Raw genomic sequence first — 51,888 nt, forward strand, 5'->3', positions numbered from 1 at the left:
CGTCCGCTAGGGCGGGCAGTCCGCTTGCAGAACTGGCATGACGAGCCTTAATGATGGCGTTTTCGACAAAAGACAGTCCTGTCTCATCAGCGTCCGTAATGCCAAGCTCGCCTTGGGGGATAATACTAATGCCTAGATTTGCACCATCAAAAAGAGTTTGAAATTCGGCAAGTTTGCCTTGGTTGTTGCTTGCTAGGATAAGTTTTTTCATAAAAAATTAAGCCTAAGTTTAGATGTCTTATTTTATCATAAAATCAGTAAAATTAATCAAATCTTAACTTTTGTATTTTTGGTTTGATTTTGGTATAATTTGTGTACAAAAAAACAAAAGCCATTCTCACATTAAGCATAAGGACATTGTATGTCAATCCCCAAAGACGACCAAAATACCTTCAATACCTACGACACCCTACCCCCTACCAATTATGACACACCCACACCCCCTGCCCTGCCCGATGAGCCGTATCAATACGACTTTTATTTTTATGGAACAGGGACGGAGTATTTTAAGATTTGGATTGTCAATTTACTGCTCACGATTATCACGCTTGGGATTTATTCGCCGTGGGCAAAGGTTCGCCGTCTGCGGTATTTTTATGGCAACACCGAGCTAAAGGATGAGCCATTTGACTTTACCGCTAATCCCAAGCGGATTTTACTTGGGCGACTCATCGCTCTTGGGGTGTATGTTGTCATTAGTGTCTTGGGGCAATTCTCGCCCATGGTGGCAGCGGCGGGCGGTCTTTTGCTGATGGCTTTGTTTCCGTGGCTTGTGCGTTCTACGTTACGCTTTCGGGCAAGAAATAGCCAATACAAAAATGTCCGCTTTGCTTTTGTAGGCAGTCTGCTTGCCGCTTATGTGTTGTTTGGCTTGGTTATTTTTGCCAATCTGATTATCACTGGGGCGGTGTATTTGAGCATAAATTTCGACGTGGCTGATGTGATTGGTATGATGATAATCATGATTGGCTTTGCTCTGCTTGCTCCATTTGCGTGGCGATTGTTTAAGAGTTATCAGTTTGACAACACCCAATTTGGCGAAATGGCATTTGAGTGGCACGCCAGTATGCTTGATGTGTACAAGGCGGTGTTGATACCGATTGGGATTGCTATCCTTGCCTCTATTGGTGGTGTGGTCATGATAGGTCTTGGGGCAGTGATTGGGTCGGATTTTGGTGTGGGAGTTGCAGTGCTTGCCTTGATTGGTATGTACCTTATGATGCTACTTATCGTACCGCTCACCCAAGCCTGTCTGCACAAGGTCGTGTGGGGCAATTTGACCATTGGCGAGAGTGAGTTTGTGCTAAATGAGTTTAGCATTTTTAGATTTGCTTTTATTCAATTTACCAACTTTTTGCTGATTGGCTTGACGCTTGGGCTATTTACCCCGTGGGCGGCAGTGCGACTTCATCGCTATAAGACCGAGACGCTGTCTTTGGTAAGTTATGAGAATTTTGACGAGATTATCACGCCCCAAATGGTAGAAGAATCCGCTTTGGGTGAAGAGATTGCCGATGTATTTGACATTGACGTGTCATGGTAGGTTGTCATGAGTACACGCCTAATCATCGTACGCTATTTTGATGGCAAAACAAGCAAAGCCCATACCGCCCATATCCGCCCAAGCACAAGCCCTGATAGCTTTGTGCTAGAAGGCGACGGTTTTGGCGGAGTGTATCGGACTGCCGACTGTGAATTTGTGCCGAGCGTTGGGCGGTCGGCAGGGGTGCTTGCCTTTGGTAGCGGTGAGCGGATTGAGCTGATTGGCGGTGTACCTGATTGGCTTGAACTGCACAACAAACGCCTATTTCAAAAAATCTCCATCATGGAGAGTAGTTTTGGGTGGATTTTGGTAAGCTTGGTCGCTGTTGTTATTTTTATGACAGGCGTACTCAAATTTGGCGTGCCATTGGCATCGCACCACATCGCCCACTCCCTGCCCCCTGATGTCTTGATGGAAGTCGGACAAAAGGCAGAAGAGCACGTCATGGAGCTGACCGAGCCAAGCAAGCTGCCACAGGCTCGCCAAGATGAAATCGTCGCTCTGTATAACAAGCTAGATGGCAACCCCAAAGCCAAAGTGCTGGTACGTGGGGGCGGGGTCATCGGGGCAAATGCTCTTGCCATACCGAGTAATACCATCGTCATCACAGACGAGCTCATCGAGCTTAGTGGGGATAACAACGAAATCCTAGCCGTGCTTGCTCATGAGCAGGGGCATTTGGTGCATCGTCATAGCTTAGAGCAGGCGATTAGCAGTATTGGTGTGGGGGCACTGGTCATCGTCATCACAGGCGATGCGTCTGATTTGATACTCGCCCTACCCACCATGCTCGCCGCTGCCCAATACTCCCAAGATGCGGAGATGGAAGCAGATAAATTTGCCATCGATGAGCTAAAACGCCTTGGCATATCGCCCATGCACCTTGCCAACTTCTTTGAAAAAATGAAAAAAGAACATGGCAATGGTCAAGGACATTGGTCGCTACTGTCCACGCACCCCAAGACGGATAAGCGGATTGAGCAGGTTAAGAAGCATAGTGAATAGGACATGACTGTCATAATGTCGCAAAAACCGCCTTTGGGCGGTTTTTGTTTAGGCATGATACCCTCTGGGATTTTGACTTTGCCAACGCCATGTGTCCACGCACATACGCTCGATGTCGTATTCTGCCGTCCAGCCAAGCAAATTTTTGGCTTTATCGCTACTGGCATAGCAAGTGGCAATGTCCCCTGCTCGTCTTGAGGCGATGACGTATGGCACGGACTGCCCTGTGGTGTGGATAAAGGCATTAACCAGTTGTAGTACGCTTGTGCCGTTGCCTGTGCCTAGGTTAATCGGCTCAAAGCCAAAAGCCGTCTCACATTTGGCGATATAATCCAGTGCCGACACATGACCTTTTGCCAAATCCACCACATGAATATAATCACGCACGCCTGTGCCGTCCACCGTGTCATAATCATCGCCAAAGACGGATAATTTTTCTAATTTACCCACCGCCACTTGGCTGATATAAGGCATGAGGTTATTGGGAATGTCGCTTGGGTCTTCGCCGATTGTCCCTGATACGTCCGCCCCAATGGGGTTAAAGTAACGTAGGGAGATGATATTCCACACTTGGCTACCCTTGGCAGACTTTGCCAAATCTTCTAGGATATACTCCACCGTGAGCTTGGACTGCCCATAAGGGTTGGTGCATGAGCGTTTGGCGGTCTCGGTAATTGGTAAAGTTTCTGGGTCGCCATAGACCGTTGCCGATGATGAAAAGATAAAGTTGGTTACGCCTTTGTCTTTCATGACTTCTAGTAGGTTTAGCGTGCCTGTTACGTTGTTTTGGTAGTATTTAAGCGGTTTTGTCACGCTCTCGCCCACCGCTTTTAGCCCTGCAAAATGAATCACACCAAAAAAATCATGTTCATCAAATACCCGCTCCAAATGAGCCTTATCTAGCACATCGCCTTTGATAAATGCTATCTCTGTACCGACAATCTTTTGCACACGCTCAATCGCCACAGGGCTAGAATTGGACAAATTGTCATACACCACAGGCGTATAACCTGCTTTAATCAGTTCAATCAAGGTATGCGAGCCGATATAGCCCGCTCCGCCTGTTACTAGGATTTTTTTCATGTCGTACTCTCTTAAAAATGGGCTTAGTGATTTTTACGACCAATGCCAATATAATCACCGGTTAATAATTTAATCTCATCATCACTTAAAATATTTTTGGCATCAAATATCGGTACATTGTATTTATTTAATTCATAAACATCAGGCGGTGTTAATCCTGACCAATTAATGATAAATAAACTATCCACACCATTTAATTCATAAGGGTTATTTGTTATTGCAAATAAGGCTTGATTTTCATACATCGTTTGTAATTCAATCGTGGTATTATTGGTATAAACCACCGTTTTTATGTCATAAGACCACAACAATTTTAATAAAGGGTGAATGGCACTATTGGTACTAAGCCCCGCCCCAATGCGATAACCTGCCCCCCATATCATCACGGTTTTATTTTCTATAAAGCCATTAAAATATCGCCAAAATTTTCTAAAAATCAGCTCTTTTTGGTCAGCATTAACATCAATCACAGCATTTAATACATCCGATTTGACGTTTTGATTGTCAAATTGACTTTTTAATAAAGCCAATTCATTAGGCAAGGTCTTTCCACCAAACCCCCAACCTGCCGCCAAATATGCCGAACCAATACGACTGTCCGAGCCCATAATCCGCTCAATGTGCTTGATATTGACGTTTTCTTTATCGGCAAGGCGTGTCATTTCATTCATAAACGACAAGCGAGTGGCAAGCATTGCCATAATCGCACTGCGAGCAAATTCTATGGTTTTAATGGTGTCAATTTGGCATTGTTTGGCTTGGGATTTGATAAACGAGATAATCTCACAATTTGCCACGCTATTTCCTGTTTTTTCGCCAATCAATACCAAATCCGATTGATAAAAACTGCTAAAATTCGCTCCGTCTTTCATAAAAATAAACGGCAAATAATACACCCATTTACTAATCATCTCATCGGCGATTTGCTCCATTTTGCCAATCGTATCAATACCACTTAGGATAATTTGACTGTGTGGATTGTCTTGGGTTTTGGTAAACACTGCCAATTCATCATCACTCATGTCATCAACAAATAACCAAATTAAACTACCCTGTGATTTTTTAATAAAATCAATTACATCATCACGGCTATTTTTATGATGATGAATGATTTTATTTTCATTAACATACAGCGACCACAAGGCATTGATTTGACGGTCAAAATGATAATGAAACAATGTCTCATCAATGGCATTTTTAATACTTAATAAATGCACTTTTTTATTTAAACTGGCAAGCAAAATCCCTGCGTTAATCGCTTCATGATTTGCTCCGATGATATAGACCGTGTCGTGTGTTTTCATTATTGTTTACCGTGATTTTTATTAAAAATGCTTTTTAAAATTTACCCTTAATTTTATTCAATAGCGTATTGGTTGATGAATCAAACGCCCCCACGCTTTGTTTGTCGCACAACACATCATAGACTTGATTTGCCATGACTTTACCCACTTCCACGCCCCATTGGTCAAACGGATTGATGCCCCAAATCACGCTCATCACATAGACTTTATGCTCATATAGGGCGATGAGCGAGCCGAGCGTTTTTGGCGTTAGGCTGTCAAGTAAAAGTGTCGTGGACGGCTGATTGCCACGATATTGTTTGAATTTGGCAAAATCATCGTCATTTTTTTGCAACTCATCAGGCAAGGCGTGATTGCCAAATGCCAACACCTGCGACTGGGCAAGGCAATTTGACAAGGAAAGCTTGTGCTGTTCGGACAAATGAGCATTGGCAGTTTGGTGCTGATGATAGCGATGAATGGGCGTGATAAAGTCGCAAGAGACCCGTTGCGTGCCCTGATGAAGGAGCTGATAAAAAGCGTGCTGAGCATTTGAACCAATGTCGCCCCACAAAATCGGGCAAGTGTCATAGCCGACCTGCTGACCATCTCTGGCGACCGATTTGCCGTTGGACTCCATTTCAAGCTGGGTCAGATAGTTGGGAAAATGCGACAATCTGCCGTCATAAGGTAGCACGGTGTGGGCGTTAATCCCCAAAAAAGTGCTGTTCCATACACCCAACAGCCCAAGTAGGACGGGCATATTTTGGGCAAAATCGGCTGTGGCAAAATGCCTGTCCATGTCGTTCGCCCCTGATAGTAACTCATAAAAGCCGTCCATGCCGATTTTTATGGCAATGGCAAGTCCGATGACCGACCACATACTAAACCGACCGCCGACCCAGTCCCACAGTAGCAACTGATTGTTTTCATGAATCCCCCACTCGCTCATCTTGTCAGGGCGTGTGGAAATGCCGATAAAATGACGGCGTAAAATTGTGGGTCTGTTGTCGTGGGCGAACAACAGCCAGCTCAAGGCGGTTTTGGCGTTGGAGAGCGTGTCTATCGTGCCAAATGACTTTGATGAAATGATAAATAGCGTGGTTTGGGGATTTAACACTTTTAACAGACTGTCAAGCTGAGTACCGTCCATGTTGGAAACAAAATGCACCCGAATGGACGTGTCCGCCCACTCTGACAAGGCGGTGGTCGCCATTAGAGGCCCTAAATCCGAACCGCCTACACCAATATTTACCACGTCTGTCATGGCGTGTCCTGCATAGCCACGCCACACGCCTGTGCGGATACGGCTGACAATGGTCTCGGCTTTGGCAAGGCTGTCGTGGACTTGGGTATTTACGTCCGTGCCGTCCACGATGAGAGTTTCGCCCTTTGGTAGGCGTAAAGCGGTGTGTAAGGCAGGGCGGTTTTCGGTGTCGTTTACTTTTTTTCCTGTTAATAAGTCATTGATTTTATTGGATAAGTCAAAGTCACTGGCTAATTTTAACAAGTCTTTTAAGATCACTTCATCAATCGCTTGCTTACTAAAATCCATGTACATATCACAAGCGTTGGCGGTAAATTTTTCGCCACGAGCAGGGTCGGATTTAAATAAAGTGTTTAAATCGGGGAGCGTGGCGGCGTGGGATTGTAGGGTTTGCCAAGGGGTCATAAAAATCCTTGATTATCAATGCTTTATATAATTTTTGGGGATTTTAAGCATTTAACTGCTTTTGGGCAAAATACATAAATGCACGCATATAGCTGGTCATATCGCCTGCATCAAAACTATCGCCCACCATTGTCGTTACATCCACGCCTTTTGTATCAATCAAGGCATCAATGGCATCGGTAAGCTGAATCTCACCGCCCACGGACGGTTCAACTTTTGCCAAAAAGTCAAAAATCTCTGGGCTAAACACATACCGCCCCACCACCGCAAGGTTGGACGGAGCGTCTTTTAGCGGGGGCTTTTCTACAAAACCCTTAACATCAAAAGATTGATTGGTATCCGACTTGGCAATGGTTTGCTTATCGGCAAGGCGAGCAATGCCATATTTGTGCACATCATCGTCCGCCACAGGGTCTACCAAGATTTGTGAGCGACCTGTTTTGGCAAACTTATCCAGCATGTACGCCAAATTATCCGCCTTAAAATCGGTCTTAAAGGGGTCTAGCACCACATCGGGCAGCAGCACGGCAAAGGGGTTGTCGCCCACGACCGAACGCCCTTGCAAGACAGCGTGTCCCAGTCCAAGCGGTTTGCCTTGACGAACACTGACAATCCGCACATCATCAGGCAAAAAGTTTAGACTGTCCGCCAATTTATCCTTACCCTTTGAGCGTAATTGTGTGTCTAGCTCGCTGTTAATATCAAAATAGTTTTCAATGGCACTTTTTTGGGCGTGATTGACAAGCACGATATTTTTGATGCCAGCACGCACCGCCTCCATGACGACATAGTGAATGGCGGGCTTGTCGCCAAGTGGCAGAAGCTCTTTTGGCACGGCTTTGGAGAGTGGCAACATACGAGTGCCAAAGCCTGCAGTGGGGATGATGGCGTGGGTGATGTGTCTGGTCATTAAATAGCCTTATCAGTTTTATGATACTTTAAATTATAGCGAATATCATCTATATCCACAACCAAAGAATGGGGGATTTCAAATATTTTTTGGATTGTTTGCTCTTGAATGTCAGGCATTTTTAAAGGTTGTTTTTTTGTCAAACAATCAATGTGCCATAATTGCCAATTTTCCCAATAGTCCAGCCGTGTTAATGCCGATTGTCGGTTATGCACGCCAAATTTATTCGAATTCATCAAAGAATCCTTATGATGACTGGCAAAAGTTAAAGGCTGTTTAATAGGTAATATTTTATCATCGCCATAACACAACTTTAATCTCGCCCAAAATTCACTATCTGCACCTGTTCTGGCAATATGCCAAAGCCCAATTTCATTTTGGACTTTTTGACGGCGAAATAAGGGCGATGCAGGATTTTGTCTCAAAAAAGGATAATATTGCCTTGCATAAAAATTACCATTATTATCTATTCTAAGCCAATAAGAAGTTGTAGCAACTAAATGTTCATTTTTTAATAATGGTTCAACTTGAATGGCGATTTTTTGGGGATGAGCAAAATCATCAGCATCTTGACAAGTTAAAAATTCGCCAGTAGCATACATTACTCCAATACTTTTGGCAACAAAAGTCCCAGTATTTCTTGACAAATCAATCCATCTGATGCGACCATCTTGTCTTGCCAAAGCTTGAATGATGCTTAATGTATCATCATCACTATGATCATTGATGATGATGATTTCTAAATTGGCGTAAGTTTGATTTAATAGGCTTTGAATACAAGTTTTAATGGTGTTTTGGGCATTATAAGCCGTAACAATCACGCTAACCTTTGATGAATGCTCTTGTGCTTTATCAATATTGGATGACAAGTAATTAACACAAAAACAATCATTGTTTAAAGATAATGATAATAAGTGATATTCTGATAAAATATGATTAAGTTGAGTGATTTTCTTATCATTGGTATTTAAATAAATATTGGCATGTAAGCATTGCTTATCAATCGTATCAAAATGTTTAAAAAATTCACCACATTCTGATTCAAAGTCTTCTAAAATATTATTATCATTAGCATACGATAATGCCAATCCCAAATAATATTGATCACTAAGCCATTCTCTATGATTTAAAAAATATTCTACAAAAATTTTAGGATATAAATAAAAAGCTTCCTTGATAAATTCTTTGTGATATTTTTTTAAATCATCATTGGATAGTATTTGCCAAATCTCTATTTGCAAATATTCATCAGAAATAACAAAACGTTTTAATTGAGCAATTTTTTTGGTAATGAATGATTTTTTTGTTTGAATAATGGGTGTATTATTTAAAACTGTTTGATAAAGCCCCAATCGCATTGCTTGCCAGTAGCTTTTTGGGGTTTTATAACGCAACACAGCAGGATAATTTGCCACTTGACATGCCATATTATCCTGCTTTTTATGTTGTGTTTTAAAAAACACTAATCATCTACCCCTGAAATATCACGAGTATAGATTTTTTCTAACACATCAGATAGCTCATCGGTCAAGCGATTGGCGATAATGATATCGGCTTTTTGTTTAAATTCTGACAAATCTGAAATCACCTGCATTCCATCTAATTCATCGCCCGCATATTTTGGCTCATAGATAATTACCGCGATGCCTTTGGCGCGCAGGCGTTTAATGATACCAAACATCGCAGACGAACGAAAATTATCTGATCCTGCTTTCATAATCAAACGATACACACCCACGACATTGGGATTAGTTTTTAAAATGTCTTTGGCAATAAAATCCTTACGAGTGGCATTAGCATCGACGATCGCCTGAATGAGGTTTTGAGGGACATTTTTATAATTGGCAAGAAGCTGTTTGGTATCTTTTGGCAAACAATAACCGCCATAACCAAAAGAGGGGTTGTTATAATAATTACCAATGCGAGGATCTAGCCCTATACCCTTGATGATTTGGGCAGTATTTAGACCGTGTATTCCAGCGTAGGTGTCCAGCTCATTAAAATACGCCACGCGCAAAGCAAGATAAGTATTAGCAAAGAGCTTAATCGCCTCCGCTTCGGTAGGATCAGTTAATAGGATTTCAACATCTTTTTTAATCGCACAATCAAGAAGCATATCGGCAAATGCTTTGGCACGCTCTGACTGCTCACCAACAATAATCCTAGACGGATAAAGATTGTCGTACAATGCCTTACCCTCTCGCAAAAATTCTGGCGAAAAGATGATGTTGTCCACGCCTAATTTTTGACGAATGTTTTGGGTAAAACCAACAGGAATGGTGGATTTGATGACGATGAGTGCCTTTGGGTTAATGGCAAGCACATCATCAATCACCGCCTCCACACTACTGGTATCAAAATAACCTGTCTGACTGTCATAATTGGTTGGCGTGGCAATAATGACAATATCAGCATTTTGATAAGCGATATTTTTATCGGTCGTTGCTTTTAGATTTAATGATTTGGTGGATAAAAAATCGCTGATTTCTTTATCATCAATCGGAGATTGGCGATTATTAATTTTATCTACTTTATTTTTATCAATGTCTAAGGCAATGACAGGGTATTTTTGGGATAATAATACCGCATTGGATAGGCCGACATAGCCTGTGCCTGTGATGGTGATGTTCATTTTATTTTACTCTTAAATATTGATAATACAATCTCAAAACATTTGCCAACATCGCCTCTTGTCGGTATGGCTTGTCAGAATGTAACGGCAACATTGATAGAAATAGCAAAATAGTTGGAGCGACAATATCTCTATTGTTGATTTCTGGCACAATACTTCCAGAAATAAAATTTTCCTGAATTTCTTTCAATCTGTCATCGTTGATTGAAGTTGCTTAGATAATATTCCACTTGCTTATATTTGAAATTTTCATAAGAAATTTCAGAATTGATAATTATTTTGACGTTATGCTGATTTTCAAATTCATATAGTTTATTAGAGATATCAATACTGATAAATTTTGGATTTAAATGCAGAATGATAACAACTATACCAAAATTATATTCAATAATATTATCCAATTTCCTCAATAACCCATCCAGCCGATCAGGATAAACTAGGCTAAAAGCCAGTTTTACCTACACTAAATCAGATGATATATTACTGCCACTATTTTTGATAAAGGAATATTTTCTACTACCGTCATCGTTGTCAGCAGCACTATATTGATAGTTAGTAATTCCTTGACGATTTAAAGCATTATTAACAACTAAAAAATGATTTTTCTTTTGAATGCCCAAGTTTTTAATAGATGTATTATTTCCGTGCAATACCCGATTATAACTTATCTTATTGATATGCTTAAATGACCCAACCTCACTTAATTTAAGATACATATCCAAATCAACAGCATTTTCAATTTTCTCATCAAAACCAGTGGTTAGGTGCCATGCTCTTGCCGTAAACATCCTGAAATGATGAACTATCATTGCCGTAGTTAGCTTTTCCCTTGAAAATTCAGGCCAATTATACCCATTAGCTATCAAACTACCATCAGAATTTACATTGCGATTAGTTGTATACACACAAACAAGTGATCTATCCTTTAAGAATTCTTTCAAGCATAACTCTACTGCATCAGGTTCCAGATAATCATCAGAATCCAATTGACCAATATAATATCCGTTAGCATTGTGAACTGCTATATTGGAAGCTGATGCAATCCCACCATTCTCTTTAGAAATAATCTTAACTCTTGGATTGTTGCCATATAAATATTTTACAACTTCTAGAGTATTATCGGTAGATCCATCATTGCAAATACAAACCTCTAAATCAGTAACAGTTTGGTTTAAGGCACTATCAACACATCTTTGAATAGAATTTGCACAATTATAGGCAGGAATGTAGATGGTTACCAAAGGCACTTTGTAAATTTGTGCCTCATTAATGGATTGGATTTTTCGATAAAAGTAAGGAACTTTTTGCTTTACAGCATTAATTGTAATTTTTTTACCTTCGGCTCTATCCGTCTCATTTTCTTTTCCAGGCGGTTCTTGATGATATGCCATACCACCCCAAACAGCACGAAAAAAACAACCGTATTTAAATAGGCGATAACCAAATTCATTATCTTCTCCACCCCAATGAGTAAATTCCTCATCAAAATAACCAGCTTTCTCTAACCATTTCCGTGCAAAAGCAACATTGCCACCACTAAAAAACCGAAATGGTGTATCACACAAACGCAAATCTTCAGTCTTTTTAAAATGTTCAAGTCGCCAGTCTACTGAAATTTCACCGTCATTTTTCCCCGATACAGAATTATTGGTTTGAACTTCGGGCAATTGTTCGATCAAAGCGGGGTTATTTATAATTTCACTTGGCTGAATATTATGTGTATCTACATATTTTCTTGGACCAATCAATGCAACATTATCATTCTTCTCCAAAAGTTTCATGTATGATTCTACCCACAGAGGATTTGGTGCCATATCACAATCTAATATCGAGACAAAATCATACTTAGCCGTTCTTAGACCTAAATTTCTGACAGCACATAGTTGATAGCCGTAGTCTTTTTGACGCACATACTTAATATCTAAATCTTTTTCATATTTCCTGACGATAGCACAAATGTCTTCTCTACTGCCATCGTCAGCAACAATCACCTCAAAAGAGTATTGTGTTTTTTGGTTAATCAGGCAAGATAGTGTGATTTCTAAGATGTGGCCTCTGTTAAAGGTAGGTATAATCACCGACAGTCCAAAATTAGATGTCTTTTTATTACTATTTTTTCTTGTATTGCTCCAAAAAAAATCATTCACCCCTTCTGGCAAACTAGGCAAGACTAAATCTTTTGGCCAATCACTAGGAATTGGATTGATTGGTTTAATGTCCGCATCTGCAGATTTATTTTTTGTTTTTTTATACCAAGTCTCTAAAATGTCCTTGTATTCCTCATCTGAAAGTTTAGATTCTCCCATATTGGATAACATAATTTTGGTGGCATTATCCAAATCGTTTGATTGAGAAATAATCACAACTGAATCTTTATTTTGTATCTTATTTTTTAATATTTCCAGTTGGTACTGAATTATTGAGTCGCCAAATACTTTACCCAATTCAACATAGATATCATAAGCTTCTTGGTACTTCCCCTCATTATACAAACGATTTGCTTCTACAAAACTTGCCATAATATCAACCTCAGCAAAACCTATTTGTTACCAAACCCAACAATCTCCCTACCCATCTTCACAGGTAGGTCCAATACTTTTTTTGATTTTACCCCATCGACCAGCGTTTTACCCAGTCGATAGGATAGATGTTTTTTTGCTTTCTCCGCCTCGTGAGCATCTTGATACTCCTCGATTGCAGGCAAATCAGTTGGCTGATGTTTTTGAAATTCACGATATTCCTTCGCCAAAGCCAGTGGCAATATCGCCAAGTCTTTGGCGGATTTAGAATGACTCACCATGGTAGCTCCGAGTCGATAAGGCAAATCTTCTTTCACCCTATCTGCCGCTCCATAATAAACAGGTTTAGCAGGTTCTTGCTTTTGAGATTTTAATCTCTGATTCTCAAGATAATATCTTTCAAGCTCTTCTTGGGTCTGCTGAAGCTGTTTAATTAATAAATCATTTTCTTGTTTGATTTGCGGTGAAAGCTGATTCGCATTTAATAACTCTTGTTTATTAGTCAACTGTTTTTCTAAACTCTTAACCTTCTCTTGTTCTTGACGTAGCAAATCTGATGACTTTTTATTCTCAAGATAATATTTTTCAAGTTCTGCTTGTGTTTGGTGCAATTGCTCAATCATCAGTGAGTTTTCTTGCTGGCTAATCATTAACTTGCTCTGAATTTCTTGCTCAGCATCCATTTGTAGTAATTTTTTTTGCTTGCTCACTGTCTCTTTGAGTAAATCTAACGCACTACCAATCTGAGCCTGACTAACAAGTGGTATATCTGCCAAGTTTTGAAGTCTATTAAACATTTGATGTATATCATCACTAGAAGCAAGCACTTCACGAATCAAGAAATCTAATGTCAGAGAATCTGCTAGTGAAACATCATCTTGCAACGTGGGCAATTCTTCACTGCCTGAAGAAAATTCAATTTGAGTAATTTTAGCAACAGAATGAACATAATCTTTTGCCGAATCCAATACCTGTTCACCATTAACAAGCAGACAGCGATTCTTATTTTTTTGATAAAAGTTAATTAAAGCTTGATTATACTCAAACCAATCTTTTGTTTTTTCATCGATAACTGATTGTTCCAACTGCTGGACTTCAACGTCATTAAGTAGGTGCTTTAAAATAACATCGGGCTTATCATAAGTTAAGACAAAAACCATGTCTTCGTCGAAATCAGCCCAATACTCTAACAGGCTAATAGCATTAGAGTCTGCCCAGCCCCATAATGACTGTTCATCATTTGCCATAATCAAATCAAAAGCTAGACTATCCCACATTTTTTTAGGCTTTTTTTGAACATAAGAACTTTCTGATTGAGCATGACGAACTACAAGGGTTTTTTGGTTTTTTGAGAGTCTACTAGCGGCCGATCTCTGTTGTCGAGTTGATAACACTTTTTGTGGCACTGATATAGCAACACTACCAATTTTGATATTAATGTCTTGTGGTGTCATACTGTAAGCTTTGGAAGGCAATGCCTTTGCCATTCCACAAAAATTTAATATTTCTTCTAATTTTTGATAATTAGAATACTGATGACCAACAATCAAAACCTTGCTCATAAGAAACCCAATAATTAAACAAGTAAAATATTTCTATAATAGCAAATAAACACCTGTTTTTCAACAGATGTTTATTAATCTCTTACACTAATCAACGCTTCTTACGCTGAATCGCATGAATCGCACGACCGTCTGCTGACAATGCCGCCTCATGCACCGCTTCTGATACGGTTGGGTGAGCGAATGTCATCAGTTGTAGGTCTTCTACACTTGACACAAATTCAAGGGCAATCATGCCTTGGTGGACGATGTCGCCAGCACCCACACCTACCATGTGTAAGCCTAGCAAGCGGTCAGTCTTGGCGTCAGCCACAACCTTAATCACACCCACGCCCTCACCTTGTGCCAAGGCACGACCGTTGGCAGATAGGTTAAATGAGCCAGTTTTGACTTCATATCCACGGGCACGTGCTTGCTCTTCGGTCAAGCCCACCCACGCAATCTCAGGGTGCGTATAAATCACGCTGATGATGGTATCGTAGTTTACCTGAGCTTTTTCGCCATGAATGCGTTCTACCGCCATCATGCCTTCTTCCATCGCTTTGTGAGCAAGCATTGGGCCACGCACCAAGTCGCCAATGGCATACACGCCATCTAGGTTGGTTTTGCACTGGTCATCTACCGCCACAAGTCCACGCTCAGTCAGCTCAATGCCACAGCCGTCCGCAAGCAAGCCTTCACTGTACGCACGGCGACCCACGCACACGATAAGTTTGTCAAAGGTTTCGGTTTTAGTTTCGCCTTTGACATCCGTGGTTACAACCACTTCGCCACCCACCACCTCAGCACCCGTCACTTTGGTATCGACACGAATGTCAAGACCTTGTTTTTTAAGGAGTTTGCCTGCTTCTTTGGCGATGTCTTTATCGGCAACTGCCAAGAACTCTGGCATGGCTTCGTACACTACCACTTCTGAGCCAAGTCTTCGCCATACCGAGCCAAGCTCTAAGCCAATCACGCCAGCACCGATAACGCCAAGACGTTTTGGGGCTTCGCTAAATTCTAAGGCACCTGTACTGTCTACGATAAATTCGCCGTCAGTTTTGGCAACTGGGATTTCAATTGGCACAGAACCTGCCGCCAAAATCACATATTTGGCAGTAATGGTGGTCTCGGTGCCGTCATGAGCGGTAAATTTGACTTGTTTTTCGGCTGATTTGCCGTCAAGCAAGGTACCCACGCCTTGTAGCCAGTCCACGCCATTGCCCTTTAATAGACCTGCCACGCCTGCGGTCAAGCCTTTGACAATACTGTCTTTGCGTTCTAGCATTTTGGCAACGTCAATCGCCACATCGCCTGTCGTGATACCGTGTTCGGCAAGTTCATGGCGGGTTGCTTCATAGCGGTGTGAGCTGTCAAGCAAGGCTTTCGACGGGATACAACCCACGTTTAGGCAAGTACCACCAAGGGCAGGCTTGCCTTTGTGAATGCGTTTTTCGATACAAGCGGTGCTAAAGCCAAGTTGAGCTGCACGAATGGCAGCTTCATAGCCACCAGGGCCGCCACCGATAACCACTAAATCATATGAATTTTTCATCATTATTCTCTCTTATTTTAAAAATAAAATGCCCACCCTTTGAGCAGGCATTATAACACATTACACATCCAAAATCAGACGGGCTGGGTCTTCGATAAGCTCTTTAATCGTTACCAAGAATTGCACCGCATCTTTACCATCAATCAAACGGTGGTCATAAGACAGGGCAAGATACATCATCGGTAGGATAACCACTTCACCATTGACCGCCATAGGACGCTCATTGATGGCGTGCATACCTAGGATAGCAGTTTGTGGTGGGTTGATGATTGGAGTAGACAGGAGCGAGCCGAACACACCGCCGTTAGTAATGGTAAATGTACCGCCAGTCATCTCTTCAATAGACAATTTGCCTTCACGGGCTTTGGTGGCGTAATCACGGATACCGCCTTCGATGTCGGCAAGACCCATGCTGTCAGTATCACGAAGGACAGGCACAACCAAACCACGGTCGCTTGACACCGCCACGCCCACGTCATAGTAGCCGTGATATACAATATCATCGCCATCAATAGACGCATTCACCGCAGGGAAACGCTTCAACGCTTCGGTGGCTGCTTTTACAAATAGCGACATAAAGCCCAATTTTACGCCATGGCGTTTTTCAAATTGGTCTTTGTATTTGGCACGCAAGTCCATCAGTGGCTTCATGTTTACTTCGTTAAAGGTCGTAAGCATGGCTGTTTCTTGGGTGGCGGACAATAGACGCTCGGCGATACGCTTACGCAGACGAGTCATTGGCTCACGTTTTTCGATACGCTGACCGATGGCAGTAGCGATGACTTGACCGTTGTCGCCTTTTAGAGTGGGGTTCACCATGTCAGACTTGGTAACACGACCGCCACGACCCGAGCCTTGTACGTCTGCTGGGTTTACGCCTGTTTCTTTGGCAGCTTTACGCACGGCAGGGCTTTGGTCTTTAAAGTCGCCTTCTGCTTCGGCTTTTGGCTGTACAGGAGCGGCAACGCTGGCTGGGTCAATGGTTGTGCCTTTGTCAGCTTCGTCTTTGGATAGCTCTTCGCTCTCAGCCTTTGGAGCAGCAGTTGCACCTGCCTCAAAGGTAGCGATAACTTCAGCAGACACCACGGTGCTGTCCACGCCTTTGGTAATGCTACTAATCACGCCATCATCAGGGGCAACCACTTCTAACACAACTTTGTCGGTCTCAATCTCGGCAAGCAGTTGGTCGCGGGCAACTTGGTCGCCCTCACTAACGTGCCATTCTACGATGGTGCCGTCTTGTACCGATTCTGGAAATACGGGGGCTTTAATGTCAGCCATGATAAACTCCTAAGAATTAATTTGCAGTTTTGATAAATTAATAAATAAAATGAAAAGACAGATAAACCCACAAATCATGAGTTTATCCTGACACTTACTTATAGTTGGTCTTCGCTCACGCCTAGGCCTTGGGCAATCAGAGCTTTTTGCTGTGCCACATGAATCTTTGGCGAACCTGTCGCAGGAGCCGCCGCCGCAGGACGACCTGACGCAGGTAGCAGTTTGGCTTTACCTTCCGTCAAGCGGTGTAGCTCTGGCAGTAGATAGTACCACGCACCTTGGTTAAGTGGCTCTTCTTGCGTCCAGATGATTTCGCTAAGATTTGGGTATTTGGCAAGCTCTGCCAAGATACGCTCTTCTGGCAATGGATAAAGCTGTTCAATACGCACAATGGCGATGTGGTCAAGCCCTAGCTTACGGCGAGCTTCAAGCAGTTCATAATACACCTTACCGCCACACAACACCACACGAGTTACCTTGCTGTTGTCAATGCTGTCAATCTCAGGCAACACACTTTCAAATTTACCATCTGCCAACTCGTCAAGCTGAGACGTGGCAAGCGGATGACGAAGTAGCGATTTGGGCGACATGACAATAAGTGGCTTACGAGCTTTTTGGACAACTTGACGGCGTAGAGCATGGAAAATCTGAGCAGGCGTTGTCGGGGTGATGACCTGCATATTATCCTCAGCACATAGCTGTAAGAAACGCTCCAAACGAGCTGATGAATGCTCAGGGCCTTGACCTTCAAAGCCGTGTGGCAGCAACATAACAAGACCCGACAGACGTTGCCATTTGGTCTCACCCGATGAGATGAACTGGTCGATGACCACCTGAGCTCCGTTGGCAAAGTCACCAAACTGAGCTTCCCACACAATCAGAGCATTTGGCACGGTGGTAGAATAGCCGTATTCAAAGGCAAGTACCGCTTCTTCTGATAGCAGTGAGTTGTAGGTGGCAAAACGGGCTTGCCCCTCACGAATGTGCTGTAACGGGAGATATAGGCTGGCATCTTTTTGGCTGTACAGCTCGCTATGACGGTGCGAGAATGTCCCACGACCCACGTCCTCACCTGTGATACGCACAAGCGAACCCTCATCCACAAGTGACGCGTATGCCAACGTTTCGGCAGCACCCCAGTTTAGGGGCTCTTGACCTGTTTGCATGGCAAGGCGTTGCTCTAGCACCTTGGCAACTTGGCGTTGCAACTCAAAGCCTTCTGGTACTTTTGCCATCGCTTGTGCGTAGGATTTGAGCTTTTCAACAGGCACGCCAGTTTGGACGTCATCAGTCAAGCCATGACCCACATAAGGCGACCAATCCACAAACAAGCTGGTATCAGGCTCTTTGGCAAGCCCGTGAGCCACATCCTCGCCATTGTCTAGGGCGATGCGATAGTCGTCTTCAATTTGGGCAGATTCTTCTTTGGTCAATACACCCTCAGCAACCAGTTTATCAGCGTACTGAGTGCGAGTGGTGGGCAGTTTTTTGATGACTTGATACATAAGTGGCTGAGTCGCTGACGGCTCGTCCGATTCGTTGTGTCCGTTACGGCGATAGCAGACGATGTCAAGCACAACATCACGACCGAACTCGGTGCGATAATCCAAGACAAGCTGGCTTGCGAACACCACCGCCTCTGGGTCATCGCCATTGACGTGTAGGACAGGGGCGTGTACCATTTTGGCAACGTCCGTGCAGTACTCGGTAGAGCGGGCATCATCAGGGCGAGACGTGGTAAAGCCCACTTGGTTATTGATGACGACATGTACCGTACCGCCTGTTTTGTAAGCACGGGTTTGCGACATCTGGAAAGTCTCTTGGTTGACACCTTGACCTGCAAACGCCGCATCGCCATGCACCACGATGGGCAGTACCGTGCTGTTGTCAATGTCATAGCCATAAGCCTCACTACGGCGGGCTTGACGAGCACGCACCGAGCCTAGCATGACAGGAGAGACGATTTCTAAGTGAGACGGGTTAAATGCCAAGGCAAGGTGCATCTCTCCGCCTTTGGTGATGACGTTTGAGCTAAACCCATTGTGGTATTTCACATCGCCCGAACCGACTGTTGGCTGAACTTTACCATCAAATTCATCAAATAGGGCAGATGGGTTTTTACCCATGATATTGACAAGTAGGTTTAGGCGACCACGGTGAGCCATGCCGATGACGACTTCTTTGGTGCCATAGGTTCCCACACGCTGAATCATCTCATGCACCGCAGGAATGAAGCTCTCGCCCCCTTCTAAACCAAAACGCTTAACGCCTGTGTATTTACGAGCCAGGTATTTTTCTAGACCCTCGGCGGCGGTCAAGCGGTCAAGGATTTCTAATTTTTTGTCTTTATCAAATCTGATAAATCCTTGATTTTGCTCAATATATTTTTCAATCCACTTTTTCTCGGTGGCGGTAAAGACATGCATGTACTCATAGCCAATGCTACCGCAGTAGATACGCTCACAAATCTCAATAATCTCACGCAGTGTTGCTGACTCTTTACCAATATGCATGAGCGTGGTTGGGAACGTCGTGTCAAGGTCAGCCTCGGACAGACCATGATAAGCCAAGGTCAAGTCCTCAATGCCATCACGCTTTTGTAGTCCCAAGGGGTCAATCTTAGCGACACGATGTCCACGACGACGATAGGCACTGATAAGCTGTTGCACCGCCATCTGTTTGGGGTCGCAGTCACCTGTCCCAACGGTCTGCACAATAGGGCGAGCGTTGGTTTGGTTGCGGGCTAGGAGCAAGAACTGCTCTTTAATGGCATTGTGCGGGGCATCGCCTGCTTGCTCATAATCGGCAAAGTATTTTTGCCACTCGATGCTCACGCTTGCCTTATCCGCCAAATAGTCCTCGTACAACGCCTCAATATACGCTGCACCATCTGCGGTGAGTTCGGTGCTTTGATAAGCCACCGTATCTTTGCTACTTTTTGTCATAATATTCGCCATATTATTTTTAAGGAAAATTTTGATACATTGTTGCATTAGGTCAGCGAATGATGAGCATGGCAAAACCGTCTGTCGGCAAAATCATCTCGCTTACTCTAAAATCTATCCATGAATCCGTCCCAAATTAAGCCAAAGACAGCTTCATCAAATAAATACTGTATAGTTTACGTCATTTGACAAAATATAACAAGTTGCAATGGTTTTAAAAATGTGAATAGGATTTAATTTTTGAAAAAAACATATGTTTTTACATTTATTTCAATCTAAAATTTCAATAGATTTATATTTTAAAAAACATTATTTTAAATTTTTAATCGAAACTGGTCATTTTGCCCATTCTAGCACCAAGGAGAGTACCGCTACCATCAAATCAACTTAACGTCCATGCCACTAACCTGTCTGTCGATACCAATGCCATACGCAAAAATAAAAATGTCGGTTAAAACATCCATTACCAACACAGAGACAAATAGTTTTGACACAAACACCTCCAATGTTAAAAAATTAACAATAGCAACAATCTCAGACGTTGCACCTTTTAATTTTTCTGATGGAAAAGGAGCCATTACAGGTTTTGATTCTGGTGTATTGCATTGCCAAAAACAAAAAGCTTAACATTCAATTTAAACCAACAACATCTGAAAGCTTATTTTGCCGAAATTAGATTCTAGAATCAGCGATATGGTACCACTGCCATTTTCCAAACCGAAAAGTGCACATCAAAATACGGTACACCCAATGCCTATTATGCCAAAACATCTATATTATTCTATCTTGCTGATAACCCAAAACTAGCAAGCACCACCCTAACCCCTTATCAGACATAAACAGGGATGCAAGCAAAAAAATCATACCCTACTCCGACAAAGCCAACTACACTTTTTAGCCAATAAAAATAACACCAAACTACCACAAATACTCAATAAAGGCATTGATGAGTTAGTCAAAAATGGCAAGATAAAAACCATTGCTCAAAAATATGGCATGGAATAATTCGCTTTAATCATAAAAAAATAAGGCATTTGATGATGCCTTATTTTTTTATGATTACTTTACAAAATCAAACCTTCACCCTGATTGAGTTGGTTCAACACACCATCGATGTTATTTGAATATATGTCAGCGATTGCTATTTTTTCAAACATCTCATCCTTGCCATCAATATCAATCATCATCGTAATATTTTTGGCACCTGATTTTTCAAAATGAATATAATCACCAAAATTGTCCATGATTGATTTGTCAGCAAAAAGTCCTGTTAGATCAATCTTATCTCCTTGCTTTAGATCAAAATCAGCAATTTTATCAAATCCAATTTGGCTAACATCTACCACCAAATCCACGTCCAAAGAGAACACAAAAGTGTCCGCTCCTGCACCTCCTTGCAAATAATCATCGCCAGCACCACCATTTAAGATGTCATCGCCGTTACCGCCTATCAATCTGTCGTTGCCGTCTTGACCAAATAGGAGGTCAGAATTTTTAGTTCCAGTCAACCGATCATTAACAGCACCTGCAAACACAGCACCGCCATTTAAATGATTATGTTGTGCATCGCCCATCTTAATTGGTAATTCTCTATCAATCTTAAAATCAATACCATTTATCCAACCATCCAATTCATGTTTTGGCACGTTAGATACAACATGCTCTATCAAATTAACCAACTTATCTCTGCCAACCATGTTAGGTTGTGTTTGCACTTGAAGATAAGCAAAATACTCCATGATATCGCCAAAGGCAGGCATTGCGGTTTGACCGCCTACATCCAACCTTGCCTTAAAGTCGCTCACCAGTCGGTTAATGTCCAAACCAAACAGAATATTACCATCTTTGACATCTACCACAATATCTATCAAATCGCCATAACGATTCTGAACAGTTTGCGGATAGAGTCTACTATAAACAGACTTAATCAGCCTATCATAAGTATGATTGATAATTTTGGTTGTTTTTTCAAAGTCTTTGACGTTAGCATAAAACATGTTATCTGTTTTTGTGCTCATAAAACTGTCAATCACGCCAATTTTATATTTGATTTTATCAAACTCTGCCATGCCTGTCAGGTCAAGCATTGAAGTACCACCACCTGCTACTCTTACCGCTCCTTTTTGAGAGAACTGCTCATCGACAAGAGAATCGGTTTATTATAGTCTTGATACTCAGGGTCGGTCTTTGCCCACGCTTTGAGCAAACCGTTCATCATTGACAACTGTTCCTCTTTGCTTTTAGCATTTAGATAGCCCGTTACTATCTCTTTGAGCTGGGTAGACAATGCCATCGCCTCGTTTAGACTTCGGACACGCCCAGCACCTTGTAGGTTTGGAAGTTTATTATCTGCATTTTCCACAACATTTAGATGCTTGGTATAGACCTTATGAAAGCTAAAATTCACATCGCCCATGATGCCTGTTTTCCCATCACGCTTTTCATAACTGCCAAGCTGGATACCACTTGGACGATAAGTCAGCTCGCTCATCTCGCCAATGGGGTCAGGCAAGCCAATCACATCATCAAGCGAGCTTAAAATGCCGTGAAAGACTTTATCGCTAATCACAAGGCGGTCAAGCAAGGCAGACTCTAAGCCTTTATCCTTGCCGTTTTGGACATCTTTGGCGTTGGCGGATAAAATCTCATCTTTGTGGGCGATGATTTGGTTTTTGATACAAATTAGGGCGTGGTTTTTGATTTTGGTGTCGGCACGGGCAAAGAGGGCGGAGGCGGTTTTGGCTTTTTGTCCCACTTCGGTCATGTAGGTGGTTAAATCGGTGGCGAGTTCGGTCATGGTAAGCTTCTAATAACATTAAAAATCACCAAGTTATAACATTAAACACATAAAATATCAAGATTATCCACCCAATCATTGACAAAATAACCATTTACGCTTAAAATCCACAAAAAGACCGAGGGAATAACCATGCCAACCAACCAACCAACCAACCAACCAACCAACCAACCAACCAACCATTCTAGGGCAACTCTTGCCCAGCTTCAAGCCATCTTTGACACTTTCTTTGATAACCATCAAACCCACAACCTACACGCCCTATCCCATCTAGTACAACAGCATTGTCATTTAGATAATATCATACACATCATCAAAAATGACATTTTAAGCTCCGAAAAAACACTCCAACAAATCGCCAAACACAGTTACTTTCACGGCAATGGCTTTCTTAAAGTTGTTCTTATTGATAATGCCTACAAACTAAGATTGCATATTTGGTTTGAGGGCGTACTTGCTGAGGAAAATATTCACAATCATCGCTGGGATTATACTTCTCATATTCTGCTTGGGGAATTAAATTCCGAAACTTGGCAAGAAAGTTTTCCACATCACGATAACGCTCAACCTTTGGATTGCTATCTCTATACAGCAAAATCCCAAAATAAACCAGCACAAACAGCATATCTTGGCAAAAAATACCTCACAAAAACCAAAACACACCACCATGTCTGTGGCGATACTTATCATCTAAGCTCAAACACACTACACAAAATTATTGCTGGGCAAAAAAGCATGACCGCAACCATTATTTGCACCACACCCACAACCAATCTACAAAACCTATTATTTCCCACCAGCAACAATCCAAACATTAATCCAACTTATATCACAACCAATCAATTAAAAGAACATCTAAATACTTTTATTACTCACACTCAGTCCATGGAAAAATCATGAAAAATAATACCTTTTATCAAAAATTGATTAACAATCATCAAGTAGAGAAAATACACAATCAAAATGAGATAAACCATCTCATCAATAAGGAACAATTAAGTTTAAAAATATTAAGAAAGAAAAATTTATCAAACAAATACGATTGTTATTTAAATTTTTATGACAGAATTTTTCGCCATGTGTGCCTGCACTTATTGGAGCATAATTTAAAAATAACAGACAATCATCCACACCAAACCTTAATTACCATTCTTGAAAATAAATACCCAAAAGATGATTTGATACTTATGGTTTCTTTGCGTCATAAAATCAAAAAGAAAATCAATTTTTATCAGCAGGATTTTAACATAAAATCCTGTGAGTTAATGCTTGATATTCTCAATGATTATAGCAAAAATGATGCACAAGATTGCCAATCATTTTTACAATCCCTTTAACATTTTAGGAGCTTATTATGCAAGACAATATTGTACACTTAACAGAAACTGGTTTTAATAATCTTAAAGCCCTCTTAGAGAGAAAAAAGCAAGAGTACGCTCAAGTAAGAACAGATAGGCAAGTCGCCTTTGAATTGTCGGGGGATGGCTGGCACGATAACCCCGAATTTAACAGACAGCAACAAATGGAGGCAAACCTAAATCATTTGGTTAAAGAATTAACCGACAGATTATCGCAAGCCAAACCCATTGTGATTAATAACGACAACAGACCAACTACGCACGTCGCCATTGGCTCATGGGTCAGTATCACACGTTGGAATTTATTAACGGGCGATTCAATTGACGAGGATTGGGAAATTATGGGGTTTGATGAAACCGACATTGATAATCAACAAATTGGCTATAATACCCCACTCGCCAAATCTATTATGGGATTGCAAGAAGGAGAAATATCTGATGAGTTGGTTTTAGGTTCTCAATCTTGGGAAATAGAAGTCAATAAACTTCACAAAAAAAGATTTTGATGTTATGTATATAGCAATTGAAGGTGTAAAAGGCGTTGGCAAATCCTCCGTGATTAAATATTTATCACAAGAGTATGCCAACTACCAATTATTATTTTTACACCCAACGCATCCCATGCCATCAAATCATATTTTGGAGAGGTTATTTCCATTATTTAAATATTTCGATTTTTATCAAGCTTATTTGTATCACTTCCGTTCAAATTATCATGCCAAATCTATTGATTGGCATGATAATCATTTAATCATTAGCGACAGAGGAATTGTTACCAGTCTATCTATCAGATGGCATAAGCATACTGATAAAATGGCTTATTTTTCCAAAATTAGACAAAAAGAATATGCCATTCAAATACCAGATATTGTCATTCAACTTCATTTACCAGAAAATGAATTATTAACACGTTATCATTGCAGACAAAGAAATTATGGCAAACATGAGGAAAATAAACATTCTTTACATCAAATATCAAATAACCTTGCAGAAATTCATCATTGGCTAAAACAATCTCATGTTATTCAATATATTGGCAAGGAGATAAATTGGATAGATGTAGATTGCCATAACAAAACGGTAGAAAATATCGCCAATGATATTTTACAAATCATTGAAAAATACACACCAGTTCCAAGAATACACAACACGATATGACTTATCGCTCTTTTATCACCCCTATATCCAGCACCGTCCATAGGGCGGTTTTGACATCGGCTTTTTGAAATCCGTGATTGACCCACGAATTACAGGTATAAAAGGCATTATAACTACCCACCGCAGGATAAAAAGCGTCATTATGCCAATAGCGTGCATTACTGATTGCGAATGGTCGCTCGGCAGGCAAAGTGGCACGAATATGGGCAATGATACCTTGGTATTGGTGGGGTGTTAGGGTGATTTTGCGACATTTTTGGCAGGTTTGTACCGTTTTGTCAGGCTCAAAACTGACGTGCAACACAGACGTACTAAGCCCAAACAAGGCATTAAACGCTGTATCCGCTTGCAAATCCGCCCACGTGGGGGTATTTAGATAAAAATCCCTATCGCCCCACCCGATACTCACCCAGTTATCCGCCATGCCGTCTTGGGGCTTGGGTCAAAGACGCTTGTCCAGTTCATCTGACTACTGACAGTTGGTAGCACAAAATCCGTATGCACACCATTAGAAATCACATAAATATCAATGGCAGGCTCATCATTGGTGAGCTTATATTTACTTATTTGGCTTGGTAAAAAAGTCGCACAGGTCATCAGTATGCCATACGTCAGCAATAAGGAGATAAAATAACCCATTGTTTTTAAGAAAATTTTTAAAAATTTTGGCACATAAACACCCAATAAAATGGGTAACTGGTTTTATCCAATTACCCATGCTACACATCAAAGTGTGAAAAGCGTGATTAACCCGCCGTATCCAATAGCATATTACGGATATGACCGATAGCCTTAGTGGGGTTTAGACCCTTAGGGCAGACAGACACGCAGTTCATGATACCACGACAGCGGAACAAGCTAAATGGGTCATCAAGCCTGGCCAAACGAGCTTGAGTGTCGGTATCACGACTGTCAATGATAAAGCGGTAGCCGTTAAGCAGGGCTGACGGCCCCAAGAACTTATCTGGGTTCCACCAAAATGACGGACAAGACGTAGAACAGCACGCACACAAGATACACTCATAAAGTCCGTTCATCTTCTCACGGTCTTCTGGCGACTGCAAACGCTCTCTTGGCGGAGCGGGTTGTGAGTTGATTAGGAATGGATGAACTTTTTCGTATTGGGCGTAGAATTGGTTCATGTCCACCACCAAGTCTTTGATGACTGGCAAACCTGGTAGGGGGCGAACGATGATTTTCTCGGGCAAGGTGTTCATGTTGATAAGACACGCCAAACCGTTTTTGCCATTGATATTCATACCATCCGAGCCACAGATACCCTCACGGCATGAACGGCGGAATGTCAAGGTTTCGTCCATCTTTTTAAGACGCAATAATACGTCAAGCAACATACGGTCGGTATCTAGTAGCTCAATCTCATATGTTTGCATATAAGGGGCTTTGTCTTTGTCTGGGTCGTAGCGATAAATCTCTACAATGCGTTTGCCTCGACTCATGGGTTTCTCCATTGGGAATTTGGGATTTTTAACTGTTTTTGTTAAAAAAGACCTAATTTAAATTTGAAATGATACATTTTGCAAATCATCTATATAAGTTGGGCTTTTACACCCAACTTATCAATTTGTCAAAATTAGAACGTACGCACTCGTGGCTCACAATACTCCACAGTCAAAGGCTGTTTGCGTACAGGCTTATAAATCACACGGTTATCCTCAGAGTACCAAAGCGTGTGTTTCATCCACTCATGGTCGTTACGTCCTAGTGGGGCGTAGCTGTCATCTTCTGGCTTTTCATAATCTAGCACGCTGTGAGCCCCACGGCATTCATGACGCAAGGACGCTGATAGCATGGTCGCTTTTGCCACTTCGTAAAGGTTGGCAACTTCGAGTGCCTCAATGCGAGCGGTGTTAAAGACGGCTGATTTGTCTTTTAGGTGGATTTGGGCAACTTTTGGAGCCAGTGCCATGATTTTTTCTACACCTTCATCCATAAGTGCCTGCGTACGGAACACCCCAGCGTGAGACTGCATGATATTGCGAATTTCATCGGCAACTTCTTGGGCGTTGTAGCCTTCGGTAGAGTTTTGTAGCTTGTCAAGACGAGACTGCGTGTAGTCCAACACTCGTGGGTCAAGTGGCTTATAACTGCGGTCTGATTTGGCAAATTCATCTAGGATATGCTGACCTGCCGCACGACCAAACACCACCAAGTCAAGTAGCGAGTTCGTGCCTAGGCGGTTTGCACCGTGTACTGACACGCACGCACATTCGCCAATGGCGTACAAGCCTTTGACCACACGACCTTCGGTATATAGACCTTGTTCGTCCACATGACCGTCAAGCACAGGCACGGTTACTTGACCGTGAATGTTGGTTGGGATACCGCCCATCATGTAGTGAATGGTAGGCACAACAGGCACCGCTTCTTTGGCGATGTCCACGTTAGCAAAGTTATGACTAATCTCAAACACAGACGGCAAACGCTTCATCAAGGTGTCCAGACCCAAATGCGTCATGTCCATCAAAATATAGTCACCGTTCGGACCACAGCCACGACCTTCTTTAATCTCTTGGTCCATAGAACGAGAGACGAAATCACGGGGGGCTAAGTCTTTTAGTGTCGGTGCATAACGCTCCATGAACGGCTCACCATGCTTGTTACGCAAAATCGCACCTTCACCACGACAGCCTTCGGTCAAAAGCACGCCCGCTCCTGCCACGCCCGTTGGGTGAAATTGCCAAAATTCCATGTCTTGTAATGGAATACCTGCACGCACCGCCATGCCAAGACCGTCCCCTGTGTTGATGTAGGCGTTGGTTGAGGCACGGAAAATACGTCCTGCACCACCTGTTGCCAGTACGGTTGTTTGGGCTTGGAATACCGAGATGTTGCCTGTTTCTTGGTCAAGGGCAATCACGCCGTTAATGTTGTCGTCAGCGTCCTTGATAAGGTCAAGGGCAATCCACTCCACAAAAAACTGCGTGCCTTTTTCTAGGTTCTTTTGGTACAGAGTGTGCAAAAGAGCGTGTCCTGTACGGTCGGCTGCCGCACACGCACGGGGAACAGGTTTTGCTCCGTATTCGGCAGAGTGTCCACCAAACGGACGCTGATAAATCGTGCCGTCTGCGTTACGGTCAAACGGCATGCCCATATGCTCAAGCTCGTACACGACTTTTGGGGCTTCACGGCACATATATTCAATGGCGTCTTGGTCGCCCAGCCAGTCAGAGCCTTTGACGGTGTCATAAAAGTGAAAATGCCAGTTGTCAGGACTCATGTTACCCAATGACGCACCGATACCCCCTTGGGCGGCAACAGTGTGGCTACGGGTTGGGAATACTTTGGTCAAAACGGCAACTTTCATACCGCCTTCAACGAGCTGTAAAGACGCTCTCATGCCTGAACCGCCACCGCCAACGATGACCGCGTCAAAGTTTAGGGTGGGGATATTTTCAATGGGTTTTTCTGGTGCTAATGCCATAATTATTTTTCCTATGAATATTTAAGAAGGACGATTTTGGAAAATTACCAAAAAATCATCACGCCCCAAAATAGGTACGCCAAAATGGCAACGATGACCACGCCTTGTAGAGCAATACGCAAGCCTGACGATTTGACATAGTCGGTAAATACCGTCCACATACCCACCCATGCGTGAAACACGAGCGACAAAATCGCCACAAGGCTAAATAACTTCATGGGCAAGCTCATCATAAAGCCATGCCATGCTTGATAATCCACTTGATTAAATAGGAAAAATCCTACCAACACCACAGAATAAAGGGCAAGCACCACCGCACTGATACGTTGTAGCACCCAATCACGAGAGCCTGAACCTGTCAGACCTGTGGCACTTTTAATGCCTGAATTGTTTCTTTTCATTAGAACATCACCCACACAAAGGACGCAATAATCAAGGCAAATGCGATAACAAAGCTCACAATCGCCGCCGTCTTACCTGATTTGAACTCTTCGTTCATGCCAAGGTCAGCAAGTAAGTGCTTAACTCCCATGACAAAATGGTAAGCGGTTGCCGCCACAAAAATCCACGCCACAAACCTAAGGGCGATATTATTTAGCACCGTCTCAAACCCTTCTGGCGATGACAGTGACGTCTGTAAAATACACAGCATGACAGGCACAAGCAAAAACAGCACAATGCCTGATACACGGTGCAAAATAGAAGCCATAGCGATTGGGGACTTTGAGTTCACCGCAATCACTTGACTTAGGGGTAAGTTAATCGGTCGGTTATCTTTCACGAGCGGGCGTCCTTATCAAAATGAGCCGTACAAAACGAACAAGACGGCAAGGAGAGCTGGCTTTTTGGGTGATTTTTGCCACAATTAAAATACAAAACGGCCTTTCAATTGTAAAATTAAAAACTTAAAACATCGGTTTTGATTTTAATCTGCCAAATCTAGTAAATCACCCTAAATGATTTGGCATGAGTATATTAAGGATATTTTAAATTTTTAAACGCAAAAAATCACACCGTCAGGCTGTCTTTAAAAATAAGAAGTCTGAACACAGCGTTAAATCAATGTCGCTTGTGTCACGCAGTGTCAGCGTGCCAAGCAACCATGCAAAAGCCATCAGGCTTAAACACTTCGCTATTTTTACTTTTACAAATCATTAAAAATCTTTAATCTTTTAAAAACCTTGTCCAAACAGCACATTTGAGAGTATTTATCAGTAAAATTTCACAGACTTTTACCAAACTTTTTGTGAAATTATCACAAAACTTATTACAAAATTTATCAAATGTCGTGTTACCCTATTGACAATGAAATTGATTATCGTTTTTTAAAATGACCTGCCAAGTTAAACAGATAAATTATAAAACGCTTGAACAAATTTTACAAACAAAATTACAACTTTTATGTAACTGACGTCAAATTTTTTGCTAAAATTTGAACCACTTTGACGATAATATTGTTACAAAATATGTCAAAAATCCGTATGATGGCTAAGGTTTTTACGATTTGGACGGTCGGAGCAAGATAAGCTTAGGCAAAAAAGTGAATGAGTGTAAGGGCTTGGAGATTAATTACAATTTTTTAAGGAATTTATCGTGCTAGGGCTTGTAAGTTTGGCAAAGTTTTTGTATCATCATGATACTTGATGGCGATGATGAGCAATATGCCTTTGCTTTGGCAAACGGACGCACGTTGCAAGGAATTCAGCGACCAACAAGACCAAGGACATCATGCTCGGTTACCTGCCAGCATGCAAATTCACAATGCCAAATTAGCCCAAACCAAGCAGGATAAGGCTTTTGGGTCAGGATTTAGGCACCGTTAAATTAAGGTTATTATTATGACACAACAAGTGAAATTAGTCGTTGATGGCACGGAATATGAAATGCCAGTCCTAGAATCCACCTTGGGTCGCCCTGTATTGGACGTAAGTGCGGTGGCAAAAGCAGGTCTTTGGACATATGATCCAGGATTCATGGCGACCGCCCCAGTAGAATCCAAAATCACTTATATTGACGGCGACAAAGGCGAGCTTTTGCACCGTGGCTATGCCATTGACGAGCTTGCGGACAATGCCGACTACCTAGAAGTCTGCTACGCCCTACTCTATGGCGACTTGCCAAATGCCGAAGAAAAAGACAAATTCTACGCACGCATCACAAGCCACATGGCAGTACATGACCAGTTGCGTAAATTCTTTGAAGGTTTTCGCCGTGATGCCCACCCAATGGCGATTATGCTTGGCGTGGTCGGTGCGTTGTCAGCGTTTTATCACAACCACCTAGACATCTCAGACCCACAGCATCGTGATGATACTTGTGTGGACTTGATTGCAAAAGCCCCAACGCTTGCTGCCATGAGCTACAAATACTCAATTGGCGAGCCGTTCATGTATCCACGCAAGGATTTTAGCTACGCCGAAAACTTCCTATATATGATGTTTGCCACCCCTGGTGACAAAGATTACAAGCCAGACCCTGTACTGGTCAAAGCGATGGACAAAATCTTTACCCTACACGCTGACCACGAGCAAAACGCATCAACATCAAGCGTACGTTTGGTAGGCTCAACAGGTGCCAACCCTTATGCCTGTATCGCAGCAGGTATCGCTGCCCTATGGGGGCCATCACACGGTGGTGCCAACGAAGCGGTATTGACCATGCTTGATGAGATTGGCTCTATCGAAAATGTTGCTCCATTCATGGAAAAAGTTAAGACCAAAGAAGCCAAGCTCATGGGCTTTGGACACCGTGTCTATAAGAACTTTGACCCCCGTGCCAAAGTCATGAAAGAGACTTGCGATGAAGTGTTAGGTGCCTTGGGCGTAAATGACCCCAAGCTTGCCCTTGCTATGGAGCTAGAAAAAATCGCACTAAACGACCCCTACTTCATTGAGCGTAAGCTCTATCCAAACGTAGACTTCTACTCTGGCATCATCCTAAAAGCGATTGGCATTCCAACGTCTATGTTCACTGTTATCTTTGCCCTAGCTCGCACGGCAGGCTGGATTGCTCACTGGACAGAAATGCACTCAGAAGCCTTCAAAATCGGTCGTCCACGTCAGCGTTATACTGGCGAGATGCACCGTGCCTTTGTTAAGGTGAAAGACCGCAAATAATCCTGTCTTTTAACAAATGACCATAAAATCCCCCAAGCGATTGGGGGATTTTATGGTCATGGTTGGGACATGTAAACATTAGGGCATGCTTGCCATTGTTACCGTTTTTATTAAATTATAAGGTATTAGTCCAAAAAGTATGCCAAACTAGGTTTTCCGTTCCCCCCTGAGCCTGCCTGCAAGTAGGAAAATCGTTATGAGCAGGCATGGCTCACCACGAATGGTTTTCTTTATAACATACTTTTTGAACCAGAGTCAATTATAAAATAAGGTGAAAATACAAGCATACCCCATCACCAATTTAAAAAGCATCAAACATTTTACAAAAATAACGCTTGCCATTTAGCAAAAAATATCTTATGATAACGCCTATATTAAAAAACTTTTTATATCTTATTTATCATGAATTACCCCGTTATCGCCACTCGTCATCATCACCATCACTCCTAAATTTCTTTTGGGCGTGTGGCTTTGCTTGAAAGAAAAAAGACTTTCAAGGCGATGGCACAAAAGACGGTATCAACCCTTGAAAGCAATTTCAAGGGTTTTTTGTTTTTTAATCTTAAAGGAAAAATTATGAATCGTCTAAAAATCGCCATTCAAAAATCAGGTCGCCTAAGCGATGACTGCCAAGAGCTACTCAAAGCCTGCGGTATCAAATTTCATTACAACAAAGACCGTCTCATCGTCTATGCCAAAAATCAGCCCATTGAACTACTTCGGGTGCGAGACGATGACATTCCCGCCCTTGTGTTTGATGGCGTGGCGGATTTGGGTTTTGTGGGCGAAAATGTGCTGGACGAATGCCAGCTTGACCGCCAAAACAAGGGCGAAACCGCCAGCTTTAACAAACTTAAAGTCTTTGAATTTGGCGAATGCCGTCTGTCGCTTGCCGTGCCAAAGGACTTTGATTATCAATCACTTGCAAGCCTAAAAAACGCCCGCATTGCCACCAGCTACCCCAATTTGTTAAAAAAATATATGGACGACAATACCGTCCCCTTCAAAAACTGCCTACTGACAGGCTCGGTAGAAGTCGCCCCCAGTGCAGGGATAGCCCACGCCATTTGCGATTTGGTCTCCAGCGGGGCAACCTTAGAAGCCAATGGCTTAAAAGAAGTGGAAGTTATCTACCGCTCAAAGGCTTGCCTAATTGTCAAAAGCGAGCCATTATCCGCCGAAAAACAAGCCCTTGTGGACAAACTTCTAACTCGAATAACAGGCGTAGAGCAAGCCAAAGAAAGCAAATACATTATGCTCCACGCCCCCAAAGACAAGCTCCCTGAGATTGTCAAATTTCTGCCCTGTGCCGAAAATCCGACCATCTTGCCCCTTGCTCAAGATGACGGCAAAGTGGCGGTGCACATTGTCAGCCAAGAAACGCTGTTTTGGGAAACGATGGAAAATTTAAAAGCAATGGGGGCAAGTTCTATTTTGGTGTTGCCCATTGAAAAAATGATGATTTAATTCAATAATTTATCATCAATCGTAGGTGCGTAGCACGCACCGTTTTGGACAATGATTTTTTAAATGGTGAATACGGTTATTAAAAAAGCACACACCTTACCAATTACACCTAATTAACTGATTTTAAAGAGAAAACTATGCAAACCCTAATCTGGAAAAACCTAAGCCAAACAGAACGCCAAACCGCCCTAACTCGCCCCGCCCAAACGCTTGGCAATGAGATTACCGCGATTGTTGCTGATATTAAAAATCAAGTGGTAAATCAAGGGGATACTGCTCTGTTTGCCCTTGCCGAAAAGTTTGATAAAGTCAAATTGGACAGCCTAAAAATCGCTCCAAGCGAACTTGACAATGCCCAAAACACCCTATCAGACGAGCTAAAATCCGCCATTGACACCGCTTATGCCAACATTCACAAATTTCACACCGCCCAAATCCCCACGCCCATTGACACCCAAACAATGGCAGGCGTTCGCTGTTCTGTCGCCACTCGCCCGATTGAAAAAGTGGGTCTGTATATTCCAGCAGGCTCTGCTCCTTTGTTTTCAACGGTTTTGATGCTTGCCATTCCTGCCAAAATCGCAGGGTGCAAAAAAATCGTCCTTTGCTCGCCCGCCCCGATTTGCGATGAAATTCTATACACCGCCAAACGCTGTGGCGTGGACGAGATTTTCTCGGTAGGCGGTGCGGGGGCGATTTGTGCAATGGCGTACGGCACGGACAGCATTCCCAAAGTGGATAAAATCTTTGGGCCGGGCAACGCCTTTGTTACCGAAGCCAAACGCCAAGCGATGGCGGACGGTGTCGCCATTGACATGCCCGCAGGCCCATCGGAAGTACTTGTAATTGCGGATAATTTTGCCAATCCTAGCTTTGTGGCAAGCGATTTACTCTCGCAAGCCGAACACGGGGCGGACAGTCAAGTGATTTTACTGACCGACAGCCACGCCTTAGCCGATAAGGTTTTGGGCGAGATTGACACACAATTAAAAAGCCTGCCAAGAGCCGACACCGCACGCTTTGCCCTTGCCAAAAGCCGTATCATCATCGCTGATAATTTGACAGAATGTGTCTCAATTTCAAACAGTTACGCCCCTGAGCATCTCATTATCAATACCGACAATCCCCGTCAATATCTGGACGACATCAGCCATGCAGGCTCGGTGTTTTTGGGGGCGTACACGCCTGAAAGTATGGGCGACTACGCCAGTGGCACCAACCACACCTTGCCGACTTATGGCTACGCCCGCACCCAGTCATCGCTTGGTTTGGCGGACTTTTATAAACGAATGACCGTGCAAGAATTGTCCGTGGACGGCTTTAAAAATTTGGCGAACACCGTTGCGACAATGGCAAGTGCCGAACAGTTAGACGCTCATAAATTGGCGGTAGAAGTGCGGTTAAAAGAATTGGGGGAATAAATTATCATTTTAACGGATTTTTAAGGGCGAATTGCAATTCGCCCCTACACGCCAATGAATTAAAATGGTTATTTTTTTAAATGTAAAAATGGAAAAAATACAATGCAAACCTTAATTAAAAAAAGCGTACAAACCTTAACCCCCTATCAATCCGCCCGTAAAATTGGCGGTAATGGCACTATTTGGTTAAATGCCAATGAATATCCTATTTCGCCCAATGAATTATTAACCAATTTATCTTTGGAAAATTTAAATCGCTATCCTGAACCACAACCGCAAAGCATAATAACTGCCTATGCCAATTATGCAGGGGTGAATAATAATCAAATTTTAATCACTCGGGGTGGCGATGAAGGCATTGAGCTGATTATCCGTGCCTTTTGTGAAAATGATGAGAGCGTACTTTATTGTCCGCCCACTTATGGAATGTATAAGGTCAGCTCCGATACGCTTAATATCAATACCAAAACCATACCTTTAACGGCTGAGTTTCAATTAAATTTAGCTGAAATTGAAAATAATTTGGATAAAGTCAAAGTTATTTTTATTTGCAGTCCCAATAACCCAACGGGCAATTTATTAAACAAAGATGTTATTATTCAATTACTTGATATGACCAAAAACAAAGCGGTTGTGGTGGTTGATGAAGCCTATATTGATTTTTGTTTGGATAACAGTATTGTAGATGAATTAAATCATTTTGATAATTTAATCATCATTCGCACGCTTTCAAAAGCCTTTGCCTTAGCAAGCATTCGCTGTGGTTTTGTTTTGGCAAATGAATGGATTATCCAAAGTTTACAAAAAATCATCGCCCCTTATCCCATTCCCACGCCTTGTGTATCAATCGCCGAACTTGCTTTATCAGATATTGGCATTCAAGCAATGCAAGATAAATTTGCAATTACGCTCGATAATAAAACTTGGCTGGAAAATGAACTATCAAACTTAGAAATTGTACAAAACATTTACCCAAGTGTTGCCAATTTTATTTTGGTAACACTTAAAGATGGTCAAGCGGTGTTTGACAAACTTTGGGAACAAGGCATTATTGTCCGAAACCAACATACCGCCTTAAATTTGGCAAATTGTATTCGTATTAGCATTGGTACACAAGATGAAAATTTGGCGTTAATTAATACGTTAAAGAAATTTTAATTTTTGAACTCGTAAGGTGCGTACCACGCACCCTTTAAAATCAGAACCCTAAATGGTGCGTATTACGCACCTTACGCTTAAACCCAAGTTATTTTTTAAAGGAACAACAAATGAAACCTACTCTATTTATTGACCGAGACGGCACTTTAATTGACGAACCCAAAACCGATTTTCAAATTGACAGTTTGGAAAAATTAAAGTTAGAAAAAGGTGTGATTCCCGCCCTGTTGGCATTACAAAAAAAATATCGCCTTGTGATGGTGTCCAATCAAGATGGGCTGGGCACAGACAGTTTTCCCCAAGAAAATTTTGACAAACCGCACAATAAAATGCTGGATATTTTTACATCACAAGGCATTGTCTTTGATGATATTTTGATTTGTCCGCATTTTAAAGACGATGATTGCGACTGCCGAAAGCCAAAAACCAAACTATTACAATCTTATATTGATAATAATTTATTTGATAAAGAGAGTAGCTTTGTGATTGGCGATAGAGATACCGACATTGAGCTTGCGAATAATTTGGGTATTGTTGGACTTAAATACAATCCTGATAATTTAAATTGGGCGTTAATTAGCGAAAAGTTATTGAGGCAAGCGACAACTAATATTGGCGAACGCCAAAAACGCTATGGCGAAGTTATCCGTAAAACCAAAGAAACTGACATTAAAGTGCAAGTCTGGCTTGATGAAACAGGTGTGAATGACATTAAAACAGGCATTGGCTTTTTTGACCATATGTTAGACCAAATTGCCACGCACGGTGGATTTAAAGTCGCCATTGACTGCAAAGGCGATTTGTGGATTGACGAACATCATTCGGTAGAAGACACCGCCATTGCATTTGGGGAGGCATTAAAACAAGCGATTGGCGATAAAAAAGGCATTGCCCGTTTTGGCTTTGTTTTGCCAATGGACGAATGCCGTGCCGAATGCACGATGGATTTATCGGGCAGACCATTTTTAAAATTTAAAGGCAAATTTAGCCGAGACAAAGTGGGTGATTTTAGCACCGAATTGACCGAACATTTTTTTCAATCGCTTGCGTATGCAATGATGGCAACTTTGCATTTAAAAGTCAAAGGCGACAATGACCACCACAAAATAGAAAGTTTATTTAAAGTGTTTGGCAGAACACTCAGACAATGTATTAGAATTGAAGGGAATGAATTACCGAGTAGTAAAGGGGTTTTGTGATTTTTAAATTGTTTATTGATTATTTTTTGAGTGGATTTGTAGGGGCGTGTTGCACACGCCCAGTTATCAGAATATTATTTTCAGAGCGTGCCAAGCTAAGCCCCTACACACCAAAAAATTAAAATAAATGAATGATATGATTTTAATTAAACAGGATAAAAAATGAAATTAGTAATCATAGACACAAACTGTGCCAATTTAACTTCGGTTAAATTTGCCTTTGAACGCTTGGGTATTACCCCGATTATTTCGGACGATAAAGAAATCATCTTATCCGCCGAAAAGATAGTATTACCAGGGGTGGGAACGGCTGAATTTGCAATGAATGAACTTAGCAAAAAAGGCTTAATTGATACCATTAGACAAATCAAAGTACCCACGCTTGGCATTTGTTTGGGAATGCAATTATTGGGCGAGTATTCTCTTGAGGGGCAAACTGCCAATATTAACACGCTAAATTTAATTGCCAACAATACGCATAAACTAGAAGTGGGTGAATTGCCCTTACCGCATATGGGCTGGAATAAACTGTATTTTGATGAGATAAATAATCCTTTGTTTAAAAACATTAACAATGGCGATTTTGTTTATTTTGTTCATAGTTATGCAATGGGTGTCAATGAATTTACCCTTGCCACAAGCTATTATGGGCAGGCATTTAGTGCCATTGTCAATAAAGACAATTTTTTTGGAATGCAATTTCACCCAGAGAAATCTGGCAAGGTTGGTTTACAATTATTAAAAAACTTTGTGGAGAATATTTAAATCATAGGGGCGAATATAATTTGCCCGCAAAGTCCACATTTTAAAAAAATATTAAGTCCAAAAACGGTGCGTATTACGCACCTTACAAATGATGGAGAATATATCAATGAGTTTAATTATCCCCGCACTTGATTTAATAGACGGGCAAATTGTGCGTTTACATCAAGGCGATTATGCCAAACAAACGAGTTATGACTTTGACCCGATTAAAAAATTCCAAGAATATATTAACGATGGGGCAAATTATTTGCACCTTGTGGATTTGACAGGGGCAAAAGACCCAAACAAACGCCAAATTGATTTGATTGGACAAATCATTAAACAAACGAGTGCCGACATTCAAGTCGGGGGCGGTATTAGAAATGAGAGCGAAATCAAAGCCTTATTTGACATTGGGGCAAGACGGTTGGTAATTGGTTCATTGGCAATTAAAGAAAAGGCTTTGGTTAAATCGTGGTTTAATACTTATGGGGCGGATAAATTTGTCCTTGCCCTTGATGTCAATGTCATTGACAATAACCCCTATATTGCCATTAGCGGTTGGCAAGAAAATAGCGGGGTATTGCTTGATGATATTATCAATGAATATTTGCAAGTGGGCTTGGTTCATGTTCTTTGTACCGATATTAGCAAAGACGGGACATTAACGGGTTCTAATGTTGCCCTATATCAAGACTTAATAAAAAAATACCCCACTTTAAAAATCCAATCATCGGGCGGTATTGGCAATCTTGATGATATTAAAGCGATTAAAAATACAGGCGTGAGTGGTATTATTGTTGGGCGAGCGTTATTAGAAGGGAAAGTTTATTTAAAGGAAGCGATAGAATGTTGATTTTAGAAACTTTAAAACAAAAAAATGAATTAGCCAAACGCATTATTCCTTGTCTTGATGTCAAAAATGGACAAGTGGTCAAAGGCGTGCAATTTAAAAATCACGAGATTGTTGGCGACATTGTGCCACTTGCCAAGTTTTATAGCGATGAAGGGGCGGACGAACTGGTATTTTATGACATTTCGGCATCGTCAGACGGACGGACGGTGGACAAGGCGTGGGTACGTGAAGTGGCACAGGTCATTGACATTCCCTTTTGTGTGGCGGGGGGCATTCGTACGCTTGTCGATGCCGAAGTGATTTTTGAATATGGGGCGGACAAGATTTCGGTCAATTCGCCCGCCCTTGAAAATCCAAGTCTGGTTGCCGAGCTTGCCAAACGCTTTGGCGTGCAGGCGGTGGTGGTAGGCATTGACAGTTGGTACGATAAAAGCACGGGGATTTATTGGGTAAACCAATATACAGGCGATGAAAAAAAGACCAAAAAAACTGAGTGGCAGGTGGCGGACTGGGTGCGTGAAGTCCAAAATTTGGGGGCGGGCGAGATTGTGCTAAATGTGATGAACCAAGACGGCGTAAGGGCTGGCTACGATGTGGCACAGCTTGCCAAAGTGCGTGAAATTTGTGCTGTGCCACTGATTGCGTCAGGTGGGGCGGGGGCAATGAGCCATTTTTATGATGTATTTGTGCAAGCCAATGTGGACGGAGCGTTGGCGGCAAGTGTGTTTCATAAGGGGTTGATACAGATTGGCGAGCTTAAAAGTTACCTTAAAAATCAAGGTGTTGCAGTTCGAACTTAACCACCACTACCCACAAAAACGCCGTTATCAGAAAATGGCGTTTTTTTAACCATCGTCATTTAACAGCAACCTCATTGACTTTATCGATTTTTACCACCGCCGACATGCCCATACTCACATTTTTTACCGCACTTTGATTAGGGTCAAACTCAATTTTGACAGGAATTCTTTGAGCGATTTTGATAAAATTACCCGTACTGGGGTCGGTTTTGGCGGTGCTAAACTCCGACCCTGTGGCAGGGGCGATTTGAGTAACTTTGCCCGTTAATATGGTTTTTCCGCCCAAAGCGTCCATCTCAATGTGAGCAAGTGACCCTATGCCAATTTGGGCGATTTCGGTTTCTTTGACATTGGCAATCAGCCAATAATCAGGTGGTACCACCGTCATCAAATTCGTCCCCACCGCCACCAGTTGCCCTGTCTTTGCGGTAATCTCGCCAAGCTGTCCGCTGATGGGTGATTTTATCAAGGTCTGCTCCAAATCCAATTTGGCAAGTTCAAGCCCTGCTTTGGCATTGTCAATCGCCACCAGATTACTTTTTTCATTCACCTTCACATCAATCGCCTGCTGTTCAGAGGCTTTTTTCTGAGCAATGGCTTGGGCAAGTGCCGACTGTGCTTTTTTGACATTGGTTTGGGCGTCATCATAGGCTTGACGAGACACAGCGTCTATCTTAATCAGCTCTGCCATTCTGCCAAATTGTGCCTGTGCATTGGCAAGGGTTGCCTGTGCCGAGCTGATGTTTGCGTCCATGACGGCGATGTTAGCGACCGCCGAAGTTTGGGCTTGCTTGATTTTTTGCAATGCCGTCTCTTGGGCAAGCACGCCTGCACTCGCCTGAGCCACCTTCATCTCATATTGCTCCGTCTCAATCTGTACAAGCGGTTGTCCAGCCTCCACCCACTCATAATCCTGCACCAAAATTTCCTTGACATAGCCACCCACTTTGGGACTAATCACGGTCGCCTTACCACGAATGTAGGCGTTGTTGGTCTCGATATAATTGGGAGAAAAAGGTGGTAATTGATAAGCATACAAAATCCCCATCACGCCCGAGAGCAAAAGACCTAGCACCAACAATTTCTTCAAGGGAGATTTCTTTTTGGGTTGCCAAGTTTGTGGCTCATTTGGGTTTGTTTGGGGTTCTTCATTTTGTATTGGTGTAGATTGCGTCATTTTTTACTCTATTGCATTTATTTGGTTTTTAATTAAATATTGGTGATGGGGCAAATAACGCCCTTGATAACTTAACCATCATCGTCTGCCTCGATTGGGGTCTGCCAAATAGGCTTGCAATTTTTGCATTTCCACTTCTAGCACATCAATTTGATGGTAACGGCGATACGCCCAAAAGACAAAAGACACCACAAAGCCCAAACTGGCAAATACCCAAACCCAAAAGAACAAATCGTTATATGCCAAGATTCTTGCTTCTAGATTTGCCATTTGTACCGCTTGGGCGTAGTTGGCGGTGGTGATGGTGCCGTCATCGAGGGTGATTTGAGCAAGCAGGTTTTGTAGGTGGGCTTGTGTTTGAATTTGCACAAATGCCCCAAAAATGGCATTCCCCAAAAGCCCGCCAAACACCTGTGTCGCCGAATACACCGCCACAAAGCCCGCTATCTGCTCTACCCCTTCGGCAATCGCTCTCACCATGCCCTCCAACATCACAGGTCCTGCAAAATAAAAGGTCGCAAAAGCAATCAATGACTGACTGACATAAAAATGACTGACAGGCGTAACGGACGACACACCGATGTCCAAATATGCCCCCACCGCAATCCCCAGCAGGGCTATCATGGTATTTCGGCGAACATCTTTGGGGTTTAGGGTGATGATACTTAGTATGAGTCCAAATAAAGAGGAGATAAAAATGAGTTTATAATACCCATAAAGCTGTTCACTACTTAACCCCATCAACGCCAAAACACCCCCTGCCCCCACGCTTTGCTCTGTCGTAAACAGTCGTGTCAGCATTGCCATGAGCAAAAAGAAACTGATTTGCCGAGCAGAAATCCAATGCCAGTTAATGAGTGGTTTGTCACGATAGGCTTCCAGCCACAACGCTAGCCCCAAAAAGAGCACCCCAGACGCCAAGAAAAACCCCAGCCAAGTGGTCGTCCACCACACCACATTCCCCAAACTCAAATACGCACAAAGACACGCCACCCCTGCCGAAAACAGCCCAAAACTGAGCCAATCTCTCCATGATAAAGCAGGCTCGTGATAGCCTTTTGGTAGGGGCAAATACAGCACAGCAGATAGGCAAATGAGGGTGATGGCAAGCTGAAACACAAACATCGCTGTCACATTGCCGTCCGCCAGTAGCGTGGGCGACATCATATAACAAAGGCTTGACACCGCCTGCATGAGCCCTGCTGATAACGCCAGTGGAATGAGTGCCTTGCCTGCCCGAAAAGTTTGCATGGCATAAAACATACCCAGCGTCAAAAGCCCGCTCGTTCCCACACCCATGATAAAACGAGCGACGAGTTCGAGCTCAAAGCGACCACCAAAAGTTTGGAGCACATTGCTCACAAACATCAAAATCAGCGTCCAACGAACAAACTTTTGTAAAGAATAATGTTGGCGAATTTTTAGCCACATTATGCCCATCACCGCATTGCCCATCAAATATGCCGACTGCACCCAAATGCCCTGCATGGTGTCTAAGGCAAGCTCACCACGCACCGCCCCCATGTTGGCGGTCAAAAGCCCGTTTTGTAACCCTGCACAAAAAATCAATAACAGCCCAATCAACACATAAGCAAGCTGTCTTTTGCCTGTGTGAATCGGAGAGGCAGGCGAGCCAGCCATAAAAGGCTGTTCATCAGGTTTATAAATGTAGCCGTTGTCTTGAAGTGCCATAGGGTTTGTTGATTGGGATAAATGAGCTTAAAATTGGGTTTGGATAAATTGATTTAGATAAATGGGTTTTGGGTAAATTCGCCCATAAATTCACCCAGACAAATCAGCTTAGATAAACTAACTGGGTCAAATTAAGCAACAACACCTTAATACCCATGAGGCAGTTGGGCATTATCCGCCATCGTGTATTTTTGATGATATTGATACAAAGAATGGCTATTATACTGACAAAAATTTTATTAAAATAGGTCAAAATCATACTTTTTTAGGGTAAAAATGGGAAATTTTGACATACCACTCATTCCACCACGCCAATTCTCACTCAATTTTAATTGTGGACTCATCAGTAAACTAAACGCCAACGCTGACGATTATCATCGCAATCTGATGGCACAAATGGACAAAACACACCGTTTTGATTTTTTTATTTGGTTTTTTTGCACCAGTGGCACCATCGAGCAAGTGATTGATTTTGAAAAAATTTCCACCACCGCAGGGCAAGCGGTATTTATCCGCCCCCACCAGCTACACAAGATGAACCACACCGACGGTTTTGATGGTTTTATTTTGACTTGGCGAGATGAATTTTTGGTAAAATCGGTGTCGTGTGAGACTTTTCCGTCCGTGCAAGTCTTTGATGAGCAAGAAAAAATCGCCCTGCACAATTTTGGCGAAGTGTTAAAAATTGGCTTAACCATGACCGACTTGACCACAAAGGTGGCGTTTTTACAACATCAGCTATCGGCATTTTTATTATATTTACAGTGCTGTTTTGGCAAAGCAACGCTGACCAACAGCCCAAGTTTGGTTCGTCATCAGGCGTTTTTGGCATTATTAGAGCAACATTATCAAACTCATCATCAAGTACAATTTTATGCCAAAATGCTCGCCTGCTCACCAAAATCACTAAGCACCGCTTGCCAAACCCACGCCCAAAAAACCGCCAAAACATTGATTTTTGAGCGGTTATTATTGGAGAGCAAACGACTGCTTGTCCACAGTGATTTGACAATAACACAAATCGGCGAACGGCTTGGTTTTGGTGAAAGCACCCATTTTGCTAAGTTTTTTAGGACATGGCAAGGTGTTACAGCCCATGAATTTCGCAAACAATTTAACCTTCATGACAACGCCACCCAAAAATGATGGGGTTAAATGCTATTTATGGCAGTTTTATTTTACAAAATAATACACTTGTAAACTTCTATTTTTAAAAAAATCTTGTTACAATACCCTCTTTAAATTGTAAACAAATTTTTCAAAAACATTTGCAAGGAATATAACGATGAAAAAACCTCATTTTGAGCGAGCCGACAGCGAGCGAGTGGTCATCACAGGCATGGGGGCGATTACCCCTGTGGGCAATGATTTGGACACCATTTGGGCAAACTTAACAAATGGCGTGAGCGGTATTCGTGCCATACCTGATTTTGACGGCTTGGAGATGAGTGAGTTTCGCTCAAAGATTGCAGGGCTGGTTAAGGATTTTAATGCCGAAGAGTTTTTGAACCCCAAAGAGATTCGCCGTTTTGATGAGTTTGTGCACTACGCCCAAGTTGCGTCCGCCCAAGCCTTGTATCACGCTGGACTGATAGATGGCATTAAGGGCGAAAGTTTGCCTGTTAATGTGGACAGCGAGCGATTTGGTGTGGTGATGGGGTCAGGGATTGGTGGCATACAAACCATTGAGAATAGCCGAGATACCCTGCGTGATAACGGGGCAAAAAAAGTCTCACCTTTTATCATCCCAGGCTCCATTGTCAATATGCCCGCAGGACTCATCGCCATTCGCCATAACCTAAAAGGGGCGAACCTTGCCACGTCCACCGCTTGCACCACATCCACGCACGCCATCGGGCTTGGGGCAAGGCTCATCGCCTGTGGCGATTTGGATGCGGTGTTGGTGGGCGGTAGCGAAAAGGCAAGCACACCGCTTGGACTGTCGGGCTTTGGGGCAATGCACGCCCTATCCACTCGCAACGATGAACCCACCCGAGCGTCTCGCCCCTTTGATAAGGACAGAGATGGCTTTGTGCTTGGGAACGGAGCAGGGGCGTTGGTGCTAGAAAGCCTTGCTCATGCTAAGGCTCGTGGGGCAACGATTTTGGCAGAAGTGGCAGGTTTTGGTATGAGCAATGACGCAAGCCACATCACCGCCCCACCAACAAACGGTAACGGGGCAAAACGTGCGATGATAAACGCCTTAGCAGACGGCGGTATCAGTACCGACAAAGTCGGCTATATCAATGCCCACGGCACGTCCACGCCCGCAGGGGACGTGGCAGAAAGCAGTGCGATTGAAAGCCTATTTGGTAAAAACATTTTGGTGAGTTCCACCAAATCCATGACAGGGCATTTGCTCGGGGCGGCAGGAGCGATAGAAGCCATCTTTACCGTGCTTGCCTTACAGCACCAAACCCTACCCCCCACCATCAACCTAGACAACCCAGATCCTGCCTGTACGCTTGACTATATTCCCCATACCGCAAGGGCGGTGAGTGGTGTGAACTATGCCATTTCGAACAGCTTTGGCTTTGGCGGGACGAATGGTAGTTTGGTGTTTAGGCGTTGGGCGTAATAAAAATCCAAAAGCCCTGTCTTAGAACAGGGCTTTTTATAGATAGACTTGGCAGAATTATTTCACTTTAACCAATTTGCCTTGATTATTTGATTTTAGTTTAACCGTTCGCTTTTTTGACGGGAAACAGCTCGGGTCGCTATCGGCATAAGATACTTCTGTAACATGGATAATGCCATTGACCACTTTAACATTGCCTGATAATTCTGCCGAATGCACATCGCCTTTTTTGTATTGATTTTTTCCCGTTGCCAAAAATGTCGCCACTTCAAAACTGCCTGTGGTATTATGACAGTTTAGCTCTTCGCAATAATACAGTGAGACTATCGCATCTTTTTTGCCATCTTTATTGATGTCAGCATAAATAATGTCTTTTTGCGACAATGCCTACGTATAGGCATCTTCGCCATTATGCTCTATCTCTTCTTGATTCATGGCGTGTACCGTTTTATTGGCTTGTTTATTGGCTAGGCTGTTTAAGCTCTCTGCATGGGCGGTACTGGCGAATAACAAGACAGCAGGCAGTAGATAAGATAATTTCATCATTTTCTCCGTGATATGGCTAGGTTAGGTTTAAATCATCAAGTTAGGGCAAGATGACTTAATCATCCATCATTATATAAATAAAGAACTTTAAAATTACCACAAATTTACAATATGTGGGCGTAGGGACTGGCTCTGCACGTCCGATAAAATCATTACATCATCAAGGGCGTGTTCAACATGCCCCTACAAATCCTGTGGCAAATATCAAATTCGTTAGATATAATTAAAAAAAGCACTGAGATAAAACACTTGTTATCAATTTTAAAATAAAGAGCATTGTTTATTGATGATATTTTGGATGAATTTATAGAAAAAAATAACCAACAATCAGTAAGTTACCATTTTAATTTAAGATTGGGCAAATTTTAACCCCCCTTTACACGAATAATTTACAAGAATTATTCTCAATTCTCTTGTTTTTTGCTTATTTTTGGTATATTATAACATTTTATTTATCCCAGCTCTGACAGGAGAGTATCATGCAAGTACTATCATCACTCAAATCCGCCAAAACCCGCCACGAAGATTGCCAAGTGGTTCGCCGTCGTGGTCGCACCTTTGTCATTTGCAAATCCAACCCCCGTTTTAAAGCCGTGCAAGGCGGTAAAAAACGCAAATAATTGTGTGTCATGCCCCCGAACCGCTCTTTACGGGGCGGTTTTTTTGTAATTACTTATTTTAAAATGTCGCTGTTTTGTACAGATGGGCGGGCTTGCGTTGTCAAGCATGGCTTATTTTGTTATGATGATTATACTTACTAGCCATCATATCTCTTTTATTTATTGGACAAGCCATGAGCCAGTCAGACATTTTTAGTACACTCATTCATCATCACGACATTCAGCGTAAGCTGTGTCAAGATTTTCAACATGCCATCACCCAACAAGACCGCCCCAAAGCAGAGAGTGCCTTTATCCCCCTAAAAAATGAGCTAGAAGCCCACGCCGCCGCCGAAGAGCGTCATCTGTATGTGCCTGTGATGGCGTTTGATGATGGGTTAGAACTCTCTCGCCACGCCATTGCCGAACATCATGAGATGGACGAGATGATGGCGGTGCTGTCCGATGGGCGAACAGGGGACGAGCGATTCTTTAAGACGGCACAAGAGCTTATTGATGAGACCTTGCACCATTTAAAAGAAGAAGAAAATGAGTTTGTTAAAGAAGCCAGAGAACTGCTTGACAAACCCACCCAAGAGCGACTGGGCAAGTTATATCAAGCCGAACATCAGGCATTTGAAGATAAGCATGGGGAGTGATTGTTTTACAATGCAGACCCAAACCGCTTTAAAAAAATGGTAAAATAACCCATGAATTTTGACATCATACCACCCATTACTGGTAAAGATTGCTTTGCCAAAATGGGTGCTATCAGAGACATCAACCGCCTAAAACGCACCTATGGGGAACCAATTGGAAAAATGCAAGGGCTTTTGCCTTGTCAAAATAAACAACGAAGTCTATGAAGCCAAAGGTCGTGGGTTCAATTCCCGCCAGGCACGCCATTTATTCCATAACTCCCCATTTTCGGGGTCTGTCTCTGCCTTTACAGCAAAAAATACCTGCATTGGGTCAAGCCCTACATACTCCGCTAATTTAAAAATAAGTGCGTCATCAGGCGTTCTCCGCCCTGCTTTATAATCTCCAAAGCGATGATAAAGCACATCAAACCTACATGCTAATGCTTTTTGTGAACCTGCCTTTATTTCTGCTTGCTTAATTAAGTTTTGTAACATTTTGTAAACTCCATTGCAAAAAATCCAAAAATGGATTATTATTGTATTAAATCCAAATATGGATTATTTTTTGATTATGAATAATCCAAAAATGGATTTTAATCCAAAATCGGTGTATAAATTCCGATTATACCCCTAACCGAAAATCTTGGCAAGTTTAACAGTAATATCTCCAAAAATTGGTTGTGGGCTTTAATCAGCTTAGGGGTGCTGTAACACCGCCTAAGCACCTAATTTTACAGTTTTCCGCCATCCACATCCACCCCTATGGGGTGGGGCGGATTTTTTAAAAAATTTTGCTCAGTAAATTGGCGATTGAAACAACGAGAGATATCCAAAGTAGAATTTGTATTACTTGCATAAATATATTTTTCTTGCTAAATAAATCATGCTCTACTTCTTTTTCAATCTCTTTTTGCTCTTGCTCTTGGTGTGGTTTTTTAATAACCGCATACACGCATATCAGCGATATGGCAAAAGCACCAACTCCAAAAATAAACGCCAGTGCTGATAAATTGACAGTTTCGCTCATGGTCGCCCCTATCACTTGTTAATTTTCGCAACATAACAGTATAACAGGGCTACCACCATTTTTGAAGTTTGAATATTTGTCGCCCTTCCACATCGCCCCTTTTGGGGCGGGGCGACTCTTTTTTACATAAGCTTAATAAAGGCAAAAAATGCCATGACAACAATTATGGTTTGCAAAAAGTTCATGGCTTCCCTACTGGGTCGCCTTCCAGTCACTTTCTTGTAGCCAAAAATCACGGCAACAAAAACAACAAGACCAAAAACCAACAACAAGGCAAATTTTTGGAACGGTTCTACCATTCTGGTTTGTAGCGTTTCGCTTAGTATAGGCTCGCTACTAGCAACCATTACCGCCTGTGTTTGTGTTTGTGTCTCTGTCTGTGGCTCGACGTATATCGGCTGTTGGTTTAAGAATTGATGATTTAATATGACTTCATTGTCATATTCGCTTTTCGGCATTACTTTGATGATTTTATCATCTCTGATAATTGCAATTTGTTCACTCATGGTAACACTCTTTAATTTGGGTTTGCATTCTTATTATAGCAGTGTTACCGCCTTTTTTAATAGGTGCATTATGAACTTTGATGATGATTTTGATGATGACTTTGATGATGACTATTTAGACCATTCACCTGACAACTGGGATTGCATGGTTTGTGGCACAAGCATTCCTCCCAATAGTGAATTTGAACTCTGCGACAACTGCAAAGATGACAATTTAGAAGAAATTTACGGCGACCAAACACCGTGTAAATTCTGTGGCGAACCGTTAGGACATCAAGAATCATACAACGATTTTCATTTTGATTGTTGGATGACTTCCGATAAATGAATCATCAATCCTTTTAATCATTAATTTTGCTTTTTAAATTAATGATTAAAAGGATTCACGGGGGTTTGGGGGTGTAGCCCCCAAGTGTTAAGAATATACCCTATGTTTAGTACGTTACTCCGCCCTGGATGCGTTAGGGATTGAAGCGGAAATATCTTTTAAACAAAGGATATATTTTTCTTAGATAAATTTCATTTCTCGGTAGAAAGAATGAAATTTTGCTTAGAAAAATAATACTTTGGCTTAAAAGGATTGAAGCGAAAAGCCCGACCCGTCAGGGGAACGCCCAAAAACAAAAAGCACAAAAACCGCTTATTTTGTTCCCCCAATATACAAAGAGTAGCGAAAACCAAACGAAAAGCCCAAAGACAAGATAAAAAAGACAAACCAAAACCCAATACCCAAATTTTTGGGTTTACGCCTTATGTAATACGGCGTAAACAAAACTAACCACTGTACAAGACTTGGCACCGTACGTTACAAAACGTTTTAATGTGGAAAAACAAATGAACTCAACAATGCTAGAAACAATATCAACCGTGCAAGAGCAGATAATATTAATAGGCGGTGAAACGCACCTTTTGCCCTTACGTGTACCAACAAAAGGCGAATATGTGGTTATTGATGCCCTTAATATTGTCTGCTCCGTGGAAACATTTACAAATAAGCAAATGTATGAGCTTGGCACCACTGCCAAAGACTTGTTTAGATTGGACTTGGATAACGAACAAAAAGAACAACTAAATGGCATGGTTATCTCTGCCATGGCTTTGGACTTATCAGATATCTTTGGCGATATGTTTGGCATTATTATCCCAAAAAATGCTGGCATTCACTACTACAAACAAGGCTATACCGTTTATTCCCCCGAAAATGAGATTTTATTAAACATTGGTATCGGTGGGCAAAATGAAACGGTATTTTTGGGCTTAACTGGCATGGGCTGTAAGCTCGCTGATGAAGGCTGGGAACTAAGACTACATCACTGGCTTGATAACGTGGCAACCGACGGCAAAATATCACGCATTGACTTAGCCCATGATGACTTCAAGGGTGAATACAGTAGCTTTGATTGGGCAAATGAACAAGAATCAAATGATATGTTCTTACTACCCAAAACCCGTAACCGCCCTGCATGCACCATAGCAGGCGAATTTAAGCATGGCGACCCACAAAATAAGGGCTTAACCCTGTATGTCGGCTCTCGCAAAAATGGAAAAGTTATCCGTTGCTACGAAAAAGGCAAACAGCTTGGCGATACAAGCTCGCCCTGGTTTCGCTCTGAGCTTGAGATACATGCCAAAAAAAGGCTAATACCTTTTGATATATTACTGCATCCCACCGAATATTTTTGCGGTGCTTACCCTTATTGCCTTGATTTGATTGAATTGGCAAAAAAGAATAAGGGCGACCACACGCCCCAAATTGTGGATAAATTTGAATCAATTAAACAAGAATCAAAAATCAGTTTGCACCGTGCCATAGATATTATCAGACACCAATTTGGCAAATACATTAAAGCCTTTGGTGAGATATTTACTAATACATACATGAACGGACAAAAAACCCCTGACTTTCAAAAGATTTTTTCAAAGATTTGCACAAAAAAGGATAAGGATTATTACCCCAAACGCCTAAAACTTTGTGCCAATTACTACAATCCAAATTCAAAATATGCTGATTTGGATAAGATTTTGAACCACGTTAAGGCACCGCCCAAAACCAAACAAACCGACATTGAAAAGGAATTGTTTGATATGTGGGGCATTAAAATTACGCCAATGTGGGCAAGTCCATAAAAAAATCCTATTTTTTTAGCGTTAAAAATAGGTCATTAGCAACCAACGCAAAAGGAAACAACCATGTCAAATCCTATCATCCTTGGGGCTAAACGCTCCAAAGGCACCCTAGACAACGGCAATACATACGATTCAACAAAAATCTATGTACAAACTGCCATGAAACCGTCACCCGACCAGGTGGGCTTTGCTGTCTCTGAATTTACCTGGGGCGATAGCTCCAATTATGACAAGATAAAAGACGTCAAATTCCCTGCCGAAGCCAATATCACTTATGAGATGGTTACCAACGGCAAAAGCAATCAAGTGATTGTTACAGACGTCCAAATTTTAAAACCAACACCAAAGGTTTAAGGATTTGCAATGGCTTATATTTGTGCCGAATTGGATGAAACATTTGCTAATGGCGATGGTTTCGCCCATTCTGGTGGCAATGTAGTTCATTGTAAAACTTGGGTGGTTTTGCAATCACCACTCAATGACTTGGCTATCACTGGTCCGCAATCGCTTGAACTCTCTTTGACGATTGCTTCACTGCTAATGATAGTCAAGGCTTATAAGATTGCTAGAAAGTCGTTAAACTCAATTTAAGGAATCGTTATGTCTAAAACTTACGACGAAAAAGGCAACGAACTTGTTGCCCAAACCCAAAAACAAGGCTTGATGAGCCGTGTTGTCCCTGCTTCTGTCCTTGGCTCTGTTGCCGTCATGGCAACTTCTGCTAATGCTGCAACTCTTGACTTATCTTCTCTAACTACTGAGCTTCAAGGCGTTCAAACTGCCGTTGTTGGTGTTGTCGCTGTTGCCATTACAATCGGTATCGCCATTGTTGGTTGGAAATGGGCTAAGCGTGCTTTATTCTCTGTCTAATCAGATTTTTTAGCACAATCACACTTGGGGACGCCTGAGTGTGATTTTCTAAACAATTTAAGGAGAAAATATGTTTGCAAGTCTTTTGGGCGATATTGTAAGCCAATTAAAAGTTGTTCTATTTGCTATTGTTGGTATGACCGCTGTTGTTTTATCCTTATTGTTTACATTATTGTCTTACAAAAAATACCGTGAAGCCATGTTTGTTCTTTACCCAAAGGCTACTGAAGACTTTATTCAATGGCAAAAAGAAAATGGCGATAATTTTGACAGCATTAATGATTCTGCCCAGGCTTACATTAATGCAAAAAATGCCGCCGCTAAATTTGAAATGATGCATGGCAAAGAATATCGAAAAAAACAACAATACTTTGAAGGTCGTATGGCTTATGAATACTTTCAAAGACAAATCAAAGCACACGATAAAATTCGCTCCATGCCCATTCACCATGCTTATTATCCCGCCATTGAAAAAATGGGCTATCGTGGATTTGATGATGACGTTTATTTTGGATGATTAAAATGTTAATGAGTGCTGAACCCCATATACTTAATTGGCTATTCCCCATTATTACCACAATGATTTTTTATTTATTGGTTAAATAAAAGGAACCCCCATGACCCCCCTAAAATTCTT

The 51,888-nt window shown here is 42.2% G+C and carries 54 protein-coding genes and 1 other annotated feature (1 of these 55 cut by a window edge); of the genes, 26 read left to right on the forward strand and 28 right to left on the reverse strand.

The genetic code is table 11. The features are described from left to right. Positions 1-211, reverse strand: partial view of an RdgB/HAM1 family non-canonical purine NTP pyrophosphatase gene (gene rdgB / locus B0182_RS09270; RefSeq protein WP_078274663.1) — the 5' portion only. The gene continues 404 nt to the left of window position 1, outside the view; 211 of the gene's 615 nt are visible here — the first part of the coding sequence; the start codon lies at positions 209-211; its stop codon lies beyond the left edge, outside the window. Between the two features lie 150 nt (positions 212-361). Between rdgB and B0182_RS09275 the strand changes: the two genes are divergently transcribed. Both B0182_RS09275 and B0182_RS09280 read left to right on the forward strand, forming a co-directional pair. Then, positions 362-1,543, forward strand: coding sequence for a YjgN family protein (locus B0182_RS09275; protein ID WP_078274664.1), 1,182 nt, complete (start codon positions 362-364; stop codon positions 1,541-1,543). Between the two features lie 6 nt (positions 1,544-1,549). Beyond that, positions 1,550-2,548 (forward strand): M48 family metallopeptidase, encoded by a 999-nt coding sequence (locus tag B0182_RS09280; protein WP_078274665.1) that lies wholly within the window; start codon positions 1,550-1,552, stop codon positions 2,546-2,548. Between the two features lie 48 nt (positions 2,549-2,596). Here B0182_RS09280 and galE read toward each other — a convergent pair whose 3' ends face one another. The 14 genes from galE to B0182_RS09350 all read right to left on the reverse strand — a co-directional run bounded on the left by galE (position 2,597) and on the right by B0182_RS09350 (position 22,769). Further along, positions 2,597-3,631, reverse strand: a complete 1,035-nt coding sequence (galE, locus tag B0182_RS09285) for a UDP-glucose 4-epimerase GalE (protein WP_078274666.1) — start codon at positions 3,629-3,631, stop codon at positions 2,597-2,599. A gap of 23 nt (positions 3,632-3,654) precedes the next feature. Next, positions 3,655-4,935 carry a UDP-glucose 6-dehydrogenase gene (locus tag B0182_RS09290; RefSeq protein ID WP_078274667.1) on the reverse strand — a complete coding sequence of 427 codons (1,281 nt, stop codon included), beginning with the start codon at positions 4,933-4,935 and terminating at the stop codon, positions 3,655-3,657. A 34-nt stretch (positions 4,936-4,969) separates the two neighbouring features. After that, the gene (gene pgi / locus B0182_RS09295; protein WP_078274668.1) at positions 4,970-6,586 is read right to left on the reverse strand and encodes a glucose-6-phosphate isomerase; all 1,617 of its coding nucleotides are present in this window, start codon (positions 6,584-6,586) and stop codon (positions 4,970-4,972) included. A 43-nt stretch (positions 6,587-6,629) separates the two neighbouring features. Then, a complete protein-coding gene (locus tag B0182_RS09300; protein ID WP_078274669.1) occupies positions 6,630-7,496 on the reverse strand; it encodes a UTP--glucose-1-phosphate uridylyltransferase in 867 nt (288 codons plus the stop codon). After that, positions 7,496-8,923 (reverse strand): glycosyltransferase family 2 protein, encoded by a 1,428-nt coding sequence (locus tag B0182_RS09305; protein ID WP_078274670.1) that lies wholly within the window; start codon positions 8,921-8,923, stop codon positions 7,496-7,498. Before B0182_RS09305 ends, B0182_RS09300 begins: the two co-directional genes overlap by 1 nt. A gap of 35 nt (positions 8,924-8,958) precedes the next feature. Continuing rightward, complete coding sequence (locus B0182_RS09310; protein ID WP_078274671.1) at positions 8,959-10,128, reverse strand: nucleotide sugar dehydrogenase; 1,170 nt, start codon at positions 10,126-10,128, stop codon at positions 8,959-8,961. A gap of 1 nt (position 10,129) precedes the next feature. Further along, positions 10,130-10,318, reverse strand: a complete 189-nt coding sequence (locus B0182_RS14000) for a hypothetical protein (RefSeq protein WP_143821703.1) — start codon at positions 10,316-10,318, stop codon at positions 10,130-10,132. Between the two features lie 268 nt (positions 10,319-10,586). Next, a complete protein-coding gene (locus B0182_RS09315; protein ID WP_169836098.1) occupies positions 10,587-12,647 on the reverse strand; it encodes a glycosyltransferase family 2 protein in 2,061 nt (686 codons plus the stop codon). Positions 12,648-12,667: 20 nt separating this feature from the next. Then, positions 12,668-14,209, reverse strand: a complete 1,542-nt coding sequence (locus B0182_RS09320; RefSeq protein ID WP_078274672.1) for a hypothetical protein — start codon at positions 14,207-14,209, stop codon at positions 12,668-12,670. A 91-nt stretch (positions 14,210-14,300) separates the two neighbouring features. After that, a complete protein-coding gene (gene lpdA / locus B0182_RS09325) occupies positions 14,301-15,746 on the reverse strand; it encodes a dihydrolipoyl dehydrogenase (RefSeq protein ID WP_078274719.1) in 1,446 nt (481 codons plus the stop codon). Positions 15,747-15,806: 60 nt separating this feature from the next. Next, a complete protein-coding gene (odhB, locus tag B0182_RS09330; RefSeq protein ID WP_078274673.1) occupies positions 15,807-17,027 on the reverse strand; it encodes a 2-oxoglutarate dehydrogenase complex dihydrolipoyllysine-residue succinyltransferase in 1,221 nt (406 codons plus the stop codon). Between the two features lie 98 nt (positions 17,028-17,125). Further along, the gene (locus B0182_RS09335) at positions 17,126-19,972 is read right to left on the reverse strand and encodes a 2-oxoglutarate dehydrogenase E1 component (protein ID WP_078274674.1); all 2,847 of its coding nucleotides are present in this window, start codon (positions 19,970-19,972) and stop codon (positions 17,126-17,128) included. Between the two features lie 1,064 nt (positions 19,973-21,036). Continuing rightward, positions 21,037-22,059, reverse strand: coding sequence for a type I secretion C-terminal target domain-containing protein (locus B0182_RS15220; RefSeq protein WP_078274676.1), 1,023 nt, complete (start codon positions 22,057-22,059; stop codon positions 21,037-21,039). Positions 22,060-22,082: 23 nt separating this feature from the next. Next, the gene (locus B0182_RS09350) at positions 22,083-22,769 is read right to left on the reverse strand and encodes an aldehyde dehydrogenase family protein (protein WP_078274677.1); all 687 of its coding nucleotides are present in this window, start codon (positions 22,767-22,769) and stop codon (positions 22,083-22,085) included. A 132-nt stretch (positions 22,770-22,901) separates the two neighbouring features. On the opposite strand from B0182_RS09350, the gene B0182_RS14930 reads away from it, so the two are divergent. From B0182_RS14930 to B0182_RS09370, 4 genes are read left to right on the forward strand one after another with little or no spacing between them, the layout of a single operon-like run. Then, a complete protein-coding gene (locus B0182_RS14930) occupies positions 22,902-23,669 on the forward strand; it encodes a PT domain-containing protein (protein WP_078274678.1) in 768 nt (255 codons plus the stop codon). Beyond that, on the forward strand, positions 23,666-24,106 hold the full coding sequence (locus B0182_RS09360; RefSeq protein WP_078274679.1) for a hypothetical protein: 441 nt from the start codon (positions 23,666-23,668) through the stop codon (positions 24,104-24,106). Before B0182_RS14930 ends, B0182_RS09360 begins: the two co-directional genes overlap by 4 nt. Before the next feature lie 17 nt (positions 24,107-24,123). Then, positions 24,124-24,633: a GreA/GreB family elongation factor gene (locus B0182_RS09365; protein ID WP_078274680.1), complete on the forward strand. Its 510-nt coding sequence runs from the start codon at positions 24,124-24,126 to the stop codon at positions 24,631-24,633. A gap of 4 nt (positions 24,634-24,637) precedes the next feature. Then, positions 24,638-25,285, forward strand: coding sequence for a nucleoside/nucleotide kinase family protein (locus B0182_RS09370; protein WP_078274681.1), 648 nt, complete (start codon positions 24,638-24,640; stop codon positions 25,283-25,285). 1 nt (position 25,286) lies between these two features. Here B0182_RS09370 and B0182_RS09375 read toward each other — a convergent pair whose 3' ends face one another. From B0182_RS09375 to sdhC, 6 genes are all read right to left on the reverse strand, one after another. Next, positions 25,287-25,709 (reverse strand): DUF2459 domain-containing protein, encoded by a 423-nt coding sequence (locus B0182_RS09375; protein ID WP_078274682.1) that lies wholly within the window; start codon positions 25,707-25,709, stop codon positions 25,287-25,289. Further along, entirely contained in the window at positions 25,691-25,957 is a 267-nt protein-coding gene (locus B0182_RS15225) for a DUF2459 domain-containing protein (RefSeq protein ID WP_112741703.1), read from the reverse strand. The genes B0182_RS09375 and B0182_RS15225 overlap by 19 nt, the downstream gene beginning before the upstream one ends. Before the next feature lie 74 nt (positions 25,958-26,031). Beyond that, entirely contained in the window at positions 26,032-26,742 is a 711-nt protein-coding gene (locus tag B0182_RS09385; RefSeq protein ID WP_078274684.1) for a succinate dehydrogenase iron-sulfur subunit, read from the reverse strand. A gap of 134 nt (positions 26,743-26,876) precedes the next feature. After that, positions 26,877-28,730 carry a succinate dehydrogenase flavoprotein subunit gene (sdhA, locus tag B0182_RS09390; RefSeq protein WP_112741702.1) on the reverse strand — a complete coding sequence of 618 codons (1,854 nt, stop codon included), beginning with the start codon at positions 28,728-28,730 and terminating at the stop codon, positions 26,877-26,879. A gap of 41 nt (positions 28,731-28,771) precedes the next feature. After that, entirely contained in the window at positions 28,772-29,128 is a 357-nt protein-coding gene (gene sdhD / locus B0182_RS09395; RefSeq protein ID WP_029103419.1) for a succinate dehydrogenase, hydrophobic membrane anchor protein, read from the reverse strand. Continuing rightward, positions 29,128-29,508 carry a succinate dehydrogenase, cytochrome b556 subunit gene (gene sdhC / locus B0182_RS09400; protein ID WP_078274686.1) on the reverse strand — a complete coding sequence of 127 codons (381 nt, stop codon included), beginning with the start codon at positions 29,506-29,508 and terminating at the stop codon, positions 29,128-29,130. The genes sdhD and sdhC overlap by 1 nt, the downstream gene beginning before the upstream one ends. Before the next feature lie 871 nt (positions 29,509-30,379). On the opposite strand from sdhC, the gene B0182_RS14355 reads away from it, so the two are divergent. From B0182_RS14355 to hisF, 9 genes are all read left to right on the forward strand, one after another. Further along, a complete protein-coding gene (locus tag B0182_RS14355) occupies positions 30,380-30,550 on the forward strand; it encodes a hypothetical protein (protein WP_158079677.1) in 171 nt (56 codons plus the stop codon). 15 nt (positions 30,551-30,565) lie between these two features. Then, complete coding sequence (gene gltA / locus B0182_RS09410; RefSeq protein ID WP_078274688.1) at positions 30,566-31,843, forward strand: citrate synthase; 1,278 nt, start codon at positions 30,566-30,568, stop codon at positions 31,841-31,843. A 431-nt stretch (positions 31,844-32,274) separates the two neighbouring features. After that, positions 32,275-32,397: a sequence feature (His leader region), on the forward strand. A gap of 22 nt (positions 32,398-32,419) precedes the next feature. Then, positions 32,420-33,310 (forward strand): ATP phosphoribosyltransferase, encoded by an 891-nt coding sequence (hisG, locus tag B0182_RS09415; protein ID WP_078274689.1) that lies wholly within the window; start codon positions 32,420-32,422, stop codon positions 33,308-33,310. A 137-nt stretch (positions 33,311-33,447) separates the two neighbouring features. Next, positions 33,448-34,731, forward strand: a complete 1,284-nt coding sequence (hisD, locus tag B0182_RS09420) for a histidinol dehydrogenase (RefSeq protein WP_078274690.1) — start codon at positions 33,448-33,450, stop codon at positions 34,729-34,731. 102 nt (positions 34,732-34,833) lie between these two features. Beyond that, positions 34,834-35,889, forward strand: a complete 1,056-nt coding sequence (hisC, locus tag B0182_RS09425; RefSeq protein WP_078274691.1) for a histidinol-phosphate transaminase — start codon at positions 34,834-34,836, stop codon at positions 35,887-35,889. A 110-nt stretch (positions 35,890-35,999) separates the two neighbouring features. Next, the gene (hisB, locus tag B0182_RS09430; RefSeq protein WP_078274692.1) at positions 36,000-37,088 is read left to right on the forward strand and encodes a bifunctional histidinol-phosphatase/imidazoleglycerol-phosphate dehydratase HisB; all 1,089 of its coding nucleotides are present in this window, start codon (positions 36,000-36,002) and stop codon (positions 37,086-37,088) included. A 162-nt stretch (positions 37,089-37,250) separates the two neighbouring features. Beyond that, positions 37,251-37,853, forward strand: a complete 603-nt coding sequence (gene hisH, locus B0182_RS09435) for an imidazole glycerol phosphate synthase subunit HisH (RefSeq protein WP_078274694.1) — start codon at positions 37,251-37,253, stop codon at positions 37,851-37,853. Between the two features lie 106 nt (positions 37,854-37,959). Next, positions 37,960-38,688, forward strand: a complete 729-nt coding sequence (gene hisA / locus B0182_RS09440) for a 1-(5-phosphoribosyl)-5-[(5-phosphoribosylamino)methylideneamino]imidazole-4-carboxamide isomerase (RefSeq protein WP_244893671.1) — start codon at positions 37,960-37,962, stop codon at positions 38,686-38,688. After that, positions 38,682-39,488 carry an imidazole glycerol phosphate synthase subunit HisF gene (gene hisF, locus B0182_RS09445; protein WP_078274697.1) on the forward strand — a complete coding sequence of 269 codons (807 nt, stop codon included), beginning with the start codon at positions 38,682-38,684 and terminating at the stop codon, positions 39,486-39,488. Before hisA ends, hisF begins: the two co-directional genes overlap by 7 nt. 55 nt (positions 39,489-39,543) lie before the next feature. On the opposite strand, the gene B0182_RS09450 is transcribed toward hisF, so the two are convergent. Both B0182_RS09450 and B0182_RS09455 read right to left on the reverse strand, forming a co-directional pair. Beyond that, positions 39,544-40,578, reverse strand: coding sequence for an HlyD family secretion protein (locus B0182_RS09450; protein ID WP_158079678.1), 1,035 nt, complete (start codon positions 40,576-40,578; stop codon positions 39,544-39,546). A gap of 165 nt (positions 40,579-40,743) precedes the next feature. Continuing rightward, positions 40,744-42,357 carry an MFS transporter gene (locus tag B0182_RS09455; RefSeq protein ID WP_078274700.1) on the reverse strand — a complete coding sequence of 538 codons (1,614 nt, stop codon included), beginning with the start codon at positions 42,355-42,357 and terminating at the stop codon, positions 40,744-40,746. A gap of 276 nt (positions 42,358-42,633) precedes the next feature. Between B0182_RS09455 and B0182_RS09460 the strand changes: the two genes are divergently transcribed. Both B0182_RS09460 and fabF read left to right on the forward strand, forming a co-directional pair. Further along, entirely contained in the window at positions 42,634-43,503 is an 870-nt protein-coding gene (locus B0182_RS09460) for an AraC family transcriptional regulator (RefSeq protein WP_078274702.1), read from the forward strand. A gap of 139 nt (positions 43,504-43,642) precedes the next feature. Next, positions 43,643-44,935 (forward strand): beta-ketoacyl-ACP synthase II, encoded by a 1,293-nt coding sequence (gene fabF / locus B0182_RS09465; RefSeq protein ID WP_078274703.1) that lies wholly within the window; start codon positions 43,643-43,645, stop codon positions 44,933-44,935. 57 nt (positions 44,936-44,992) lie between these two features. Here the strand turns inward: fabF and B0182_RS09470 are convergent, their stop codons facing one another. Continuing rightward, the gene (locus tag B0182_RS09470; protein ID WP_078274704.1) at positions 44,993-45,319 is read right to left on the reverse strand and encodes a hypothetical protein; all 327 of its coding nucleotides are present in this window, start codon (positions 45,317-45,319) and stop codon (positions 44,993-44,995) included. A gap of 3 nt (positions 45,320-45,322) precedes the next feature. After that, positions 45,323-45,478, reverse strand: coding sequence for a hypothetical protein (locus B0182_RS14360; RefSeq protein WP_158079679.1), 156 nt, complete (start codon positions 45,476-45,478; stop codon positions 45,323-45,325). A gap of 482 nt (positions 45,479-45,960) precedes the next feature. On the opposite strand from B0182_RS14360, the gene ykgO reads away from it, so the two are divergent. The 3 genes from ykgO (at position 45,961) to B0182_RS14365 (ending at position 46,946) form a co-directional block, all read left to right on the forward strand. Further along, complete coding sequence (gene ykgO / locus B0182_RS09475; RefSeq protein WP_029103571.1) at positions 45,961-46,101, forward strand: type B 50S ribosomal protein L36; 141 nt, start codon at positions 45,961-45,963, stop codon at positions 46,099-46,101. Between the two features lie 173 nt (positions 46,102-46,274). Continuing rightward, positions 46,275-46,739 (forward strand): hemerythrin domain-containing protein, encoded by a 465-nt coding sequence (locus tag B0182_RS09480; RefSeq protein ID WP_078274706.1) that lies wholly within the window; start codon positions 46,275-46,277, stop codon positions 46,737-46,739. Between the two features lie 51 nt (positions 46,740-46,790). After that, complete coding sequence (locus tag B0182_RS14365) at positions 46,791-46,946, forward strand: hypothetical protein (RefSeq protein WP_158079680.1); 156 nt, start codon at positions 46,791-46,793, stop codon at positions 46,944-46,946. On the opposite strand, the gene B0182_RS09485 is transcribed toward B0182_RS14365, so the two are convergent. The 3 genes from B0182_RS09485 to B0182_RS09495 form a co-directional block, all read right to left on the reverse strand. Then, positions 46,941-47,216 carry a hypothetical protein gene (locus B0182_RS09485; RefSeq protein WP_078274708.1) on the reverse strand — a complete coding sequence of 92 codons (276 nt, stop codon included), beginning with the start codon at positions 47,214-47,216 and terminating at the stop codon, positions 46,941-46,943. The genes B0182_RS14365 and B0182_RS09485 overlap by 6 nt on opposite strands. A gap of 286 nt (positions 47,217-47,502) precedes the next feature. Next, complete coding sequence (locus B0182_RS09490) at positions 47,503-47,748, reverse strand: hypothetical protein (protein WP_078274709.1); 246 nt, start codon at positions 47,746-47,748, stop codon at positions 47,503-47,505. A gap of 122 nt (positions 47,749-47,870) precedes the next feature. Further along, positions 47,871-48,254: a hypothetical protein gene (locus B0182_RS09495; RefSeq protein WP_078274710.1), complete on the reverse strand. Its 384-nt coding sequence runs from the start codon at positions 48,252-48,254 to the stop codon at positions 47,871-47,873. Between the two features lie 70 nt (positions 48,255-48,324). Here B0182_RS09495 and B0182_RS09500 point away from each other — a divergent pair, with 70 nt between their 5' ends. From B0182_RS09500 to B0182_RS09525, 6 genes are all read left to right on the forward strand, one after another. Further along, on the forward strand, positions 48,325-48,582 hold the full coding sequence (locus B0182_RS09500; protein WP_078274711.1) for a hypothetical protein: 258 nt from the start codon (positions 48,325-48,327) through the stop codon (positions 48,580-48,582). Between the two features lie 506 nt (positions 48,583-49,088). Beyond that, positions 49,089-50,381, forward strand: coding sequence for a replication initiation factor domain-containing protein (locus B0182_RS09505; protein ID WP_078274712.1), 1,293 nt, complete (start codon positions 49,089-49,091; stop codon positions 50,379-50,381). A gap of 63 nt (positions 50,382-50,444) precedes the next feature. Continuing rightward, entirely contained in the window at positions 50,445-50,735 is a 291-nt protein-coding gene (locus B0182_RS09510) for a hypothetical protein (RefSeq protein WP_078274713.1), read from the forward strand. Between the two features lie 9 nt (positions 50,736-50,744). Continuing rightward, positions 50,745-50,972: a hypothetical protein gene (locus B0182_RS09515; RefSeq protein WP_078274714.1), complete on the forward strand. Its 228-nt coding sequence runs from the start codon at positions 50,745-50,747 to the stop codon at positions 50,970-50,972. Positions 50,973-50,981: 9 nt separating this feature from the next. Beyond that, positions 50,982-51,251, forward strand: a complete 270-nt coding sequence (locus B0182_RS09520) for a major capsid protein (protein ID WP_078274715.1) — start codon at positions 50,982-50,984, stop codon at positions 51,249-51,251. 70 nt (positions 51,252-51,321) lie between these two features. Continuing rightward, positions 51,322-51,768, forward strand: coding sequence for a hypothetical protein (locus tag B0182_RS09525; protein ID WP_078274716.1), 447 nt, complete (start codon positions 51,322-51,324; stop codon positions 51,766-51,768). The last annotated feature ends 120 nt before the right edge of the window (positions 51,769-51,888 follow it).

Origin of the sequence: Moraxella bovis, assembly GCF_002014975.1 — a bacterium.
GTDB lineage: Bacteria > Pseudomonadota > Gammaproteobacteria > Pseudomonadales > Moraxellaceae > Moraxella > Moraxella bovis.

Bases quoted from the DNA above. Each gene is read 5' to 3' on its own strand.
- B0182_RS09275 (WP_078274664.1), top strand. From the start codon at position 362: ATGTCAATCCCCAAAGACGACCAAAATACCTTCAATACCTACGACACC.
- B0182_RS09280 (WP_078274665.1), top strand. From the start codon at position 1,550: ATGAGTACACGCCTAATCATCGTACGCTATTTTGATGGCAAAACAAGC.
- galE (WP_078274666.1), bottom strand. From the start codon at position 3,631: ATGAAAAAAATCCTAGTAACAGGCGGAGCGGGCTATATCGGCTCGCAT.
- B0182_RS09290 (WP_078274667.1), bottom strand. From the start codon at position 4,935: ATGAAAACACACGACACGGTCTATATCATCGGAGCAAATCATGAAGCG.
- pgi (WP_078274668.1), bottom strand. From the start codon at position 6,586: ATGACCCCTTGGCAAACCCTACAATCCCACGCCGCCACGCTCCCCGAT.
- B0182_RS09300 (WP_078274669.1), bottom strand. From the start codon at position 7,496: ATGACCAGACACATCACCCACGCCATCATCCCCACTGCAGGCTTTGGC.
- B0182_RS09305 (WP_078274670.1), bottom strand. From the start codon at position 8,923: ATGGCATGTCAAGTGGCAAATTATCCTGCTGTGTTGCGTTATAAAACC.
- B0182_RS09310 (WP_078274671.1), bottom strand. From the start codon at position 10,128: ATGAACATCACCATCACAGGCACAGGCTATGTCGGCCTATCCAATGCG.
- B0182_RS09315 (WP_169836098.1), bottom strand. From the start codon at position 12,647: ATGGCAAGTTTTGTAGAAGCAAATCGTTTGTATAATGAGGGGAAGTAC.
- B0182_RS09320 (WP_078274672.1), bottom strand. From the start codon at position 14,209: ATGAGCAAGGTTTTGATTGTTGGTCATCAGTATTCTAATTATCAAAAA.
- lpdA (WP_078274719.1), bottom strand. From the start codon at position 15,746: ATGAAAAATTCATATGATTTAGTGGTTATCGGTGGCGGCCCTGGTGGC.
- odhB (WP_078274673.1), bottom strand. From the start codon at position 17,027: ATGGCTGACATTAAAGCCCCCGTATTTCCAGAATCGGTACAAGACGGC.
- B0182_RS09335 (WP_078274674.1), bottom strand. From the start codon at position 19,972: ATGACAAAAAGTAGCAAAGATACGGTGGCTTATCAAAGCACCGAACTC.
- B0182_RS15220 (WP_078274676.1), bottom strand. From the start codon at position 22,059: ATGCTTGACCTGACAGGCATGGCAGAGTTTGATAAAATCAAATATAAA.
- B0182_RS09350 (WP_078274677.1), bottom strand. From the start codon at position 22,769: ATGACCGAACTCGCCACCGATTTAACCACCTACATGACCGAAGTGGGA.
- B0182_RS14930 (WP_078274678.1), top strand. From the start codon at position 22,902: ATGCCAACCAACCAACCAACCAACCAACCAACCAACCAACCAACCAAC.
- B0182_RS09360 (WP_078274679.1), top strand. From the start codon at position 23,666: ATGAAAAATAATACCTTTTATCAAAAATTGATTAACAATCATCAAGTA.
- B0182_RS09365 (WP_078274680.1), top strand. From the start codon at position 24,124: ATGCAAGACAATATTGTACACTTAACAGAAACTGGTTTTAATAATCTT.
- B0182_RS09370 (WP_078274681.1), top strand. From the start codon at position 24,638: ATGTATATAGCAATTGAAGGTGTAAAAGGCGTTGGCAAATCCTCCGTG.
- B0182_RS09375 (WP_078274682.1), bottom strand. From the start codon at position 25,709: ATGGCGGATAACTGGGTGAGTATCGGGTGGGGCGATAGGGATTTTTAT.
- B0182_RS09385 (WP_078274684.1), bottom strand. From the start codon at position 26,742: ATGAGTCGAGGCAAACGCATTGTAGAGATTTATCGCTACGACCCAGAC.
- sdhD (WP_029103419.1), bottom strand. From the start codon at position 29,128: ATGAAAAGAAACAATTCAGGCATTAAAAGTGCCACAGGTCTGACAGGT.
- B0182_RS14355 (WP_158079677.1), top strand. From the start codon at position 30,380: ATGAGCAATATGCCTTTGCTTTGGCAAACGGACGCACGTTGCAAGGAA.
- gltA (WP_078274688.1), top strand. From the start codon at position 30,566: ATGACACAACAAGTGAAATTAGTCGTTGATGGCACGGAATATGAAATG.
- hisG (WP_078274689.1), top strand. From the start codon at position 32,420: ATGAATCGTCTAAAAATCGCCATTCAAAAATCAGGTCGCCTAAGCGAT.
- hisD (WP_078274690.1), top strand. From the start codon at position 33,448: ATGCAAACCCTAATCTGGAAAAACCTAAGCCAAACAGAACGCCAAACC.
- hisC (WP_078274691.1), top strand. From the start codon at position 34,834: ATGCAAACCTTAATTAAAAAAAGCGTACAAACCTTAACCCCCTATCAA.
- hisB (WP_078274692.1), top strand. From the start codon at position 36,000: ATGAAACCTACTCTATTTATTGACCGAGACGGCACTTTAATTGACGAA.
- hisH (WP_078274694.1), top strand. From the start codon at position 37,251: ATGAAATTAGTAATCATAGACACAAACTGTGCCAATTTAACTTCGGTT.
- hisA (WP_244893671.1), top strand. From the start codon at position 37,960: ATGAGTTTAATTATCCCCGCACTTGATTTAATAGACGGGCAAATTGTG.
- hisF (WP_078274697.1), top strand. From the start codon at position 38,682: ATGTTGATTTTAGAAACTTTAAAACAAAAAAATGAATTAGCCAAACGC.
- B0182_RS09455 (WP_078274700.1), bottom strand. From the start codon at position 42,357: ATGGCACTTCAAGACAACGGCTACATTTATAAACCTGATGAACAGCCT.
- B0182_RS09460 (WP_078274702.1), top strand. From the start codon at position 42,634: ATGGGAAATTTTGACATACCACTCATTCCACCACGCCAATTCTCACTC.
- fabF (WP_078274703.1), top strand. From the start codon at position 43,643: ATGAAAAAACCTCATTTTGAGCGAGCCGACAGCGAGCGAGTGGTCATC.
- B0182_RS14360 (WP_158079679.1), bottom strand. From the start codon at position 45,478: ATGAAATTATCTTATCTACTGCCTGCTGTCTTGTTATTCGCCAGTACC.
- ykgO (WP_029103571.1), top strand. From the start codon at position 45,961: ATGCAAGTACTATCATCACTCAAATCCGCCAAAACCCGCCACGAAGAT.
- B0182_RS09480 (WP_078274706.1), top strand. From the start codon at position 46,275: ATGAGCCAGTCAGACATTTTTAGTACACTCATTCATCATCACGACATT.
- B0182_RS14365 (WP_158079680.1), top strand. From the start codon at position 46,791: ATGAATTTTGACATCATACCACCCATTACTGGTAAAGATTGCTTTGCC.
- B0182_RS09485 (WP_078274708.1), bottom strand. From the start codon at position 47,216: ATGTTACAAAACTTAATTAAGCAAGCAGAAATAAAGGCAGGTTCACAA.
- B0182_RS09490 (WP_078274709.1), bottom strand. From the start codon at position 47,748: ATGAGCGAAACTGTCAATTTATCAGCACTGGCGTTTATTTTTGGAGTT.
- B0182_RS09495 (WP_078274710.1), bottom strand. From the start codon at position 48,254: ATGAGTGAACAAATTGCAATTATCAGAGATGATAAAATCATCAAAGTA.
- B0182_RS09500 (WP_078274711.1), top strand. From the start codon at position 48,325: ATGAACTTTGATGATGATTTTGATGATGACTTTGATGATGACTATTTA.
- B0182_RS09505 (WP_078274712.1), top strand. From the start codon at position 49,089: ATGAACTCAACAATGCTAGAAACAATATCAACCGTGCAAGAGCAGATA.
- B0182_RS09510 (WP_078274713.1), top strand. From the start codon at position 50,445: ATGTCAAATCCTATCATCCTTGGGGCTAAACGCTCCAAAGGCACCCTA.
- B0182_RS09515 (WP_078274714.1), top strand. From the start codon at position 50,745: ATGGCTTATATTTGTGCCGAATTGGATGAAACATTTGCTAATGGCGAT.
- B0182_RS09520 (WP_078274715.1), top strand. From the start codon at position 50,982: ATGTCTAAAACTTACGACGAAAAAGGCAACGAACTTGTTGCCCAAACC.
- B0182_RS09525 (WP_078274716.1), top strand. From the start codon at position 51,322: ATGTTTGCAAGTCTTTTGGGCGATATTGTAAGCCAATTAAAAGTTGTT.